At 31.9% G+C, this 57,671-nt stretch carries 56 protein-coding genes and 1 pseudogene (2 of these 57 cut by a window edge); 21 read left to right on the forward strand and 36 right to left on the reverse strand.

Features of this window, described 5'->3' with window-relative positions:
• Positions 1-774 (reverse strand): annotated as a pseudogene (locus N5D46_RS00585) (MFS transporter); it reaches 441 nt to the left of the window's first position.
• A 93-nt stretch (positions 775-867) separates the two neighbouring features.
• Positions 868-1,776, reverse strand: coding sequence for a helix-turn-helix domain-containing protein (locus tag N5D46_RS00590; protein WP_219033945.1), 909 nt, complete (start codon positions 1,774-1,776; stop codon positions 868-870).
• 119 nt (positions 1,777-1,895) lie between these two features.
• Here N5D46_RS00590 and N5D46_RS00595 point away from each other — a divergent pair, with 119 nt between their 5' ends.
• Positions 1,896-2,663 (forward strand): methyltransferase domain-containing protein, encoded by a 768-nt coding sequence (locus tag N5D46_RS00595; RefSeq protein WP_280048910.1) that lies wholly within the window; start codon positions 1,896-1,898, stop codon positions 2,661-2,663.
• Positions 2,664-2,709: 46 nt separating this feature from the next.
• Here the strand turns inward: N5D46_RS00595 and N5D46_RS00600 are convergent, their stop codons facing one another.
• Genes N5D46_RS00600 through N5D46_RS00610 form a run of 3 tightly spaced genes read right to left on the reverse strand, consistent with a single transcriptional unit; the run spans position 2,710 to position 6,163 of the window.
• Positions 2,710-3,897: an aspartate aminotransferase family protein gene (locus tag N5D46_RS00600; protein ID WP_280048911.1), complete on the reverse strand. Its 1,188-nt coding sequence runs from the start codon at positions 3,895-3,897 to the stop codon at positions 2,710-2,712.
• 1 nt (position 3,898) lies between these two features.
• Positions 3,899-4,450, reverse strand: coding sequence for a hypothetical protein (locus N5D46_RS00605; RefSeq protein ID WP_125349463.1), 552 nt, complete (start codon positions 4,448-4,450; stop codon positions 3,899-3,901).
• 39 nt (positions 4,451-4,489) lie between these two features.
• On the reverse strand, positions 4,490-6,163 hold the full coding sequence (locus N5D46_RS00610; RefSeq protein ID WP_260392455.1) for an OstA-like protein: 1,674 nt from the start codon (positions 6,161-6,163) through the stop codon (positions 4,490-4,492).
• Between the two features lie 244 nt (positions 6,164-6,407).
• On the opposite strand from N5D46_RS00610, the gene N5D46_RS00615 reads away from it, so the two are divergent.
• Positions 6,408-7,328, forward strand: coding sequence for a Dyp-type peroxidase (locus N5D46_RS00615; RefSeq protein ID WP_115000647.1), 921 nt, complete (start codon positions 6,408-6,410; stop codon positions 7,326-7,328).
• Between the two features lie 61 nt (positions 7,329-7,389).
• On the opposite strand, the gene N5D46_RS00620 is transcribed toward N5D46_RS00615, so the two are convergent.
• Positions 7,390-7,842, reverse strand: a complete 453-nt coding sequence (locus N5D46_RS00620; protein WP_038331681.1) for a transcriptional repressor — start codon at positions 7,840-7,842, stop codon at positions 7,390-7,392.
• Positions 7,843-8,037: 195 nt separating this feature from the next.
• Here N5D46_RS00620 and N5D46_RS00625 point away from each other — a divergent pair, with 195 nt between their 5' ends.
• Positions 8,038-10,380: a UvrD-helicase domain-containing protein gene (locus tag N5D46_RS00625; RefSeq protein WP_280048912.1), complete on the forward strand. Its 2,343-nt coding sequence runs from the start codon at positions 8,038-8,040 to the stop codon at positions 10,378-10,380.
• 230 nt (positions 10,381-10,610) lie between these two features.
• Positions 10,611-12,074, forward strand: coding sequence for an alanine/glycine:cation symporter family protein (locus tag N5D46_RS00630; protein WP_280048913.1), 1,464 nt, complete (start codon positions 10,611-10,613; stop codon positions 12,072-12,074).
• 53 nt (positions 12,075-12,127) lie between these two features.
• On the opposite strand, the gene N5D46_RS00635 is transcribed toward N5D46_RS00630, so the two are convergent.
• The 10 genes from N5D46_RS00635 to N5D46_RS00680 all read right to left on the reverse strand — a co-directional run bounded on the left by N5D46_RS00635 (position 12,128) and on the right by N5D46_RS00680 (position 21,168).
• Entirely contained in the window at positions 12,128-12,646 is a 519-nt protein-coding gene (locus tag N5D46_RS00635) for a YceI family protein (protein WP_280048914.1), read from the reverse strand.
• 37 nt (positions 12,647-12,683) lie between these two features.
• On the reverse strand, positions 12,684-13,502 hold the full coding sequence (gene ygiD, locus N5D46_RS00640) for a 4,5-DOPA dioxygenase extradiol (RefSeq protein ID WP_280048915.1): 819 nt from the start codon (positions 13,500-13,502) through the stop codon (positions 12,684-12,686).
• 26 nt (positions 13,503-13,528) lie between these two features.
• Positions 13,529-14,101 (reverse strand): YceI family protein, encoded by a 573-nt coding sequence (locus N5D46_RS00645; RefSeq protein ID WP_115000651.1) that lies wholly within the window; start codon positions 14,099-14,101, stop codon positions 13,529-13,531.
• A 214-nt stretch (positions 14,102-14,315) separates the two neighbouring features.
• Entirely contained in the window at positions 14,316-14,615 is a 300-nt protein-coding gene (locus tag N5D46_RS00650) for a hypothetical protein (RefSeq protein WP_038331664.1), read from the reverse strand.
• 6 nt (positions 14,616-14,621) lie between these two features.
• A complete protein-coding gene (map, locus tag N5D46_RS00655; protein ID WP_280048916.1) occupies positions 14,622-15,383 on the reverse strand; it encodes a type I methionyl aminopeptidase in 762 nt (253 codons plus the stop codon).
• 218 nt (positions 15,384-15,601) lie between these two features.
• On the reverse strand, positions 15,602-16,927 hold the full coding sequence (locus N5D46_RS00660) for a hypothetical protein (RefSeq protein WP_280048917.1): 1,326 nt from the start codon (positions 16,925-16,927) through the stop codon (positions 15,602-15,604).
• A gap of 201 nt (positions 16,928-17,128) precedes the next feature.
• Positions 17,129-17,425, reverse strand: a complete 297-nt coding sequence (locus N5D46_RS00665; RefSeq protein ID WP_280048918.1) for a Dabb family protein — start codon at positions 17,423-17,425, stop codon at positions 17,129-17,131.
• A gap of 25 nt (positions 17,426-17,450) precedes the next feature.
• Complete coding sequence (locus N5D46_RS00670; protein WP_280048919.1) at positions 17,451-18,758, reverse strand: DEAD/DEAH box helicase; 1,308 nt, start codon at positions 18,756-18,758, stop codon at positions 17,451-17,453.
• A gap of 27 nt (positions 18,759-18,785) precedes the next feature.
• A complete protein-coding gene (locus N5D46_RS00675) occupies positions 18,786-19,319 on the reverse strand; it encodes an STM3941 family protein (protein ID WP_221855062.1) in 534 nt (177 codons plus the stop codon).
• 85 nt (positions 19,320-19,404) lie between these two features.
• Entirely contained in the window at positions 19,405-21,168 is a 1,764-nt protein-coding gene (locus tag N5D46_RS00680) for a long-chain fatty acid--CoA ligase (protein ID WP_280048920.1), read from the reverse strand.
• Between the two features lie 121 nt (positions 21,169-21,289).
• On the opposite strand from N5D46_RS00680, the gene N5D46_RS00685 reads away from it, so the two are divergent.
• Complete coding sequence (locus tag N5D46_RS00685; RefSeq protein WP_125350079.1) at positions 21,290-21,676, forward strand: hypothetical protein; 387 nt, start codon at positions 21,290-21,292, stop codon at positions 21,674-21,676.
• A 36-nt stretch (positions 21,677-21,712) separates the two neighbouring features.
• On the opposite strand, the gene N5D46_RS00690 is transcribed toward N5D46_RS00685, so the two are convergent.
• The 3 genes from N5D46_RS00690 to N5D46_RS00700 all read right to left on the reverse strand — a co-directional run bounded on the left by N5D46_RS00690 (position 21,713) and on the right by N5D46_RS00700 (position 26,145).
• Positions 21,713-23,488: an AMP-dependent synthetase/ligase gene (locus tag N5D46_RS00690; RefSeq protein ID WP_280048921.1), complete on the reverse strand. Its 1,776-nt coding sequence runs from the start codon at positions 23,486-23,488 to the stop codon at positions 21,713-21,715.
• A 131-nt stretch (positions 23,489-23,619) separates the two neighbouring features.
• Complete coding sequence (locus N5D46_RS00695) at positions 23,620-25,386, reverse strand: long-chain fatty acid--CoA ligase (protein ID WP_280048922.1); 1,767 nt, start codon at positions 25,384-25,386, stop codon at positions 23,620-23,622.
• Between the two features lie 105 nt (positions 25,387-25,491).
• Positions 25,492-26,145, reverse strand: a complete 654-nt coding sequence (locus N5D46_RS00700) for a class I SAM-dependent methyltransferase (RefSeq protein WP_280048923.1) — start codon at positions 26,143-26,145, stop codon at positions 25,492-25,494.
• A gap of 107 nt (positions 26,146-26,252) precedes the next feature.
• Here N5D46_RS00700 and N5D46_RS00705 point away from each other — a divergent pair, with 107 nt between their 5' ends.
• Positions 26,253-26,834 (forward strand): DUF6642 family protein, encoded by a 582-nt coding sequence (locus N5D46_RS00705; RefSeq protein WP_219033962.1) that lies wholly within the window; start codon positions 26,253-26,255, stop codon positions 26,832-26,834.
• Positions 26,835-26,887: 53 nt separating this feature from the next.
• Here N5D46_RS00705 and N5D46_RS00710 read toward each other — a convergent pair whose 3' ends face one another.
• Genes N5D46_RS00710 through N5D46_RS00745 form a run of 8 tightly spaced genes read right to left on the reverse strand, consistent with a single transcriptional unit; the run spans position 26,888 to position 31,060 of the window.
• The gene (locus tag N5D46_RS00710; RefSeq protein ID WP_038330748.1) at positions 26,888-27,334 is read right to left on the reverse strand and encodes a VOC family protein; all 447 of its coding nucleotides are present in this window, start codon (positions 27,332-27,334) and stop codon (positions 26,888-26,890) included.
• A 28-nt stretch (positions 27,335-27,362) separates the two neighbouring features.
• Positions 27,363-28,019, reverse strand: coding sequence for a DUF2461 domain-containing protein (locus tag N5D46_RS00715; RefSeq protein ID WP_115000348.1), 657 nt, complete (start codon positions 28,017-28,019; stop codon positions 27,363-27,365).
• Positions 28,003-28,386: a DUF1801 domain-containing protein gene (locus N5D46_RS00720; protein ID WP_280048925.1), complete on the reverse strand. Its 384-nt coding sequence runs from the start codon at positions 28,384-28,386 to the stop codon at positions 28,003-28,005. Before N5D46_RS00720 ends, N5D46_RS00715 begins: the two co-directional genes overlap by 17 nt.
• Positions 28,386-29,366, reverse strand: a complete 981-nt coding sequence (locus N5D46_RS00725; protein ID WP_280035817.1) for a DUF1801 domain-containing protein — start codon at positions 29,364-29,366, stop codon at positions 28,386-28,388. Before N5D46_RS00725 ends, N5D46_RS00720 begins: the two co-directional genes overlap by 1 nt.
• On the reverse strand, positions 29,321-29,776 hold the full coding sequence (locus N5D46_RS00730) for a hypothetical protein (RefSeq protein WP_280035816.1): 456 nt from the start codon (positions 29,774-29,776) through the stop codon (positions 29,321-29,323). Before N5D46_RS00730 ends, N5D46_RS00725 begins: the two co-directional genes overlap by 46 nt.
• 3 nt (positions 29,777-29,779) lie before the next feature.
• Complete coding sequence (locus N5D46_RS00735) at positions 29,780-30,172, reverse strand: VOC family protein (RefSeq protein WP_125350072.1); 393 nt, start codon at positions 30,170-30,172, stop codon at positions 29,780-29,782.
• 12 nt (positions 30,173-30,184) lie between these two features.
• Positions 30,185-30,592 (reverse strand): SRPBCC family protein, encoded by a 408-nt coding sequence (locus N5D46_RS00740; RefSeq protein ID WP_125350071.1) that lies wholly within the window; start codon positions 30,590-30,592, stop codon positions 30,185-30,187.
• A 21-nt stretch (positions 30,593-30,613) separates the two neighbouring features.
• On the reverse strand, positions 30,614-31,060 hold the full coding sequence (locus tag N5D46_RS00745; protein WP_219033967.1) for an SRPBCC domain-containing protein: 447 nt from the start codon (positions 31,058-31,060) through the stop codon (positions 30,614-30,616).
• 173 nt (positions 31,061-31,233) lie between these two features.
• On the opposite strand from N5D46_RS00745, the gene N5D46_RS00750 reads away from it, so the two are divergent.
• Positions 31,234-33,084: a CocE/NonD family hydrolase gene (locus tag N5D46_RS00750; protein WP_280048926.1), complete on the forward strand. Its 1,851-nt coding sequence runs from the start codon at positions 31,234-31,236 to the stop codon at positions 33,082-33,084.
• Positions 33,085-33,135: 51 nt separating this feature from the next.
• On the opposite strand, the gene N5D46_RS00755 is transcribed toward N5D46_RS00750, so the two are convergent.
• Both N5D46_RS00755 and N5D46_RS00760 read right to left on the reverse strand, forming a co-directional pair.
• Positions 33,136-33,552 (reverse strand): OsmC family peroxiredoxin, encoded by a 417-nt coding sequence (locus N5D46_RS00755; protein WP_115000360.1) that lies wholly within the window; start codon positions 33,550-33,552, stop codon positions 33,136-33,138.
• A 245-nt stretch (positions 33,553-33,797) separates the two neighbouring features.
• Entirely contained in the window at positions 33,798-34,814 is a 1,017-nt protein-coding gene (locus N5D46_RS00760) for a YCF48-related protein (protein ID WP_280048927.1), read from the reverse strand.
• A gap of 97 nt (positions 34,815-34,911) precedes the next feature.
• Between N5D46_RS00760 and glsA the strand changes: the two genes are divergently transcribed.
• The 5 genes from glsA to N5D46_RS00785 all read left to right on the forward strand — a co-directional run bounded on the left by glsA (position 34,912) and on the right by N5D46_RS00785 (position 40,312).
• Positions 34,912-35,940, forward strand: coding sequence for a glutaminase A (gene glsA, locus N5D46_RS00765; protein ID WP_280048928.1), 1,029 nt, complete (start codon positions 34,912-34,914; stop codon positions 35,938-35,940).
• 6 nt (positions 35,941-35,946) lie between these two features.
• Positions 35,947-36,840, forward strand: coding sequence for a LysR family transcriptional regulator (locus N5D46_RS00770; RefSeq protein WP_280048929.1), 894 nt, complete (start codon positions 35,947-35,949; stop codon positions 36,838-36,840).
• A 73-nt stretch (positions 36,841-36,913) separates the two neighbouring features.
• On the forward strand, positions 36,914-37,873 hold the full coding sequence (locus N5D46_RS00775; protein WP_115000367.1) for a putative sulfate exporter family transporter: 960 nt from the start codon (positions 36,914-36,916) through the stop codon (positions 37,871-37,873).
• A 52-nt stretch (positions 37,874-37,925) separates the two neighbouring features.
• The gene (locus N5D46_RS00780; RefSeq protein ID WP_280048930.1) at positions 37,926-38,633 is read left to right on the forward strand and encodes a peptidylprolyl isomerase; all 708 of its coding nucleotides are present in this window, start codon (positions 37,926-37,928) and stop codon (positions 38,631-38,633) included.
• Between the two features lie 29 nt (positions 38,634-38,662).
• The gene (locus N5D46_RS00785) at positions 38,663-40,312 is read left to right on the forward strand and encodes a B12-binding domain-containing radical SAM protein (protein ID WP_280048931.1); all 1,650 of its coding nucleotides are present in this window, start codon (positions 38,663-38,665) and stop codon (positions 40,310-40,312) included.
• A gap of 57 nt (positions 40,313-40,369) precedes the next feature.
• Here the strand turns inward: N5D46_RS00785 and N5D46_RS00790 are convergent, their stop codons facing one another.
• The 5 genes from N5D46_RS00790 to N5D46_RS00810 form a co-directional block, all read right to left on the reverse strand.
• A complete protein-coding gene (locus tag N5D46_RS00790; protein WP_280048932.1) occupies positions 40,370-41,776 on the reverse strand; it encodes an efflux transporter outer membrane subunit in 1,407 nt (468 codons plus the stop codon).
• A 2-nt stretch (positions 41,777-41,778) separates the two neighbouring features.
• A complete protein-coding gene (locus N5D46_RS00795) occupies positions 41,779-44,934 on the reverse strand; it encodes an efflux RND transporter permease subunit (RefSeq protein ID WP_280048933.1) in 3,156 nt (1,051 codons plus the stop codon).
• A 13-nt stretch (positions 44,935-44,947) separates the two neighbouring features.
• Positions 44,948-46,189, reverse strand: coding sequence for an efflux RND transporter periplasmic adaptor subunit (locus N5D46_RS00800; protein WP_280035797.1), 1,242 nt, complete (start codon positions 46,187-46,189; stop codon positions 44,948-44,950).
• A gap of 7 nt (positions 46,190-46,196) precedes the next feature.
• Positions 46,197-46,691, reverse strand: coding sequence for a hypothetical protein (locus N5D46_RS00805; protein ID WP_038330593.1), 495 nt, complete (start codon positions 46,689-46,691; stop codon positions 46,197-46,199).
• Positions 46,692-46,920: 229 nt separating this feature from the next.
• The gene (locus tag N5D46_RS00810; protein WP_280048934.1) at positions 46,921-47,481 is read right to left on the reverse strand and encodes a hypothetical protein; all 561 of its coding nucleotides are present in this window, start codon (positions 47,479-47,481) and stop codon (positions 46,921-46,923) included.
• 192 nt (positions 47,482-47,673) lie between these two features.
• On the opposite strand from N5D46_RS00810, the gene N5D46_RS00815 reads away from it, so the two are divergent.
• Together N5D46_RS00815 and N5D46_RS00820 are read left to right on the forward strand one after the other, a co-directional pair.
• Complete coding sequence (locus N5D46_RS00815; protein ID WP_280048935.1) at positions 47,674-48,207, forward strand: hypothetical protein; 534 nt, start codon at positions 47,674-47,676, stop codon at positions 48,205-48,207.
• Positions 48,208-48,263: 56 nt separating this feature from the next.
• Complete coding sequence (locus tag N5D46_RS00820; RefSeq protein WP_038330588.1) at positions 48,264-48,710, forward strand: KTSC domain-containing protein; 447 nt, start codon at positions 48,264-48,266, stop codon at positions 48,708-48,710.
• Between the two features lie 71 nt (positions 48,711-48,781).
• Here N5D46_RS00820 and N5D46_RS00825 read toward each other — a convergent pair whose 3' ends face one another.
• Together N5D46_RS00825 and N5D46_RS00830 are read right to left on the reverse strand one after the other, a co-directional pair.
• The gene (locus tag N5D46_RS00825) at positions 48,782-49,756 is read right to left on the reverse strand and encodes a deoxyhypusine synthase family protein (RefSeq protein WP_038330586.1); all 975 of its coding nucleotides are present in this window, start codon (positions 49,754-49,756) and stop codon (positions 48,782-48,784) included.
• A gap of 31 nt (positions 49,757-49,787) precedes the next feature.
• On the reverse strand, positions 49,788-51,170 hold the full coding sequence (locus N5D46_RS00830; RefSeq protein WP_038330584.1) for a decarboxylase: 1,383 nt from the start codon (positions 51,168-51,170) through the stop codon (positions 49,788-49,790).
• Positions 51,171-51,585: 415 nt separating this feature from the next.
• Between N5D46_RS00830 and N5D46_RS00835 the strand changes: the two genes are divergently transcribed.
• From N5D46_RS00835 to N5D46_RS00865, 7 genes are all read left to right on the forward strand, one after another.
• Positions 51,586-52,359, forward strand: coding sequence for an AAA family ATPase (locus N5D46_RS00835; RefSeq protein WP_038330582.1), 774 nt, complete (start codon positions 51,586-51,588; stop codon positions 52,357-52,359).
• Between the two features lie 5 nt (positions 52,360-52,364).
• Complete coding sequence (locus tag N5D46_RS00840; RefSeq protein ID WP_038330580.1) at positions 52,365-53,255, forward strand: ParB/RepB/Spo0J family partition protein; 891 nt, start codon at positions 52,365-52,367, stop codon at positions 53,253-53,255.
• Complete coding sequence (locus N5D46_RS00845) at positions 53,245-53,823, forward strand: DUF5683 domain-containing protein (RefSeq protein ID WP_115000384.1); 579 nt, start codon at positions 53,245-53,247, stop codon at positions 53,821-53,823. The genes N5D46_RS00840 and N5D46_RS00845 overlap by 11 nt, the downstream gene beginning before the upstream one ends.
• Before the next feature lie 9 nt (positions 53,824-53,832).
• Entirely contained in the window at positions 53,833-54,537 is a 705-nt protein-coding gene (dapB, locus tag N5D46_RS00850) for a 4-hydroxy-tetrahydrodipicolinate reductase (RefSeq protein ID WP_115000386.1), read from the forward strand.
• Positions 54,538-54,563: 26 nt separating this feature from the next.
• On the forward strand, positions 54,564-56,126 hold the full coding sequence (gene lepB, locus N5D46_RS00855) for a signal peptidase I (RefSeq protein WP_038330574.1): 1,563 nt from the start codon (positions 54,564-54,566) through the stop codon (positions 56,124-56,126).
• A 100-nt stretch (positions 56,127-56,226) separates the two neighbouring features.
• Positions 56,227-56,832: a WbqC family protein gene (locus tag N5D46_RS00860; RefSeq protein ID WP_038330572.1), complete on the forward strand. Its 606-nt coding sequence runs from the start codon at positions 56,227-56,229 to the stop codon at positions 56,830-56,832.
• A 4-nt stretch (positions 56,833-56,836) separates the two neighbouring features.
• Positions 56,837-57,671 carry the 5' portion of a S8 family serine peptidase gene (locus N5D46_RS00865; protein WP_038330569.1) on the forward strand. Its footprint extends 767 nt past the window's final position, so 835 of the gene's 1,602 nt are visible here — the first part of the coding sequence; its start codon is at positions 56,837-56,839; its stop codon lies off the right edge, out of view.

Genomic DNA, 57,671 nt, shown 5'->3' on the forward strand with positions numbered 1-57,671 from the left:
TAAAATTAAAGTTGAATAACCAATCACTACAGAATTAAAATGATAGGTATTTTCAATTAAAAACGGACCAATAATATTGAAAATCATTACAATAGAATAAGCAACAGCCTGTATCATAATTCCAACTATAAATAATTGATTGCTAAGCATCATTCTATAAGTATCAATAACGTTTTTCAAATTCAATTTAGTCTTTTCAACAATACTTTCCCCACTAAAAATCAATTCAAAAATTAAAATTAAAGCAGCGTAAATAGCTAAAAAATAAAAATTCGCATGCCAATTGAACAACTTTTCTAAATATCCACCTAAAAATGGAGCCAAAATAGGTCCGCATGACCAAACAATCGTGAAATAACCTAAATAATGTTTCGCCTTTTCTGGTGTATGAATATCAATAAAAAGTGCTCGAGTTGCAATAACAATAATCGCAACTTAAATTCCTTGAATAATTCGAAGAAAACAAATCAACAAAATGCTATCTGTACTCGCGATAACTAAACTTGTGATTAATACGACAAATAATGCTACAATTTTTGGATAATATCGTCCAATTGCATCCAAAATACTTCCAATAAACAATTGAGATAAACCATAACTCAATAAAAAACAAGTCAGAGTTAATTGAATACTACTTTCTGGAACTATCAACGATTTTGCCATCGACGGAAATGACGGCAAATAGATATCTGTTACAAATCCCGAAATTGGAATCGAAAAGAAACCAAGTATACTTATAATTTTTTTCCTTTTTTCTGATGCTTCTCTCAACATAAATCATTTTTTACTATGCAAAAGTAAAATGAATGTGAAATTGAGGAATTAAAAAAGACAAATAAAAAATTACAAAAATCAAATAAATTAATTTTATTGTTTAAATTTTAATGGAGAAGTTAAAGTATGTTTTTTAAAAAAATTATTAAAATGAGCAGGTTCCTCAAAACCTAATGTATAACCAACTTGCGCAATATCCCAATCAGTGTACAACAACAGGTTTTTAGCTTCTTCAACTATTTTCTGTTTAATAATTTGTGTCGTTGTTTGTTTTGTTACAGATTTCACAGATGAGTTGAGATGATTTACATGAATATTTAATTTCGTTGCAAAATCAGCTGGTGTTTTCAAAATAAGTGGATGAGCAGGTGAATCTAGTGGAAATTGTTTATTTAATAATTCATCAAACTTCTTATACAATCTCACATTTGATGGCAATTCAACCGCATGTATTTCATCAACTTTTTGTTCTAGAACATAATGAAAAATAGCAGATAAATGATTACGAATACTAAAATATCTCAATTGATAATTGGATTGATTAAGACGATACATTTCCTGAAAATAAGACAAAATCAAAGGCAATTGTTCATCCGAAATCTCAATAAAAGGAGAACTCCAATCTTTAAACAAAGATGTTTTTTTGAAGACGTCAAACTCTTTATTTTCAGAAAAAAATTGTTGATTGAATAAACAAAAATAACCTTCTTGCAAACTCGATTTACATTCCCAAGTATAAGAAATATGCGGAGATGGAAGAAATAAAACTGGTTTAGAAATATATCTTTCATTATTTCCATATTTAAAAATTCCTTCACCAATCAACAAACTGATTTTGTAATAATCTCGCCGACTATATGGACTTTTAAAACTACAATATTTGCGCAAAGAAATATTAAAATGCGCTTTATCGTGTTCAAAGTTAGCAGAATTCATCAATTCGGCTTGTTCTAAACTAATTTTATTATAATAATCTGCAATAGTTTCTAATTCTTGACTCATCTTTATTCTTACAAAATTCAAATAAACGACATTTTAGAATAATTATATGTTAAAATCTATATTAATCATAAATATTATAAAATTTCATTAACTTTAATCACATTCAAAATTCAATAAAAATGCCTTGGAATCCCGAAATTTATAATCAATTCAAAAATATTCGTTATCAACCTTTTTATGATTTAGCGGTTTTGATTTCTGCTGATAATTTGAAAAATTGCGTCGATGTTGGTTGTGGAACTGGTGAACAAACAGCTATTCTTGCCAATAAATTTGAACACGCTAACTTTTTAGGAATTGATTCTTCAAAAGAAATGCTCGAAAAGTCAAAAGAATTTGATTTAGCAAACCTTTCCTTTAAACAACAAACGATTGAAGAATTTTCAAATTCTGATTCAAATTGGGATTTAATTTTTAGTAATGCCGCATTGCAATGGTCAGATAATCACGAAAAATTATTTCCTAAATTAATCTCAAAACTGAATATTAATGGACAATTTGCGGTACAAATGCCTTGTCAAAAAGATAATGTATTGAATGTTATTTTGAGTGATTTAGCACGAGAAAAACCTTTTGCAGATTATTTGAATAATTTTCATCGAGACTCGCCTTTGTTAGCGATAGATGATTATGCGAAAATCATGTTTGATAATGGATTGAAGGATTTAAACATCAGCATGAAAGTTTATCCAATTTACGGAAATGACGAAACAGAATTTTATAATTTCATTTCTGGTTCTGCTTTGATTCCTTATATGGAGCACTTAACGACTGAACAACAAGAATTATTTACTACAGAATTCAAAACGAGAATGAAGAAATATTATAAGACTTTTCCTGCAATTTATTCCTTTAAGAGAATGTTGTTGTATGGGAGAAAGAGCTAAATAAAAAAGAGAATCATAACTGATTCTCTTTTTTATTTATTAAAATTTAATCTAAATCGTCTAATACAGATTTTAAGATATTACAACCTTTTATAATATCTTCATCCGAAATATTAATCGGTGGTGTAATTCGTAAATTCTCGATGCTATACATCAAAAAGAAAATAATCAAACCTCTGTTCATACATTCTTGCTGAACGCGCAACGTATATTCTGGCGATGATAACTCAGGAGCTAACATCAAACCTTTTCCGTGAATTTTCTTAATTTTTGGATGCTGAAGATTTTCTCTGAATAATTGTTCTTTACGATCAATATCATCCATTAATTTCTCTTCTTCTATAACATTTAGTAATTCTAAAGCTGCAGCTGCAATCACAGGATTTCCTCCGAAAGTCGTAATATGTCCCAATTGAGGATTTTGCTTAAGAGAACTCATAATTTTATCAGAAGTCATAAACGCACCAACAGGTAAACCGCTTGCCATGCCTTTTCCCATTGCCACAATATCTGGTACAACTCCAAAATGCTCGAAACCAAACAATTTCCCTGTACGTCCAAATCCTGGCTGAATTTCGTCCATAATCAATAATGCACCAACTTCTTCGCAACACTTTTTCAACTTGATAAAGAAATCATTTTCTGGTAATCTAAAACCAGAAGCACCACGAATACTTTCTACAATAACACCAGCCGTTTCTTTGGTAATTTTTTGTAAATCTTCTTCGTTATTAAAATCGATGAAATAAACTTCTGGTAACAATGGTCGGAAAGCAGCTTTCTTACGTTCATCACCCGAAACACTTAATGAACCATGTGTGTTCCCATGATAGGCATTACGAAAAGAAATCAATTGACGACGACCTGTAAAACGTTTCGCTAATTTAAGCGAAGCTTCAATCGCTTCTGTTCCAGAATTCACCAAATAAACTTGATCCAATCCTTCTGGTGTTAAATCAACCAATCGCTTGCATAATTCGACTGGTTTTTCTTGCGCATATTCACCATAAACAGCGACATGCATATATTTGTTTACCTGATCTATAATCGCTTGATTGATACGCGGATGGCTATGTCCAAGTGTATTCACCGAAACGCCAGCCACAAAATCAAGATAGGCTCTTCCATCCTTTCCATAGATATAAGAGCCCTTTGCGTAATCGACTTCAAAACCAGATGCAAAATTTGTTGTTTGCGCCTGATATTTGAAAAATCCTTCTTTTAATGTTCCCATTTTATTTTAATAAAAAAAGCACAGCTGCACCGCCCATTGCATACGCTGCAACAGTAAGAGCATCTGATTTACCTTTCGAAAATTTTCTTATTTTGAACGATGAAATATCATTTTTATGAAACTTCAATTCTTTTTCTGTTCCTTTTACAACAGCATATAAGGTATCAGCTTTCCATTGCTTTGCCTCTATTGTATATTCTTTTCCTTGCGCATCTACTTTATAAAATTGATCGGGTTTGATAACATCCGAAATTTTAATTGTAGAAGGATCTATCACTACTTTCTCTTCTTTATTCTCTTGTTTTTTAGCTTTTAATGCAGCTAATTCTTCTTTACTTTCTGAAAGAGATGAACTAATTGCATTTTCATTAGCACTTTTGCGTTCTCTTCTCAATTCAACAATATCAGCTCTGGAACGACTTCTTTCATTAGAGTTAGCCGTCTGATTATTGCCTTTAGACATTTCCAAAGCATATTCCTCAGGATCAAAAGCTTTGTATGTATAACAACTTGATAATAATAGAATAGATAATATGATAGATGTAGTTTTCATTTATAGTTTTAGAAATTAAACGATTAATTTATGAAAAGATTATTTCGATTCGATAAAAATATCTCGCCAAGTATTTAATCGCTCAGAAATTCGCCATTTAAAATCGGGTAAATAACGCATTTCTTCAGGAAATTTAGACAATGGATACATTTTTCCGTCCGATTTTATGCGACATGCAACCAATTCAACATCTTTTCCTACAACATCAACTTCTATAATTCCGCAATAAGAAATATTAACTCCATAACGTTCTTTCACTTTCGTTTTTTGATCCGTATCATCCATGTACGTCAACGCAACAGCATTTTCTTCTACATTTATAAAATCAATTTTATCATCCTGAAAAAGAACAGTTAAATATTTTCCTTTGATTTGATGATATTCATTTTCCACAAGCGAATCCACTTTAGCAATCACAAAAGCATTATTAAACACTTTCATCGAGTCTAATTTTTCTGTTTTCGCATTTGTATACGCTTCGATATAATCTCCTGTAACTTGGTTATCACCAGAAAATAAAATTGGATCTTTGTAAAATTGCATCAATCCTTTAGTTTGATTGTACACCAAAGAATCTGCTTTTCCATTCGCATTCGATTTGTAAAAACGCGCTTTATGAAAGGCTTTCACCAATGAAGTCGAATCAACATCGTGACGTTTTACCGCCAACAAAGTATCAGCACTTATGTAAAGCGAATCTTTATCAAACGCTTTCACAGCATACGCGTTCTTCGTTACAAAAGCCGAATCTAAGTATTTAAAAGCTTCTCCGTAATCACCTTTCAAAAATCTTTTTTCTAATGGATCATCCAAAAAAACATCGCCTTCACCTTTACCAAAACCTGTTTTATCGTTGAAATAAAGTTTTTTAGCCGTCAACGTTTTGTTTTGATAATAAACTTTTGAATTTCCTCTTAACCAAGCTTCACCTGTTTTTTTATTAAAATCTCCATCCGAAGTAATGATATATTGTGATGGATCATTTCGACGTGTAATTTTAGAATAATCGCGGAAAGTTGTAATTCCCGTAATATCATTCGTCGTCATTTTTCTTGAATAAATCGTATAATCTTTATTCGTAATAAAAACTTCTGAACCAAAATTTGCCGATTTAGACTTTACATTATACACAACATTTCGTCCTTCGACTAAAGTTCCATCAGAACCAATTGTTTTGTAAGTATCATTTACAATAATATTTCCTGTCAATCGTTCGTAAATCATTTTCTCAGAACTTATTTGTTGCGTAGGTGTCTTCACTTCTACTTTCCCAATACCAGTCGCAATCTCGGTTGTACGATTATAATCCATATAATCTGCCGTAATACGAGAACTTGGATCAGTCAACACCACATCTTTGAAAGCTTTTGCAATTGTTGTGTTTCCGTCATACTCCATTTTATGCGCCGTAATTGTTTTGTCTTTGCTCACCAAACGTGCATTCGACCAAACAACAGCCAAGTTTTTATCACGATACAAAACCGCACTATCAGCCGAAATTACATCACCTTTATATTCGATTACAACATTTCCTGATAAAAAATCATTTCCCTCAAAACGTTTCGGATCATGTTCTACTAAATCAGCATGCCTTAGATTAACTTTTTCTTTTTTAGGTTTCTGTTGCGCAAAAGCACTTATCGTCATAAAACATGAAAGTAAAAAAGCAACTTTCAAGCCTGTTTTATTTCTATTTATATAATTAATTAACAATTACTTATTATTTTTATTTAATCTCTATTTCACTTCAAAAAAGTGCTAGCCAAAATTAGTATTATTTTTTTAGTCCTAAAAATTAATTATTACGTTAAAACGTGCTTTAATACTTAAAATTTTCATAATATTTTAATCAATATGATAGATTTTCAAGTCTTAATTTAATTAAAAAAATAACGATTATTCATCAAATTCAGTTTTAAAATTCTTAACTTCATATTCAATTTTATAAATCTATTAAATGCCTCAATATCAAAATGTATTAGACAGTCCAAACACCAATACTATTTTTATGGTTTGGAATTTTAAGGAAAATACTGCTTACAAAGATGCTTTCAAAAAGCTTTGCGCTTTAATTATCAATCTCAATCATTCAGCCAATACACGTTTTCCGAAAACGCAATCGAGCGTTATTTTAGGAATTAGTTACGATGCTTGGATAAAATTAAATTTACCAAAACCTTTGCCGAAAGAATTAAAACCTTTTGTTGCCATTAAAGGAGAAAAGCATGAAGCCGTTTCTACAAAAGGCGATATTCATTTTCATATCCGCTCTACGCAACAAAGCTATTGCGTTGATATTGTTTCTAATTTGACTGATTTATTGAATGATGTTGCTACTTGTCAAGAAGAAATTCATGGTTTTAGATATTGGGATGGTCGTAGTATTTTAGGTTTTGTTGATGGAACTGAAAATCCACAAGGTAACGAAAGAATAAATTTTGGTTTGATTGGCAATGAAGATTCTGCTTATACAAATGGAAGTTATTTATTTGTGCAAAAATACATTCATGATATGCAAGCTTGGAAAGATTTACCAATTTCTGAACAAGAAAAAGTAATTGGAAGATCTAAAGTTGATGATATTGAAATGAATGACGATGAAAAACCCTCGAATTCACATTCTGCATTAGCAAATGTTGGAGATGACAAAAAAATTGTTCGCGATAATATGCCTTTTGGAAATATGTCGACAAATGAAATGGGAACCTATTTTATTGCTTATGCTAGAAAGTTTAGCATTGTAGAAGAAATGTTAGAACGCATGTTTGTTGGTGAACCTATCGGAAACTATGATCGAATATTAGATTTTAGTAAAGCTAAAACTGGAACTTTATTTTTTGTTCCTTCTTTTGATTTGTTAGATCAATTTTCTAATTAAAAATAACAAAAAAGACCTTTTACGAAATCGTAAAAGGTCTTTTGATTTTATAAAATCAAGGTTATTTATTCTTACGAGTTCCGTAAAAATATAATGAATGATTATCAATTTTGATATCAAAAATATCTTCTATCGTTTGTTTGATAGATTGGATTCTTGGATCACAAAACTCCAATACTTCTCCTGTATCAGACAAAATAATATGGTCATGATTTTTGTCGAAATATGATTTTTCGTAATGCGCTTGTTGATCTCCAAACTGATGTTTACGCACCAATTTTGCTTCCATCAAAAGCTCGATAGTATTGTATAAAGTAGCACGACTAACGCGGTATTTCTTATTTTTCATTTTGATATACAACATATCAATATCAAAATGATCATCTGTAAAATAAATTTCCTCTAAAATAGCATAACGTTCAGGTGTCTTACGATGTCCATTGTCTTCCAAAAAATTCGTAAACACTTGCTTTACTATTTCGTAATTACTTGATTTTACTGATTCGTCTGTCATATAAAAAATTTGTGTAAATATACAGAATATTTCCTTATCAATGTAACGAAACAACTTTCAATTCGTACGTTTTTTCTATCTCTTGATAGTAAATCTTTATAACAACGTATAATTAACAATATATCTATATAAGAAAATATATAATCTTTCAAAATTATTTTATCCTTTACACCACAAAGGTTAACTTTGCACACGATGGAAGAAAATTATTTAGAAAAACTGAACGAACCACAGCGTTTGGCTGTAGAAGCTACCGAAGGTCCAGTAATGGTGATTGCAGGTGCGGGTTCTGGAAAGACGAGAGTGTTAACTTATCGCATTGCTCATTTACTAAATAAAGGAGTTGATGCTTTCAATATATTGTCTTTAACATTTACCAATAAAGCTGCCCGAGAAATGAAAGAACGTATCGGACATGTAGTTGGTGAAGCGAATGCAAAAGCTCTTTGGATGGGTACCTTCCACTCTGTTTTTGCGCGCATTCTACGTGTTGAAGCTCCGCTTTTAGGTTATCCATCAGATTTTACAATTTACGATCAACAAGATGCAGTTTCTGTAATGACAAAGATTATTAACGAAATGCATTTAGATAAAGATATTTACAAAGCAAAACAAGTTTTGGGACGTATTTCTCAATACAAAAATAACTTGATTACAGTTAGAGCTTATCACAATAATCAAGCTTTAATTGAAGCAGATAATGAAGCAATGCGCCCTCGAATGGGTGATATTTACAGAGCTTATGTAGATCGTTGTTTCAAATCTGGTGCAATGGATTTTGATGATTTATTGTTGCGTACCAACGAAATTTTGACGCGTTTTCCTGAGGTTTTAGCAAAATATCAAGAACGTTTCAAATACATTATGGTAGATGAGTACCAAGATACCAATCATTCTCAATATTTGATTGTAAAAGCATTGGCTTCTCGTTACGAAAACCTATGTGTAGTTGGTGATGATGCGCAATCTATTTATGCTTTCCGTGGTGCAAATATTCGAAATATTTTATCATTCAAATCCGATTATCCTGATGCGAAATTGTATCCATTGGAACAAAATTACCGTTCGACGCAAATGATTGTGGAAGCTGCGAATCAGATTATCAAACAAAATCAAGATCAATTAGAAAAAAATGTTTGGACAGCAAATGAAACTGGTGAGAAAATAGCCGTTTATCGTGGACTTTCTGATGCTGATGAAGCACGTTATATTGCAACTCAGATTTGGGAAAGACAGATCAATAAACATCTTCAACCAAAAGATTTTGCTATTCTTTATCGTACCAATGCGCAATCTCGTGCTTTAGAAGAAGCCTTGAGAAAAAGAGGAATTCAGTACCGTGTTTATGGCGGAACTTCTTTCTATCAGCGCAAAGAGATTAAGGATATGGTTAGCTATATGAGGTTATTGATTAATCAAAATGATGAAGAAGCTTTATTGCGAACAATCAATTATCCAGCACGTGGAATTGGTCAAACAACAATTTCTAAACTTTTGGTCGCAGCAGATCAACATCAAATTAGTTTATTTTCTTTAATTGAAAATATTGCGATGTATGCGCCAACAATTGGTATAAATGCAGGAACAGCAAACAAACTGAATGATTTTGTGTTGATGATTAAGCGTTTCCAAGTGATGTTAAAATCGCATGATGTATACGAAGTAACGATGGAAATGGCTAAAACGACACAATTATTGAATGCGTTAAAAGAAGATTCTACACCAGAAGGTGTTTCTCGTTTAGAAAACGTTCAAGAGTTGTTGAACTCGATTCAAGGTTATGTCGAAGAACAACAACAATTAGACGAAGGGGATGCTTCTTTAGGTGGTTTCTTAGAAAATATTGCTTTAGCAACTGATGCGGATAACGAGGAAGATGACGATAATAAGGTCAATTTGATGACTGTTCACTTAGCAAAAGGTTTAGAATTCCCTGTTGTATTTATTGCAGGTTTAGAAGAAAATCTTTTCCCTTCTATGATGAGCGTTAACACGCGCGCTGAGTTAGAAGAAGAGCGTCGTTTATTTTATGTTGCCTTGACACGTGCCGAGAAAGTGGCTTATATGACCTACTCTGTTTCACGTTTTCGTTGGGGAAAAATTATCGATTGCGAACCATCTCGTTTCTTAGAAGAAATTGATGATAGTTTCTTGGATTGGAAAAATCTTAATATTTCTGCAAGAGCTTCTAATAATAGTGGATTATCGGCTGATTTATTTGGAGATGAACCAACGCCGCAACAGTATCAACAACGAGAGAAATCAGTTGCACGGCCTAATCCAAGAGCTCGTGTAGAACCAGCTCAACCAAGGTCAAATTTCAAACCAGTAAATCAAACAAAAAGTAATGCTTCATCAACAGCGAATGCTCAAGGTCTGCAAGTTGGTCAAGTTGTCGTTCACGATCGTTTTGGACGTGGAATTGTGAAAGATTTGCAAGGAGAACCATCAGATATGAAAGCAATTATTCATTTTGATAATGCTGGAGAGAAAAAATTACTCTTAAATTTTGCTAAACTAAAAATTATTCGATCATAATATAAAACTGAAAAAAGGTTACAATAATTTGTAACCTTTTTTATTTATATTTAACTAATTACATACCTTTTATCAAACTAAAGGTTTAAATAAGATATCTTCAAAATTTAGAATAAAATTCTTGCTTGTATTTATTTTTTCGAATAAATAAACAGATTAAATCTTATAATTAAGATTTTTTTAGCATTTTAGCACCACAAATAAACACAAGAACAAAATTTTTTACTCAAATGGATGATATCATCAATCTAATAAGTAACTACGTCTGGTCATATGCCTTGATTGGACTTTGCGCTTTAACAGGAATTTACTTCTCTATTCGCACCGGATTTTTACAAATAGTCTACATAAAAGACATGGTTCGCTTGCTATTTAGTGGAGAAAAATCGGACAAAGGAATCACTCCTTTCCAAGCTTTTTCTTTAGCAATTTCTGGTCGTGTAGGGACAGGAAATATTGTTGGAGTTGCTACCGCAATCGCAATGGGAGGACCTGGAGCAATTTTTTGGATGTGGTTTATCGCATTTTTAGGAAGTGCATCTGCTTTCATAGAATCTGCATTAGGACAGGTCTACAAGCAAGAAATCGATGGAGAATATCGTGGAGGTCCTTCATACTACATCGAAAAAGGTTTAGGAATCAAATGGTACGCAGTTTTGTTTGCAATCATTACAATTATGAGTTGTGGATTATTATTACCAGGCGTTCAGTCGAATAGTATTTCATCTGCTTTGAATAACGCGTTTGATATTCCTATTTATAATTTTGTAGGAATTCCAATCAACATTGTAGGATTCGTCATTATTGGATTATTAGCCTTGATTATTTTTGGAGGTGTAAAACGTTTGGGACAAGCTTCTGAATTTATCGTTCCTTTTATGGCAGGCGCTTACATCTTAATGGCAATCATTATTATTGGAATGAATATCCATCAAGTTCCATCAGTTTTACGATTAATTTTTTCATCAGCTTTCAATCAAGAATCACTTTATAGTGGTGTTTTTGGATCTGCAATTGCTTGGGGAATAAAACGTGGAATTTATTCTAACGAAGCTGGTCAAGGAACTGCTCCTCATGCGGCTGCGGCTGCGGAAGTAAACCATCCTGCACAACAAGGTTTGGTACAAGCTTTTTCTGTTTACATCGATACATTATTTGTGTGTACTGCAACTGCTTTTATGATTTTATTTACAGGAAAATACAATGTAAATCACCCAGAAAAAGCGGGAAGTTTCATTACTCAAAATCTTCCTGGTGTAGATTATACAGGTTTTACACAAGCAGCTGTTTCGAGTCATTTTCCTTCATTCGGAAATAGTTTTGTTGCAATTGCTTTGTTTTTCTTTGCTTTTACAACAATTATGGCTTATTACTATTATGCGGAAACGAATATTACATACATTTTCAAGAAAGGAAATAGAAAAGTATATGTATGGATTTTACGTATTTGTTTTTTAGGTGCTACGTATTACGGAACAATCAAAACTGCTGAAACTGCTTGGGCAATTGGAGATATTGGTGTTGGTCTGATGGCTTGGGTAAATATTATTGCTATTTTATTATTAAGCGGAGTTGGGCTTAAGGTCTGGAAAGATTATAAAGACAAACGTAAAAAAGGAATTAAAAATCCTGATTTTAATCCTACAGAAATCGGAATTAAAAATGCTACTTTTTGGGAGAACAAAAATAAATAACACAAAAAAAACCACTTCGTTTGAAGTGGTTTTTTTGCTATTAAAAATTATGATTATTGGGCTTGAGTAAACTCTAAATTCACCAATAATTTTACTTTATCAGAAACCACTAATCCTCCAGCTTCTGTTACTTGGCTCCATCCTAATCCGTAATCTTTACGGTTGATTTCTCCTGAAAATTCGAATCCAGCTCTTTGTAATCCCCATGGATCAGTGATAACTCCACCAAAATCTGCATTTAATGTAATTGGCTGTTTTTCACCACGAATTTCTAAAGTTCCATTAATTTTTCCGTTTTGAATACCTGAAGTACTTTCAAATTTCATTTCTGGAAATTGCTCAGCAGCAAAGAAATCAGCTGATTTTAAATGTCCATCACGATCTGCATTTTTTGTATTGATTGAATCTACTTTTGCATCAAATTCAAATTTTGCATCAGAAAAATCGTTACTATTACTTTCTACACCAGCATTGAAATGATCAAAATTTCCTGTTACTGTAGAAATTACCATGTGTTTTACTTTAAATTGAACTTCTGAATGAGAAGGGTCTAAATTCCATTTTGTTGCCATAATGTTTTGTTTTTATTTGTTATTTAAATTGATTTATTTATCCTATTTTGAATGATAACATTCCTAATGATCCGTAAATTAATTTGTCATTAAAAAGTGTTACTTCCTCTTCTTTTCCTTGTAATGCTAATGCGTAAATAGATGGCAAATAATGTTCCATAGATGGTACGGCGAGATTAAATGCGCTACCTTTTTGTACAAAATTGAACAATTCGTCGTGATTACCTGTTTGAACAATATTCTTGAATGTATCATTCACCTCATAAGCCCAATCGTAACCAGCATTTGGCTCGTTCCAATTTAATGCTCTCAAATTGTGTACAACATTCCCACTTCCTACTATTAATATCCCTTTACTACGCAAAGCGTCTAATTCCTTCGCTAATTCGTAATGCTCTTTTGGCATTTTATAAACATCCAAACTCAGTTCTATCATCGGAACATCTGCTTCTGGATACAAAAATTTAATCACACTCCAAGAACCGTGGTCAAATCCCCACATTTTGTCTAAATCGACATCTGTTGTTTTAATTAAATTTTTGACCTCTGTAGCCAATTCTGGACTTCCTGGTGCTGGATATTCAACATCGAATAAAGCTTGCGGAAAACCATAAAAATCGTGAATCGTTTTCGGTTGTTCTAAAGCCGTAACTTTAGTCCCTTTCGTTTCCCAATGTGCCGAAATACAAATAATCGCATTTGGTTTTGGGATTGTTTTTCCAATATTCTTCCAACCTTCTACAAAAATATTTTCTTCGATTGCATTCATCGGAGAGCCATGTCCTAAAAATAAAACTGGCATTTTATCAGTTGTAGAAAAACTTGAAGTAATTGATTTTAACGTATTGAAATCCACGATTTTATGACATATTTTATTTATTATTATTTTGCTTTTGGAGCTGCAAATTCTAAGTTAGATGTTAAGGTAACAACATCACCTACAACAGCTTCTGGGAAATTACCACCGATGTTAAAATCACTTCTTTTTACATTTCCTTTTACTGTAAATCCGTACGTTTTAACTCCGTTATTATTGATACTTCCGTTGTAAACTAATTTTAACGCAACTGGTTTAGTTACTCCGTTTAATGTTAAATCACCAATCATTTTAAATTGATTTCCTTTAACACGTGTGATTCCTTTTGAAGAGAATTCTAATTTTGAATTTTTTGCTGCATTGAAAAAATCTGCTGATTTCAAATGATTATCACGTGCTTCAACTCCTGTATTGATAGAGTTGATATCTGCAACTACATGAAATTTTGCATCGCTTAAATCTTCTTTTGTAAAGTTTAAATGAACATCAAAATTTTGGAATTGTCCTTCAACATCAGAAATTGTCATGTGCGAAACAGAAAAACCTAATTTTGAGTGTGCTTTATCATTTGTATAATTTTGAGCGAATGCAGACATTGAAGCTGCTGATAACATTAACGTGAATAATAATTTTTTCATAACGAATGATTATTTGATTGTTTTTAATTAATTATTTATTTTGATAGGACAAATTTAGCTCAGTCATCAGCGAGATTTCATTGACATAAGATAAGAAATTAAAAAGCTTGATTTTTCATCTAATAAACGATCAAATTGTATCAATTAATATTCCAAAAAGTAAAGATTTTGAATTCGTTAACAATAAAAAACACTTCAATAGAAGTGTTTAATATTATTTTACTGGACTAAAATACCAGTAGGTAGATGTTTTTTTATTCTCGACTTCCAAATATTCTGGAAATGCTTGTGGTAATAAATGTAATTCTTCCGATTTTTTCAAATCTGTTAGAATCTGACGCAAAGGATATCCTTTTTTACGGTCGTGAGGAAAATATCCTTTTTCAATTAAGAAAGGCATCATATCCTTAGTTTTTACACGTTCCAACTTATTTTCTGTTAAATAAGCCTGAATATCTTCGCTCATTTTTTTGACCACTTCGCGGTCTACTTTAATATATTCGTTTCTCTTCATATAATTTTACCAATTACCATTCATGTGCGTTAAAATCATAGGACCTTCAGAAGTAACCAAAACAGTATGTTCGTGTTGTGCAAAAACGCCAGGTGCATTTCCTATCATTGTCCAACCATCCGCTTGCTCAATTGCTTCGTAAGAATTTTCTGAAATAAAAGTTTCCAATGCAATAACTGAATTTTTACGGAATCGACGTTTATCATCAGGGTCTCTGAAATTCATCAAATCTAACGGTTCTTCGTGCAACGAACGCCCTACTCCATGACCAGTTAAATTCTCAATCACATGATAATGATGTTTTTTTGCTTCTTTCTCAATAATTCCACCAATATCAGCGATTTTAACTCCAGATTTTACAGCCGCAATTGCTTTTTGAAGCGCAGAAATAGATGCATCAACAATTTTTTGATAACCATTCACATCTTCTCCAACAACAATAGAACCTCCATTATCAGCCCAAAAACCACCTAATTCTCCAGAAACATCAATATTAATCACATCTCCGTCTTTCAAAATTTTATCGGCTCTTGGAATTCCGTGACAAATTTCTTCATTGACACTTAAGCAAGTATAACCAGGAAATTGATACGACTCATACGGTGCAGATTTACATCCAAATTTCTTCATGATTGCCGCTCCAAAATCATCCAATTCTTTGGTTGACATTCCTGGTTTCACATAATCTTTCATCTCTTTCAGAGTTACCGCTACAGCTTCGCTGACTTTTTTCATTCCGATTAACTCTTCTTCTGTCTCTATAATCATTGCTTATATTCTATTGATCTCAAAACTCTGAAATCGTATGCAAAAGTACAATTTCTTTGAATAGATTTGAAAAGAGTTCGGATTGAATTTTACGATGATAGTAAAAACAGGATAAACGAATAATTTTTCACCTAACGAAAGCGTTTAAATCAATTGAAAAATTACTATTAAATCTGAGATTATATAAAAAAGTAATATTTGCTTCCTATTGTAGTATTTTATTTATTTTCAAAAAATTCAAGTATAAGGTAATATTTTCCTTTCGGAAGAGTTTCTCCTTCCATAATCACCTCGCGTGCATTCATATTATAACTTAAAACATTGTTTGCTATGCGTGTACTTTCTTGGTGAATTAATCGGACATTAATTATTTTTGAAACAGGTGATAGCTCAAGCTCTTTTGGAAGAACAATACTATTCTTAGAATTATCTAATATAATTTCAGTTGTTAGTTCTTGAATAGATGCCCCATTCATCCATTTTTTTCCTGTCTCTTGAATTTGATTCGAATAGTTTATTTTATTGTGGCTGTCACTTTTTAAGTCCGCGATATTTTTCCATTCTAACTGGGTGTAAGAAGCTCCTGATGGGATATCACCCACAACAAGTACTTGACCTTTTGTTCCAATTGTACGAGGAAACATATAACTGTCTGTATTCACTTCATTACCAGTTGCTCCATTTGTATTAAAATTAAATTTGATGCCTCTTGCTCCATCCAAAATAATCTCTGATTTAAAATGATTTCCGGTCAGGATTGGAGAACTTGAAGCAATCGAATATAATGTCATTTCCTTACTCGATGGATTAAAATCAATATTCAGAAGTGATCTAGATGGACTTGCTACATCATTACGAGCTCCTATATTCAGACGATTATCCAAAATACTTATAGAAGAGTGCAAAACAGAACTGCGTCCACTTCTCAGCGTAATATTACTTGTGGTCATGTCAAGAGTTGTTCCACGCCCCGATACCTGAGTATTTCTATTATATAAATTTACAGATTGGGAACCTGATACTGCACCAGATGTTTCGATTCCTACACTTTGCGCCACTCGTTCATAAGCTGTCTTAAAATCTCCTTTTATCTCCATTTGTTTACCAGATACAGCATCCGTTTCTGTAAAACCGACTGCTACCTTACCTTGTTGGTAAATATTCTGGTCATTGGCAGTTGCAACATTGGTGGTATTTTGTATACGCCAAGGCTCTTCTTGACTTAGACTTAATCTAATCCATTCTCCCGTTTGTCCATCTTTTTTCAACCAATAATAATATCCTGGAAATACAGCATTTTTTCCAGAACCATTTTGAGCTGTATTGAAAATTAACAAAGAATTTTCAGGATTATTTATAGGAGTCGATAAATCGGTGGCAGTCAAATTAATTCTAGGAATTAAAACACCTGTATTTTGGCTGGAAATATCTAAAGATGAAGAAGGATTGGGGTTATCCGTTCCTATTCCGACTTGAGCATTAACACATTCGAACGAAGCAACTACAGAAAGAATAATCGCATATTTAAAAGGCAGGTTTTTCATAATAAAGAGTTTAGTTCATTAACAAAACAAATTGATAATTTTATCCCATCAATTTTGAGTTGCAAACTACAAAAAAAAAATGAAAAATTTAGTTTTTTTCTCCTTTACGGATTTCTTTCTAAGAAAACTTCTAAACAATAAATGTTAAGAGAAAAATCATGTTTTTACGAATTATTCTCTAAATCATTTCAAAAAGAGCTTTTAATCTGCATCATAGATTAAAACTCTCTTTGCTAATTTATTTGGTCCATTCAAAAATTCGAGATGTTGCGGATGTTTTTGATATGCTTCAAATTGCTCCATTGTTTCAAAAGCTAAGAACAACGAGAATGAATAAGAAGTATCTATCACATCTCTTTCAATATTTGCAGGTGTTCCTACATGAAAAAAAGTTGAATCAGCAATTGGTTTTAAATCTTTCAAAGCTTGGTGAAATGTATTCATTTCTTCTTTTGTTACATCATCTTTCAACCAAAAAAACACATGGTGGGCTAGCATAAAACTATATTTTATAAGTTATTGATTAATATGCGATTTGCATTTTTACTTTCTTATTTTTTACTTTTTGACCGTTCAATTTTTTCAATAAGTCCGGAACTTTTTTACGATTAATCGCAACATACGATGTCGTGTCCTTTACTTCTATAATTCCGACATCGTTTTTCTCCAAACCTCCTTTTTTAAACAAAAATCCGACAATATCAACTTTATTTACTTTGTCTTTTTTTCCTGCAGAAATATAAATCGTTTGGTAAGGTGTACGTTCTGGAATTTTATATGTTCCTCCTAAATTTTCGACAGATAAATTTTCATTTACAAACGGAAAATGCTCTTCATTACTGATAATTAAATATACAAAACCTTTCGCATTCATACGAGCTGTACGTCCATTTCTGTGGATAAAAGCAGCTTCTTTTGCAGGTAATTGATAATGAATAATCGAATCTACTTCTGGGATATCCAAACCACGTGCAGCTAAATCTGTTGTAATTAAAACTCGAACAGAATCGTTACGGAATTTCAGTAACGCACGTTCTCGCTCGTCTTGTTCCATTCCTCCATGAAAACTTTCGCGCGCAATTCCTTTTTCATGCAACAAATTGCTAATACGATCAACTGCATCTCGGTGATTACAGAAGATCAACATACGTTTGCTTCCAATTTTACAAATCAAATTGAATAATGTATCCAACTTTTCTTCAGAAATGGTATTCACCACTTTCATGTGTAAATCTGGTTTTACCTCGATTTGTTTTAGATAGCTCACGATTTTTTCGTCATTCAATCCAACAAATTCTGGAATGTTTTCCATTTCTGTAGCAGAAGTCAAAATACGTTGTTTCAATCCAGAAAGTTTCTCAACAATAAAGCTCATATCTTCTTGAAAACCTAATTCTAATGCTTTATCAAACTCGTCTAAAATTAAAGTTTGAACAGTCGAAGGATCAAAATTTTCGTTACGCAAATGATACGCAATACGTCCTGGAGTCCCAATTAATACAGCTGGAGCTTCTAACAAAGTATTTTGCTCAACTTTTGTATTGTGGCCTCCATAACAACATGTTACTTTATAATCAGATTTCATCGACTTGAAAACTGTTTCGATTTGTAAAGCTAACTCACGCGCAGGAACTAAAATCAAGGTTTGAACACCTTTTACATCTGGATTTAAATCTCTTAAAGTCGGAAATAAAAACGCCAATGTTTTACCAGATCCTGTTGGTGATAATAAAATTAAATCTCGTTGATTTTCGGACATTTTGAATGCTGAACGTTGCATTGCATTCATATCTTTGATGCCCAAATTTTTATAAAGTAAATCGATTTGCATGCTGCAAAAATAGTCTATTCTTTCGAATTAATCATTTTTTGAAGCTGTAGAAATCTTATAATCTTCCATAAATTCATCAAAAAGATTCATGATTTCGAAGTGATTTTTATCTAAAGTATTTGCGTCAAACGAAACAACAGCGCCATACATTTTATTCCAAAATCTCATACGTGCTTGTAAGAATTTCTGCGTTTCGTTATGGATAAAATCGTCTGCATCAATAATTTTTATATTAATGACACGTTGGCGAGGCAATTTCAGTTCTTCAATTTCTAAAATTTTTCCCCATTCAATATAATTCAAATGATCCGTAGGTTTGTAAACAATTCCTTTTTTATCAATCAATAAAATCAATTGTTTTTTCATCAATTTTTTGATTGAAACGATGATGAATAGTAAACTTGGAACAAATAAAACTCCGCTTAAAATTTTTGCAGTTTGCGGAGAATTAACTTGATTGGCGTTTAGAAATAAATAAATTGAACAAGCAAAAAATAAAAGACTACCGAATAATAATCCCCAATTGCTTGTTTGTTTTGCGTAAACTTTAACTGAATTCAATTGATTTTGTTTTTACAAAAATATAGATTTTAATCTTAATTAAAGGTTATAAAAAAGAGTCTCAAAAAACTGAGACTCTTATTAATTATCCAAAAATTTCTTGGTATTGTTTCTTGTATTTTTCTAAAATAATTTTACGTTTAAATTTTAACGTTGGCGTTAATTCTCCACCTTCTACGGTCATTTCATTTGGAATAATTGCAATCTTTTTGATTTGTTCCCAATGTCCAAAATGATTATTCAGTTGATTGATTTCTTCTTCTAATTTCTTTTTGACAACATCGCTTTTCTGAAATTCATCATGAGGAAGATTTACAATTTCAAGAGCATTTGACTGCGACCATTTTTTTAGATTTGTATAACTCGGAACCACAAAAGCTCCAGGAAACTTCTCACCTTCTCCAACAACCATCAATTGCTCGATGAATGGCGATTCTACCATTTTCATTTCGATTTGTTGTGGAACAATATATTTCCCTCCCGAAGTTTTGTACATTTCTTTTTTACGGTCAACAATTTTCAAGAATTTATTGTCTATCCATTCTCCAATATCACCCGTGTATAGCCAACCATCTTTGATTTCTTCGGCAGTTTTTTCTGGTAAATTATGATAACCCATCATCACAATATCACCTTTTACTAAAATTTCGCCATCATCAGCCAATTTTACTTCAACACCTTTCAACGGAGGTCCAACAGTTCCTATCTTTTTACCTCGACGAAAACAATTCACCGCAATTACTGGTGAAGCTTCTGTCAATCCATAACCTTCATAAATTGGGATTTCAGCGGCTAAAAATACGCGAACAATTCGTTGTTGAATCGCTGCACTTCCCGTTACAATTGCTTTTAATTCGCCTCCAAGTCCTTCGTACCATTTGTGTAAAACTAATTTTCTAGCAATTGCTAATTTCAAATTATAAATTGCCGAACGCTGATCGTCTTCTAACACAAACTCATCGCCAACTTTTACAGCCCAATCAAAAATAGATTTCTTAAAACCTGATAATTGCGCTCCCGTTTGCATGATTTTTTCATACACTTTTTCAATCACACGAGGAACAGCCGTAATCATATGCGGTTTGATTTCTTTTAAATTATCGCCAATCTTCTCCATCGATTCTGCAAAATATATCGAAATCCCCATGTACACATACAAATACTGAATTGTTCGCTCATACGCATGACAAGCTGGAAGAAAGGTCAAAGCACGATCGTAAGGATCAAGTGGTGTTGAATATTCGCAAGCCATAACATCTGCAATAATATTTTTGTGCGACAACATCACACCTTTCGGATTTCCCGTTGTTCCTGATGTATAGATTAAAAAAGCTAAATCTTCGTGCTTTACATTTGCGGCACGTTTGTCTATTTCTTCTTGTTGAATTGTTTTTCCTTTTTCGATTAAAACATTCCAACTTTCTGTATTTTCAAATTCATCAATCGAGTACAGTTGCTCTAATGAAGGCAATTTTGTTTTGAGTTGATTGATTCGCGTATACAAATCGAGATTACTTGTAAAACACAATTTTATAGCCGAATCGCTAAAAATATATTCGTAATCGCTGTCAGAAATATTCGGATAAATCGCTACCACAACAGCTCCGATTTGTTGTATCGCATAATCTATCATATTCCATTCGACACGATTTTCTGAGATTAATCCCACTTTTTCACCTGGTTGAACTCCACAAGCGATTAATCCTTTTGAGATTGCATCAACATGTTCTAAAAAAGTTGTGGTTTTCATTGGTTTCCATTCTCCATTTTGTTTGGATACAAACATGGATAAATCAGGAAACTTTTCCAGCTGACGTTTTGGTAAATCAAAAATTCTGGTTGCTTCCATAGCGCACTTATAGTTTTGTAATTTTGAAAAGAATTCGTCGAAAATAGCATAAAATGATGAGTTTTTCAAAAATTTTATCTTCAACTTAAAAAGAATTATTTTCGTCATAAATATTACAATTATGAAATATCTAATTTTATTTCTACTATTATTTTACTCTTGCAGCTCTGATTTTAAAAAGTCTTATAAAATTAGAGATATTAAATTATATGAATTACAATGTTCTGGACACTATTATTTGAGCACTGATAATTGTGATTGTAAATATTTACCAACTAATTATTTTATTCCAAAAGGTGGAAATGATTCATTTTTTGAATTATTCTTAAAGGAGAATAAAGGAAAACTTCAAGTTAATTCACTTTATAATGAATTTGAAACTCATGGAAATATCAAAGAGAAAGTAGATTTTATTCTATATACCGATAACGCTTCTTTTAGTGATAGTATAAGTAAAGTAAATTATACTGTGATTCGAGGATATTCCAATGGAAGAATGAATCCATAAAAAAAACCTCAATTCATCATGAATTGAGGTTTTTTTTTATTGATAAATTTCGTCAATTTCTTTTTTATATTTTTCTGAAATGATTTTACGTTTCATTTTCAAAGTTGGAGTTAATTCTTCACCTTCAATCGTAAATTCATGCGCTAAAATTGCTGGTTTCTTAATCTGTTCCCAATTTCCAAAAAACTGATTTGCTTTACGAACTTCTTGATTAATTACTTTATGAACTTCTGTAGATGCTATGAATTCATCGCGAGAAAGATTACTAATTTCAGGTGCATTTTCTTTTGCCCATTCTTTCAGATTTGCATAATTCGGAACAATAAAAGCTGACGCAAATTTTTGCGCATCACCAACAACCATTGCTTGCTCAATAAAATTTGATTCGACAAGTTTTGTTTCAATTGGTTGAGGAACAACATATTTTCCACCAGAAATTTTGAACATTTCCTTTTTACGATCAATGATTTTCAAGAAATGACCTTCTCCTTCCTCCCAAACTCCAATATCACCTGTGTGCAACCATCCATCAATAATGACCTCATCGGTCGCTTTTTGATTTTTATAATAGCCCATCATCACATTAGGACCTTGAACCAAAATTTCTCCATCTTCGGCTAATTTTACCTTAACATCTTTTATTGGTGAACCCACAGTCCCTATTCGAACACCTAATTTATGCGGATTATTTACAGTGATTAAAGGCGAAGTTTCCGTCATTCCATATCCTTCAAAAAATGGTAATCCAGCCGCCATAAAAACACGCGCAATTTTACCTTGCAACGAAGCACTTCCCGAAATAATATATTTGAAATTACCTCCTAACGCTTCATAAAATTTATTCAAAACTAATTTTCGAGCTAAAGCTAACTTCACATTATACACCAAAGATCGTTTCTTCGCATCAGGTTCATATTGAGAAGCAATATTAATCGCCCAATCAAAAACTTTTCGTTTTTTTCCTGTTAAAGCGCTACCTGTTTTTAGGATTTTCTCATAAACTTTTTCCATCACTCGAGGAACAGCAGTCATGATATGAGGTTGTACTTCATTGATATTATCACCAATTTTTTCAAAACCTTCGGCGAAATAAACCGTTACACCAATATATAAATAGGTATAAATTACAGTTCTTTCGTATGTATGACAAGGTGGTAAAAAAGTCAAACCTCTTGTTTCTTCTTCTAACACTACAATTTCTTTAGCCGCAATAAAATTCGAAACCAAATTATTATGAGACAACATTACACCTTTCGGTTTTCCGGTTGTTCCAGAAGTATAAATTAAAGTTGCTAAATCTGAATTTCGGACAATTGAACTAAGATTATTTACATATTCGTCTGTTATATCTTTTCCAATTTCTTTTAATTCTGACCAATTTCTAGAATCTGGGAACTCATTAATTGCAAAAACATATTCTAAACTATAAATTGTCCCAAACATATTATTGATACGTTCATACAAATTTTTTGTACTTACAATACACAATTGTATTTCGGCATCATTGAAGATAAATTGATATTCAAAATCTGTAATATTTGGATAAATCGCTACCACAACCGCACCAATTTGCTGAATTGCAAAATCAATCACATGCCATTCATAGCGGCTTTCGCACACAAGTCCTACTCGATCGCCAGGTTTAACTCCCAGAGCTAATAAACCTTTCGAAATTTCTCTTGTTTGCGCAATAAATTCGGCTGGTTTTGTAAACTTCCATTCGCCATCAATTTTACTTGCAAACATATTATGATTGGGGTAAAGTTCTTGTTGACGATAAGCTAAGTCAAAAATTCGTGTAGGATTATTCATTTTCTAAATACTAAACTTTATAAAAAAGAGTGCAAATTTGGTGCAAAATTTTCATAAATCAGTTTTATTTCACGAAAAAAGCAAGATTAATAAAAATCTTGCTTCGTTATTTTTCTAAAAAATTGATGTTTTTATTGATAAATTCCGTCAATTTCTTTTTTATATTTTTCTGAAATGATTTTACGTTTCATCTTCAAAGTTGGCGTTAATTCTCCAGCTTCAATTGTAAATTCATAGGGCAGTAAATGAAATTTTTTAATTTTTTCCCAATTTCCAAAATTGACATTTAATTTATTGATTTCATTTCCTATCAATTCATAAATTTTTGGATGCGTTAAAAACTCTTCACGAGGTAAATTAATCAATGAAGGTTCATTTGTTTTTGCCCAATCAATACAGTTTTCATAAGAAGGAATAACCAAAGCTGCTGGGAATTTTCGTCCTTCTCCAACTACCATAATTTGTTCGATATAATTAGATTCGGAAAGAATTTTCTCAATTTGTTGTGGCACAACATATTTTCCTCCAGAAGTTTTGAACATTTCTTTTTTACGATCGATAATTTTTAAGAATTTATCATCAACCCATTCACCAATATCGCCCGTATACAACCAACCATCTTTCAAAACCTCAGCCGTCGCCTCAGAATTTTTATAATATCCTTGCATGATATTTTTACCTTTTGCTAAGATTTCTCCATCTTCAGCTAATTTAATTTCAATATCAATCAAAGGAATACCTACAGTTCCGATTTTCATTCCACGTTTGATACAATTTACAGATAAACAAGGTCCAGCTTCTGTTAAACCATAACCTTCGTAAATTGGAATTCCGGCTGCTAAATACAATTTTAATAAACGAGTTTGTAAAGTTGCACTTCCCGATGCAATTCCTTTGACATTACCGCCAAGCGCCGCTTTCCATTTCGAAAAAATTAATTTTCGAGCAATGTTTAATTGAAATTTATACCAAGCCGAAAGCTTTGATTCATCTAAATCATACTGTTCTCCTAACGAAATTGCCCAAAAGAATAAAGCTCTTTTTACTCCTGTCAATTGTTCTCCAGTCGCCATTATTTTATCGTAAACTTTCTCTAAAACACGTGGAACAGCCGAAAAAATATGTGGTTGAACTTCTTTCATATCTTGCCCAATCGTATCCATTGATTGTGCAAAATAGATTGGTAATCCCATTTTGATGTACACGTATTGAAAGACGCGTTCATACGCATGACAAGCAGGTAAAAAAGACAACGCTTTATCATACGCTTTTACAGGAAAAGAATATTCGGAACTATTGACATCAGCCAATAAATTTTCGTGAGAAAGCATAACGCCTTTCGGGTTTCCTGTTGTTCCAGAAGTATAAATAAGAGTTGCTAAATCAGTTGGTTTTACATTGTCCATCTTCGTTTGTAAAACCTCATCAGAAATAGAAATTCCTTTCGAAATTAGCTCAATCCAATTTGGTGTATGCGGATAAGTATTAAATGTATAAACTTGTTCAAGATTTGGAATACGATCTTTGATTCCTAATAATCGTTGATACAACGCATCATTGCTCACAAAACAAAGTTTGATTTCGGCATCATTTAGAATAAATTCGTAATCATTATCCGAAATATTGGGATAAATTGCCACAACAACAGCTCCAATTTGCTGAATTGCAAAATCTACTAAATTCCATTCCAAACGATTTTCGCTAATCAACGCAACTTTATCATTTGGTTGAACACCATTTGCAATCAAACCTTTCGAAATATTATTTACTCGATTGATAAAATCTGTTGTCGAAATTCCCTTCCATTCTCCTTTTTCTTTGTAATTAAAAATAGAAATGTTAGGTGTATTTTTTTCTTGAAATCGAGGTAAATCGAATACTCTTTGTGGTTGTTTCATATTCTTGAAATAAGGATACAAATTTCTGCTAATTCTTTCTACTTTAGAAATTATTTACTCATTCTTTTCTCAAAAAAATTAAGTTTATTATCAATAAAAATCATTTTATTTTTTTGCAATAATTATACTATACTCTCTTTCAACTTTTTCGCCAGCTTTACTAATCACACTTTCCGAAAATATTTTTGTATCTTCAATAGAAAATTTAGCAGATTTCAATAGTTTTATCACTTCATCTTCTGTGTACAAATTGAAGCCAAATTGTGTAAAAGGCAATGTTTCCATAAATTCTTTTTTAGCAAAAGTAAGCGCAAATTTCCCGTTGAATTTCAAGACTCTATAAATTTCACTCAAGAAAAGTTTAGGATTTTTCCAAAAATAGATTGTATTCACCGTGAAAATTTTATCAAAGCGTTTTTCATAAAAATGAATTCTTTCATCCATAATTATTTCAAACCTAATATTTGGATTCAAATAATCAGAATTGTTCATGATAGCACTATTTTTCATGACCTGTGAAAGTTCTAAACCAATATATTCTAAACCTTTCGCTTGATTCAATACATAAGGTAAATGCTTACAATTTCCATGACCTAACTCTAATATTTGTTCTTGATTTTGTAATTGTAAATGATCTATTGTCATTTTTGTCATGCCAAAATTACTTTCATTCATTTGCTCACCAACTTCAATCCCTTCGTCTCCATTTGGACAACTCAATTGTTCCGCAAGACTTTGTAAATCAATATTATTTTTCATTAAATTTATTTATATAGAATAATTCTAAATTATTAAATATTAATCATTGTTCGCGTGATTTTAATCATTTAAAAATTACATCTTACCTTTGAAAAATAGTAAAATAGATGAAGGATATTATACGAACTGAAGACGAAGATGATTTCAAATTGTTTTGTTTGGAATCTGTAGCAGATATTGAAGAGCAAAATGATTCGCAATTATTGGAATTTTTGGAACATTTGGCTCGAGAATTTCAGATTACAAATGTTTATAAAACGACTGATAGCTTTGAAGGTTTCGAAGAAAGTTTGACCAATCTTCTTTATCATGATAAATATTTTAGAGATTATAAAATCATTTATTTAGTTTTTGAAGGCGAAGGAAATCAAATTCAAATTGATGATTATTACTATAGTTTGGAAGAAGTAGCAGAAATTTTTCAAGGAAAACTAACCGATAAAATTGTTCATTTTGCAAATACAATGAGTTTAAATTTGGAAGACGAAAGTTTTCAATATTTTATTGATGTTACAGGAGCAAAAGCCTTATCTGGATATGTAAACCCTTCTCCAATTTTGAGTACAATTTTAGATCAATATTATTTTTGTTTAGCAAAAGAAATTGATGACGAAGAAGAGCTTGTACATGCATTGTTTGATAAACACGCCAATATATGCCTGAAATTAGGATTTAGATTGTATCATTAAAACATAAAACCTCTCAAGTTGAGAGGTTTTATGTTTTATTCTTAAACTATATTTTACATCGAATGCGCTTTATTTCCTTCAAAATGAATCATCCAAGGTGTTCCAAATTGATCAATAAAAGACGCATAAAGCTCAGCAAAAAACTGTTCTGCCAAAGGCATTTCTAATGATTTTGCATTTACCGAAAGACGATCATATAATTGATGCGCTTCTGCGGGATTATCAACATCAAGCATAATGTAATTATTATTTCCAGCTTTGTATTGATGTCCAAATTCTTCAATAATATCAGAACCCATTAACATTGTTGTTTCATTAATAAACAATGCCACATGCGAAACTTTATCCTTTGCACTTTCTGGAATCTGAAATTCTGGATTTGGCGGCATATCTCCCATTTTATACATCCCAATATTTTGCGTTTCAAAAACAGTTTCATAAAACTGAAATGCCTTTTCGCAATCTCCGTTAAAATTTAAGTAAGCGTGTACTTTAGCCATAATATTGTATTTTTTGTGATTATTTTTTTTAATATAATGGTTGACCATTTTCATCGGTTGTTAAAACCTCGGTCATATAATCTAAAAATGGTTGAAGAACTTGAATTGATTTCGCCACTTTCAGCGGAAAATCTTTTGCTAAAACTTCTTCATCCGTGAAATTCTTGATAAATAAATATTGCTTTTTACGTAATAATTCAATTCGTTCATGATCTTTAGAAAAACCTTTTGGCGCAGATTTCACTTCATCTCCTTGCATTTCTCCAAATTCTTTCTGAATCATTTTTGATTGCAAAATCTTTGCTAATTCATCCGAAACTTCAATATCTTTTCTGATACGAAGCAAATCATCGCGCTCTGGCCCCCAAAAACCAACACCAATAAAATTATGATTAGGTTGAATATGAAAATAATATCCACCTCTACTATGCGGTTTTTTACGACCTGTTTGCGCAGAAAAATGAGTTTTGTAAGGAGTTTTATCGTGAGAAAAACGAACATCTCTGTAAATTCTATAAATTTTGAGCGGTTCTAATTCTTCCTTTTTACTTAATTGTTGATAAATCGCATTGAAAATTGAATCTGCTTCCGCTTTCGCCGTATCAAATTCAACTTTATGTTCTGTAAACCATTCGCGGTTATTATTTTTTTCTAATTTTTTTAAAAATTTATCGATTTGTGACATGATTTATTTTTTTCGAGTAAGTAGAACTTTTTCCCATATCTAATTTACGTTTTGAGTATTTTGGATATTCATCAACAAACCAATTCAGTAATTTATCATCCATATAAATTCCCATATGATATAACGCAATAAAATTCTTTTGAGAAGCAATATTGATAAACGGCAACGGCGATTTCGGATCGCAATGATAACCATTCGGATAAAGTGAATGCGGCACAACAAACCCAAGATGACCATAGCTCAACTGCAACTCGAAACCAGTGGGTAATTTATCTGCCAAAATTTTAATTAATTTCTCAACAGCTTCTTTTCTTTCTACTGGAATTGACGTTAAATATTCTTCTAAATTTGCGACTTCATATTGCATTATTTTCGATATTTATCATTCAAACCTTTTCCTTCTAAAATCATAGGTTTTATTTTTTCGATGCGAGAAATTTTCGTTTTCTCTTGTTTTGCTTCATCAATATATTCGATGTATTCTTTTTGTCTTCCTGAAGTTAAAGCTTTAAATGAAGTAAATAATTTATTGTTTTGATTTAGAGTTTCTTTCAAAATCCCATCAACTTCTTTTGGTACAGATTTTTGAGGTTTTATTTCCTTTCCGTCTTTCACCAATTGAATCGCTTCTAAGACATATTCTCTTACTTTTTCGACATCAATTTCATCGGCAGAATTAAATCTCCATTGACGCAAAGCTTTCGTTTTTTCTTCATTCGCATTCACCAAAACTTTATATTGATCTTTCAAGAAAACGCCATTGTGAAACCACAACGCAAAATGATTTTTGAAACCACTAAATGCCAACACATTTTTCTTGTTAAACGTATAAATATCTCCACCCCATTTAAACTCTTTTACAAGTTCCGTTTCATTTACAACTTGTTGAATTTTCTCATTCGCTTCTGCCCAATTACCATTGTATTTCGTCCATTCTTCAGCTTTCTGATCTTTCATCAAACTAACTTTATACAACACAATTTCTCTCAATAATTTCTTCGGTAAAACTTTATCCAAGGGAAGTTGTATTGCACCTTTTGATGTTTTATAATCGGTTAAATTATTTTGAAAATGTTCGATTGTTTCAGCTCCAGGATAAATTCCTACATGATTTTTAAACATCGCAAAATGAATCACATTTCCATTCAAACGAAATGTTGGCATTTTATAATTAATCGTTTCTGTTGCTCTTGGTACAGTTTCGTGAATAATTTTTCTTATGTTTTCTAAAATCTCCTGTTTAGCTTGATCAAACCCAAGAATATATTCATCAATAGTTGTGAAATTATCTGCCATCATAATTAATCCTCGCAAATTTCTTTCAACTTGCGCAGTGCATTTATCCACATTTCTCTGACTTGAGCTTCTGGAAAAACCTGATCATCTATTTCTACCGAACAGGTTAATCGTGTATGACCTTCTACATCTTCCATTTTATAGGTTTCTTCTGTATTTTTCCACGCATCAATTTCTGGTCCATCAAAAATTTCTTGACCTTCTTCATTCAGCTTTCCTATATGACGCATTTTGATTGATTTTCCAATAATATTTTCATCTATTGTAGCAATCATCGCTGCCGAACCTTTCTCGGTATCATAAGTGAAATAAACATGAGAACCTTCGGACCAATCTCCTTTAAAATCTGAAGTTTCACTAAACGATTTCGTCCAAATTTTATACGAATCTGGCGCAATCATTACTTTATGCACATGTTTAGGCTGCGCATAAATTACTTCTGTAAACGATACTTTTTTCATATTTTAAGCATTTGCTAATCCAAAAACAGCTCCAGCAGGATCTTCTACAATTGCAAATTGAAGATTTCCTTCTTTATTTTTAATCTCATGAATAGATTTCCCTCCCATTTCCAACGCTTTTTGTAAACTTTCCGCAACATTTTCTACACTAATGTACATAATCCATTGCGAAGGAATTCCTTTATTCATACCACGTTTCGTACAAACTCCACCAGCCGCATTTTCTGGAGAAGACATCATTGCATAATCATTGTATTCTTCTTCGCCATCTTTCATCGCAACATTTTTGACTTCCCAACCAATCACTTCTTTGTAAAAATCTTTTAATTCAGTCGAATTTTCAACAGTTAAATCAGCCCAAACCATTTGACCAATTTTCGATTTATTTTCTTCCATCTTCTACTATTTTTATCGATTTGATTCAACATAATTTTTGAAACTATTCAAAATAGCTTGCCAACCTTGTTGTTGCATTTCAGTAGGATTTTGACTTTCTGGTTCAAATTTTTCTGTGATTTTGGTTAAATTATTTTCTTCATGAAAATTAATTTCAACCTTACGACCATCTGCAATGTAATAACGAATAAATTTATTTGGAATGATTTCATCATATTTAGCTTCAAATTCGAATTGAAAACTGCCATCTTTCGCAGCCATCGTACTCTTTAATTTTCCACCAACTTGCAAATCATTTTCTGCTTTCGGACAATGCCAATCATCAGAAGCTTGATTCCATTTTACAATATCTTCAGGAGAATTAAAAGCTTTCCAAACTTGATCTATTGGAGCATTTATTATTGTTTCGATTGTGATCATACGTATGTCTTTTGTTCATTTTTAAGGTTTCATAAAATCAAAAGCACCTTTGCGCAAATTAATTCCATATTCGAGATAAGCTTTCAAACAAGCCAAGAAATTAGCCCAACCTTCTGTTTGTCCCATCAATTGCTTAATTCCAGCTTCATCATCATTCATTTCATGTTCAATGACTTTGACAATTGTCGAATCATTTTCTCCTTTTTCAAGAAAAATTTCCACCAACATATCATCAACACCGCCACTCCAATCAAACGAAATGTATTCATCTTGTTTTAAATCGCCTCCCATTACAGGAAAAATATCATCAAACTCAGGGAATTTCCATTCAACAATTTTTCCAGTTTCGATAGCACCCGTAGAAGAAGCGATAAAATATTGATTCATCTTATTTGGATTAACAATCGCATCAAAAACTTCATTTTTAGGTTTCTGAATTTGAATTGTTGCTTTTGCAGTTAACTTCATTTCAATTGATTTTGGCTAACTAATTTAGTCAAAAAAAGTGTTCGAATTTTCGAATTCATAAAAAATAATTAAAACTTTATCGATATTGAAATCATTTGTAGAAAATAATTCGATTTATAAGTGTAAAATTTAAAAGTTTTTTACATTTATAGTATTGTAAAATTGATAAACACGTGAAAAAATTTACTCAAAAAGCCACTCTACTTAGTCTTATTTTGATGAGTGGGATTAGCTATGCGCAAGATGCAAAAGCAGATTCTGCCTATGTTAGAGAGTATTATGAAAAGACTGAACAATTAATTCCGATGCGAGATGGAAAGAAATTGTTTACAGCTATTTATACGCCAAAAGATCAAACCAAAAAATATCCTGTTTTACTTAATCGAACGCCTTATACAGTTGCGCCTTACGGAGCAAATGAGTATAAAAAATCGCTTGGAAATTTCCCTGCAGAAATGCGTGAAGGGTTTATTTTCGTCTACCAAGATGTGAGAGGAAAATGGATGAGCGAGGGCGAATTTGAAGATGTACGACCAGTTAATAAAACGAAAAATAAAAAGGCAATAGACGAAAGTACAGACACCTACGATACGTTGGAATGGTTGGCAAAAAACATGAAAAATTACAACCAAAAAGCTGGAATCTATGGAATTTCTTATCCAGGATTTTATTCGACAATGAGTTTGGTTAATTCACATCCAACGCTAAAAGCTGTTTCGCCACAAGCACCAGTTACGAATTGGTTTTTAGGTGATGATTTTCATCACAATGGTGTTTTATTTCTGAATGATTCTTTCAAATTTATGTCGTCATTTGGTGTGAAACGTCCGCAACCAATTACGCCAGATAAAGGTCCAAAATCATTAGAATATCCAATCAAAGATAATTACCGTTTTTATTTAGAAGGCGGATCTGTAAAGGAATTGAAGGATAAATATTTCCAAGATAATATCAAATTCTACAATGATTTGTTTGCGCATCCTGATTATGATCAATTTTGGCAAGATCGAAATCCTTTACCGCATCTTACCAATGTGAAACCTGCTGTGATGACGGTTGGTGGTTTCTTTGATGCAGAGGATGTTTATGGTGCATTTGAAACCTATAAAGCAATTGAAAAGCAAAATCCGAATGCAACAAATATTTTGGTAGCTGGACCTTGGTTTCATGGTGGTTGGGTTCGCTCTAAAGCCGATACATTTGGTGATATGCAGTTTGGAACGCCAACAGGTGAATATTATCAACAACAAATTGAGTTGCCTTTTTTCAATTATTATTTAAAAGACAAAGGAAATTTCAAACCAACAGAAGCGCAAATTTTTATCACAGGTTCTAACGAATGGAAACAGTTTGATACTTGGCCTCCAAAGAATGTGACAACGCAGAAAATGTATTTACAAGCTAACGGAAAAATATCTTTTCAACAGACTAATAATGTAAGTTTTGATGAATATGTAGCAGATCCAAATAATCCAGTTCCGTATCAAGGTGGTGTTTTAGAAAGTCGTCCGCGAGAATATATGGTCGATGATCAACGATTTGCGTCAACTCGTCCTGATGTTATGGTTTATCAAACCGATATTTTAACGGAAGATATGACGATTACAGGTCCAATTATCAATCATTTATTTGTTTCGTCAACGGGAACAGATGCTGATTATGTAGTAAAATTGATTGATGTTTTCCCTGAAGATATACCAAAATATAATGGAAAATTGATAGCTGGATATCAAAATTTGATTCGTGCCGAAATTATGCGAGGAAAATACCGCAATAGTTTTGAAAAACCCGAAGCAATGGTTCCTAATCAGAAAACAAACGTGACGTATTCTATGCCAGATGTTGGACATACTTTCAAGAAAGGACATCGTATCATGATTCAAGTTCAGAATACATGGTTTCCTTTAGCCGACCGTAATCCGCAACAATTTATGAATGTTTACGAAGCAACTGCGAAAGATTTCTTGAAACAAACACAACGAATTTATCACGATTCTTACATCGAAATTCCAGTTTTGAAATAACAAAAAATCCAACAAGTAATTTGTTGGATTTTCTATTTTGATTCTATCAATTTATTCAACTAAAACTGCAGAAATCAACACTTTTTCGAAACTAAATGAAACACTAATCGGACAGGTTTCTTCTGCCTCTTTTGCTATTTTCTGAAATTCTTCATCTGTAATCGAAGGAATACTTGCTGTTAAACTTAATTCTGATCGAACAACTTTTCCTCCTTCAAAAACAATTTTACAATCGGTTTCTAATTTTTCTGCTGTATAACCTGCGTCTCCAAGTAATGCAGAAGTTTTCATTGTAAAACAACCTGCATGAGCCGCTGCCAGAAGTTCTTCTGGGTTTGTTCCTACTCCTTCTTCAAATCGACTTTTGAACGAATATTGCGTATTATCTAATACTGTACTTTGTGTGGTTAATGTTCCTGATCCTTCTGTAACCGAACCATTCCAAACTGCTTTTGCACTTCTTTTCATTTTGAATTTTTTTTAGATTGAATTTTATTAAAGTTAAAGATTATGAAATCATAAGAAGAATTAATTCTCAACTTTAAGAATAATTTTAACGAAAAAAGTTCAGATAAAAAATATCTGAACTTTTACTAAAAAAACTACTAACCACCCTTTACTATGAATTGTATTAGGTTATTCAAATTTACTAAGAAACTAATATTTATAAAATTGAAAATCAATTTCTAATCTAATTTTAATGTTAGAAATCTTTATAACGTAACTTTTCCTATCTTTCCTTTATTCCCAACCAAAATCACATATTTCTTATCTGGCGAAACTGTACACGTATTGTAACTATCTTGTGTAATAGTTGTCCAATTATGTCCTCCATCTGCTGAATAATCCACTCCAGAATAGCCACAAACCAAGACTTTATCTTTTGAAATAATTGTTACGCCAGATTTATATCCTGTTGGATATTTCCATGAATCTTGAAAAGCAATTTTACCATTTGTCAACTTAAATTTATAGAAATTATAGCTCGAATCTTCTGGTTTTGTAAAATCTCCACCAACCAAATATCCTACATTATTTGTTGCGTCATAAGCCATTCCATTAATTCCAGAAGTAGAACTTTTCGTTTTCTCTAATACGTACATTTGTCCACCTTTTGGCGTATAATAGTACAAATTTGATAACTCTCCACCTGTAGCAATCAAGGTTTGCTTCGCATCTACATACAAATTACTTCCACTTGACGCAAAAAAAGCTTCTTTCGGATTTTTTAGACGTAAAGGTTGACCGTGAAGCGATTTAGCAACTTCCCATTTTGTAGGATCAGTAATCGAAGACGTTAATACAAATGGTTTATCTGGTGACATTGGATCGCCTAAAACAGTAATTTTCTTCGAAGTTTTATCCACATAAATTGCATCTAAAAAAATACCTTTTTCATTATTTTCATACACTTTATTCCACGATTTTCCGCCATCTTTCGATTGCAAAATATAAGCAGGAGAATCAATTCCTAAAGCCAAATAATTATCTTTTCCTAAAACCTCTACATCTCTAAAATCTCTATTTTCTACAACTTTGGGATTAATCCAACTAAATGTTTTACCACCATCTATCGTTTTACCAATTGTATTTTTTGAGCCAGAAACAATAAACGTTTTTGCATCCTGAAAAGCCAAACCTCGGTAACTAACAGACGAATTTTCCTCATTAATCACTTGATAGGTTTGCGCAAAAGACAAACTCGATAACAATAGGACGAAATATTTCATTTTTTTATAAATTTTAGATTCTACATTTTATATAAAACTATTTTATCTCGGCGAATCAACCAAATATTTTTTAAGTTTGTGTTTTACATCAAATAAAATGAAACGATATACATTCTCAACATTACTTCTAAGTCTTACTTTAACATGTTTTAATCCAATTAATCAAACTGTTTATGGACAAAATATGTCAAAAAATAGTTCGAGAAGTTTACAGATTAATGAAAAAACATTAAACGATATTCTTGAGAGAAATAAAGCTTTTTACAAAGAAGGAAAAGTTGCCGATTATATCCCAGAATTAGGAAAAATGCAAGCGGATAAAATCGCTTTTTCTGTGGTTAATGAGAATGGCAAAGTGATAAATGTTGGCGATGTCAACCAAAAATTTACAATTCAAAGTATTTCTAAAATCATTGCGTTAATGATTGCTGTTACGGAAAAAGGAGAAAAAAATGTATTTTCTAAAATAGGTTATTTCGGAACGGATAAACCATTTAATCATTACGCAAACCTCGAAACGACAGGGAAACCTCTTAATCCGATGATGAATGCTGGTGCAATTTTAACGACATCAATGATTGAGGGTGAAGGTGAAATTCCTTTCAAAAAAATCCTTGAAATGGTTCGCTACATCACCAAAAATAATTCGATAGATTATAGCAAATCCGTTTATAATTCTGAAAAAGAAACGGGACACAAAAATCGTGGAATGTTTTATTTGATGAAAAATAATAGTTTGATTGAAGGTGATGAAGAAAAGTTGAACAACTATTTCAAACAATGTTCTATCGAAGTAACTGCCGAAGATTTAGCTAAAATTGGTTATTTCTTTGCGCATCAATGCACACGTTTTGATGGTGATACAACGTATAAAAATGCGGAAGTTTCACAATTAATTCAATCGCAAATGTTGACTGCCGGAATGTATGAATTTAGTGGCGAATATTCTCGCACCGTTGGATTACCAAGTAAATCTGGCGTTGGTGGCGGAATTACCGTTTCCGTTCCAAACAAAATTGGTATCGGCGTTTTCAGTCCTGCACTTGACGAACATGGGAATTCCGCAGCTGGATATCATATGATTTTGGATTTGGTAAAGCAATACAATTTAAGCTTATTTCAATAATTTCTTATGTTCGATTTTAGATTAAAAGTTTTTGATACGGTTGCTAAACGATTGAATTTCACGAAAGCAGCAAACGAATTAAACATAACACAACCAGCTGTTACAAAACACATTAAAGAAATTGAATTAAATCTTAACATTAAGTTATTTGAACGAAATGGGACGAAAATAAAATTGACCAAAGCTAGTGAAATTCTATTAAAATATACAGAAGAAATTTTTTCTGTTTATCAAAAAATAGAATTTGAAATTGGGCAATTACAAGAAAAACAAAAAGGAATTTTACGTTTGGGTGCAAGTACGACAATTGCGCAATATGTATTACCTCCTATTTTGGCAGAATTTCGAAAAAGATTTCCTGAAATTCAATTGAGTTTGGTGATTCAAAATTCTGAAAGAATTGAAGAATTATTAGGAAATCATAAAATCGATGTCGGTTTAATTGAAGCTCAAATCAAAAATAGAACGTTTCATTATTTTCCGTTTATGAAAGATGAAATTGTGTTAGTTTCTCGTCAAAATCATTCTATTTTTACCAAAAATAATATCAAATTAGATGATTTAAAGAACATTCCGTTGGTTTTTCGGGAACCTGGTTCTGGAACTTTAGAAACCATTGATTTAGCTTTAAAATCGAAAAATATAAAGCTAAATGAACTCAATATCGAAATTCAATTGGGAAGTACAGAAAGTATAAAATCGTATGTGTTACATTCTGATGCTTTAGCGTTTTTATCAATTCAATCTATTTTACAAGAACTTAAAAATCAAACTTTAACTATTATTGACATTAAAAACCTTGTGATAGAACGTAATTTCAATTTTATCATTCCAGAAGGTGATCAATCTAAATTGGTGAATTTGTTTATTAATTTTTGCAATAGTTATAACTTAAAGTAATAATAGATTACTTTTTATCATTTCTTTTTGAATAATAAGTACAAGAAATTTGTACCATAAAATTATTCAAATCATGAAAATTATACATTCAGAAAAAGGCTTATTTCAACAATTCACTACACAAAAAGTTATCTTTTTAATTTGTGCATTTCTATGTTTAATGCCTTTTATAAGCTCTCCTATCGCATTAGTTTTAGGATTTGTTGTTGCGCAAATATTTGGAAATCCATACGAAGTACAATCACGAAAAGTATCAAACACTTTACTGAAAGTTGCTGTGGTAGGTTTAGGATTCGGAATGAATATTTTTTCGGCTATACAAGCAGGAAAAGAAGGAATTGTATTCACCGTTGTAAGTATTTCTACGTTGATGATTTTAGGATTTTTATTTACCAAACTCTTCAAAATTGAAAAAGCTACAGGCTACCTAATTTCCGCTGGAACAGCAATTTGCGGAGGAAGTGCAATCGCTGCAATCGCGCCAATTACAAAAGCAAAACCCAATCAAATTTCGGTTGCTTTAGCAGTAGTTTTCACATTAAACTCAATTGCATTATTGATTTTCCCACCGCTTGGACATTTATTCAACTTATCTCAACACGAATTTGGTTTATGGTGCGCTATCGCAATTCACGACACAAGTTCTGTCGTTGGAGCAGCAAGTAAATACGGAGAAGAAGCTTTACAAATCGCTACAACAGTGAAATTAGCTCGCGCACTTTGGATTATTCCATTATCGTTTTTAACCTTATTGTTTTTCAAAAACAACACATCAAAAATTAATATTCCGTGGTTTATTGGTCTATTTTTAATCGCTATTTGTGTGAATACCTATGTACCTTTTGTCCATCAATTTAGTCCAATTATTATCGATCTATCTAAAGCTGCTCTTACGCTTACATTATTCTTAATCGGCACAAGTTTATCATTTAAAATGATGAAAAATATTGGTTACAAACCTCTATTAATGGCTATTATTTTGTGGGTAATTATTGGAGTTGGAAGCTTAATTATGATTATGAATTTAGCTTAAAATCATTCAGATTTCTATATTTGTTGTTATCTTTAGAACAAGAAAATTTACAATGAATCATCGATTATTAAAAAATATTGCTCTCGGAATTGGATTTTCAATTTCGAGTTTTGTTTCTGCGCAAACCTATACTTTAAAATTCAAAACGAATTACGGAAAATTTGATGTAATGTTATATGATTTCACTCCCAAACATCGCGATTTGATTTTGAGTGAGATTAATAAAGGAACTTATACAAATGCACAATTTAACAGAGTTGTGAAAGATTTTGTGATTCAAGGAGGAGAATTAGATGACCCTATTTTGGCGCGAGAAGCCGAACATCCAGAGCAAAAACCGATTCGTTTAGCACCAGAATTTAATCCGAAAGCTTTTCATAAAATGGGTGCTTTAGGCGCTGGTCGAGATGGAAATAAAGAGAAAGCATCGTATTACAATCAAATTTATTTTGTTACTGGAAAGAAAATTACAGCTCAAGAATTAGATAATTTAGAAGCGAAGAAAGGAATCAAATTTACAGCAGAACAACGCGCTGAATATTTAAAAAATGGCGGACAACCTCGTTTAGATCATGATTTTACAGTTTTTGGAGAAATTACAAAAGGTCTTGACAAAATCATGAAAATTAGTAATGTTGAAACGAAAAACGAATTACCATTAGAACCTGTTATTTTTTCAATCAAAGTGAAAAAGAAAAAAACGCCTACAAAGTATAACAAAACCAGTGTTTCACTAGGCGGAACAGCGATTGGTTTTTAATTATTATTTTTGCACATCAATAACACATTATGCAATCATCAATTTTATTAACGACTTTAAACGCAAAATATATTCACCTCAATTTGGCGATTCGTATTTTGTACGATTTGAATCATCATCGTGGAAATATTTTTTGGAAAGAATTCACGATTAAATCTGACTTTGATGAAGTTGCAGAAAAATGTGCTAAATACGATATTATCTGTTTTAGTTGCTACATTTGGAATATTACGCAGACGTTAGAGGTTTGTAAACGAATCAAACAAATTTCTCCTGAAACTAAAATTTTGTTGGGTGGACCAGAAGTTAGTTACGAATATGATGATGTGATTGCAAATAATTATATCGACTATATCATTGTAGGTGAAGGAGAAATTCCGTTCGAGGAATTTGCAGCAAATTATCCCGCAATAGAAAATGTACCGAATTTAGTTTACAAAAAAGAGAACGAAGTTGTTTACAATGTACAAAATATTCAATTTGATATTAATCGATTAAAAGGTCGAAATCCTTATCAATACGATAATCCAGCGGATTTGGAAAAGAAGGTTTGTTACATCGAAACTTCTCGTGGATGTCCTTATAAATGTGAGTTTTGTTTGGCAAGTTTAGACAATAAAATGCGCTATTTGCCGATGGAAACCATCAAAGAAAATTTGTTGTATTTGATGAAACACGGGAAAACAATCAAGTTTCTGGATCGTACATTTAACATAAAACGAGATTTTACGATTGAATTGTTTCAATTTATTTTGGATCATTATCGTGAAGGAAATGTTTTTCAGTTCGAGATTACAGCAGATATTGTTCATCCTGATATTATAAAATTCATCAACGAAAAAGTGCCAAAAAATCTTTTCCGTTTCGAAATCGGAATTCAAACCGTTAATCAACAAAGTAATCGAGAAGTTTCGCGCAAGCAAAATTTTGAAAAAACGTCAAATGTTATCAATCAATTAAAAGATCGAATCGAGATGCATTTGGATTTGATTGTTGGTTTACCTTTGGAATATATTGATGATTTGAAATTTAGTTTCGAAGAAACCTTCAAACTTTATCCACCTGAATTGCAATTAGGTTTTCTGAAATTTCTGAAAGGGACTCCAGTTCGTCAAAAATATGAAAACTATGGTTATCATTTTGATCCAATGCCGCCTTATCAAATTATCAAAAGTGATTTTTTAAGTGAAAAAGATTTAGAAAATATTACGGCTTTAGAAAATGCTTTGGAGATTTATTGGAACAAACCAAGAACGCCAGAAACGCTGAAATATATTGCACAAAAGTATTCGATTTTTGATTTTTTGATGGGATTAGGACAATATTTTGAGCAACATCATTTGTTCCATAAACATACATTGAATGATGTTTTCCATACGATATTTGATTTTGCGAAAACATTTACAAACGATAAAATTGTATTGGAATTAATCGCAATTGATTATTATAGTTTCCATAAATCGAAACCAAAAGATTTGTTTGAAATGGAACAAAAAATAGAAGAAGATTTGAGTGAACTTGCCTCGCATCCGAAGAGTAAATTCGTTTCAATTCCAATTTCATTTGATTATCAAATTTGGAAAGATGAAAATCGAATCGAAGAATCTACTGAAAATTGGTTAATAGAATTTGTAGGAACTTCTCACAATATTATTCATTGCGAAGTTTTAGAGAAATAGAAGTATAAAAAAACCTCTCAAATATTTGAGAGGTTTTTTTCTTAAGATTAGAATTGCTTATTGCCATCCACCTCCAACAGCGCGATATAATTCGACCATTGATGATAAAGATGATAATTTCGCATCAACAACATTCAATTCAGCATTTAAGCCATTGTCTCTTGCTGTAATTACTTCTAAATAGTTTGCCATACCGTAGTTTAACAATTCTTCAGAATAGGTAATTGCTTGATTGTATAATTGATATTCTTTTTGTTTATATTCAGCTTTCTTCGTTGCTGCATCGTATGTGTATAACGCATCAGAAACCTCTTTACTTGCATTTAAGATTTTGCTTTTATAATTAATCAAAGCATTTTCTTGATTTGCTAGAGCGACTTCTTTTTGCGTACGCAATTTACGTTGTTGTAATAAAGGTTGAGTTAAGCTACCGATCACCGTTGCAAATAAAGATTGCGCGCTAAACAATTTATCGATATCAATTCCTTGTACCCCACCTGTAGCAGTAATAGAAAGAGAAGGATAAAAACTTGCATTTGCAACGTTAACATTCTCAAAAGCGTTCATCAATCCAAACTCTGCAGCTTTGATATCAGGACGATTTTCTAATAATTGAGCTGGAACACCAACAGATAATTTTTCGTCAATTTTTTGAGAAGCTAAGTTTGTACGATTAATTGATTGAGGATTTGTTCCTAACAAAATACTCATCACATTTTCGTTCATCTTAATTCCATTTTCAACATCAACCAATAATGATTTCACATTGAACAATTGCGCTTCTGTTTGGTTAACTGCAACTTCTGTAACACTACCAGCTTCTTTCAAAGCTTTCGTTGTTTCTAAACTTTGCTCGCGGTTGATTAAAGTTTTATCTAAAATTCTTTTTTGCTCATCTAAAGCCAATAAGTTGTAATACGCATTTGCAATAGAAGCAACAATTTGTGTTTTTACCGCTTTGTGCGCTTCTATAGTTTGCAAATAAGTTGCAGCAGATGCACGTTGATTACTTCTGATTTTACCCCAAATATCTGCTTCCCAGCTTAAATTACCTGAAAGCTCGTATTGACTTTGTCCACGTTTTGACATTAACGCTCCAATCTGAGTGTTACGAGAGTTTTCTGTAAACGTATATTTTGGCCCAACAGATAAAGTTGGTAAATAACCTGCTTTACCTTGTTTAGCATACGCTTCAGCGACTGCAATATTTTGCAGTGCTGAACGTATATCTAAATTATTTTGTAAACCTTGATTAATCAAAGCTTGTAATTGAGTGTCTGTAAAAATTTGTTTCCAAGAAACAGTTGCAACACTTGCACTGTCTTTTGCAATAACATCTGTTCTGAAATTTGCTTCATTTACAACAGCTTCAGGTCGATGATAATCTTTTGCTACGAAACAAGACTGAACAGCAAACAATCCAGCTGCGATTAAAGTAATATTAAATATTCTGTACTTTTTCATTTTTAGATTGAATTATTATGTTCAATTTCTTCTTGTGGACGATCAAATTTAATTGGTTTAACTTTTTCTTGTAATGTTTGGAAAATAACAAACAATACTGGAATAACAAATAAACCTAAAATTGTACCTACTAATAAACCAAATGCTGCTCCTGTTGCTACAGAACGGTTACCAGCAGATGATACACCTGTTGCAAATACTAATGGCATTAATCCTAAAATGAAGGCAAAAGATGTCATCAAAATTGGACGTAAACGAGCTTTCGCTCCATCTATAGCTGCCTGAATAATTGACATTCCGTGTACACGTCTTTGTAATGCAAACTCTACAATCAAAATGGCATTTTTGGCGAGTAAACCAACCAACATGATTAAGGCAATTTGGAAATAAATATTATTTTCTAATCCAGCTAACCATTGAGATAAATATGCACCCATCATACCACAAGGAACAGATAATAATACTGCGAATGGTAAAACATAAGATTCATATTGTGCAGATAAAATAAAGTACACGAATACGATACATAAAGCAAAAATCATTGCTGTTTGAGAACCTGAATTAATCTCCTCACGAGTAAGACCTGTAAAGTCAGTTCCGTAAGAAGTAGATAATGTTTGTTCAGAAACTTGATTAATTGCTGTAATTGCATCCCCTGTAGAGAATCCTGGTTTTACAGCTCCTGTAATATTAGCTGATGTAAATAAGTTGAAACGGTTAACAGAGTTAGGACCATATACACGTTTTAAAGTCACAAATTGTGAAACTGGTGTCATTGAACCTGCATCCGTTTTCACGAACATTTTATTTAAACTTGTTTCATTGATACGATCATCTGGCGAAGCTTGAATGTACACACGGTATTGTTTACCAAAACGTGTAAAGTCAGCTGCATATAATCCTCCAATATATCCTTGTAAAGTTGAGAAAATAGAACTTACTGAAACACCAGATTGTTTTGCTCTTTCAATATTAACATCGATTTCGTATTGAGGGAAACCTGTATTTAAAGAAGTTTGAGCATACATAATTTCTGGACGTTGCATTAAAGCACCAATATATTCCTTAGCAACTTTATCAAAATCAGCAATATCTCCACCTGTTTTATCTAATAATTTCAATTCGAAACCAGAAGACATACTAAAACCTGGAATTGATGGTGGTTGGAAGAAAATCATTTGAGCATCAGGAATTTGTGCTGCAGCACCAAATAATTGTCCAATGATTGATTGTACTGATAAAGCATCTGTTGTACGTTCTTCGAATGGTTTCAATTTAATGAACATCATACCATAGTTAGAACCAGCTCCAGAAATAATAGAGTTACCTGAGATAATTGTTGCTTTATCTAATCCAGGAATTTTTTCAATTTTTTTCTGGAATTCTTTTTCAACTTCATACACACGGTCCATAGAAGCACCCGCTGGTAATTCGATATTACCAATAATAAATCCGTTATCTTCAGTTGGTACGAAACCTGTTGGCATCATTTTTCCAATACCCCAAATTCCTACTCCACTAAGAATAATTAATAAGAATGAAATCCATTTGTGTTTAATTAAAAATTTGAATGAATTACCATATTTATGTGTCATACGATCAAATGAAGCATTGAAAGCATCAAAGAATCGTTGAATAAAGTTACGTTTTTGCTCTCCTTCTTGATGTGGTTTTAAGAATAAAGCACACAATGCTGGAGATAATGTCAAGGCATTTAATGCCGAAATTAAAATGGCAACAATTAAAGTAATACCAAATTGTTTGTAGAATACTCCGGTAGGTCCTGAGATAAATGTTACTGGTACGAACACCGCACACATTACTAATGTAATTGAGATAATCGCTCCAGAAATTTCATCCATCGCATTTTTCGTTGCATCCATAGGAGCTTCGTGATGAGACTCCATTCGAGCATGCACGGCTTCCACAACAACAATGGCATCATCCACCACAATACCAATGGCGAGTACTAAGGCAAATAACGTTAATAAGTTTAACGAGAATCCTGCCAAATTAAGGAAAAAGAATGTACCAATAATAGACACTGGTACCGCAATCAATGGTACTAATGTAGAACGGAGATCTTGTAAGAAAATATATACAACAATAAATACTAAGATAAACGCCTCTATCATTGTGTGAACAACTTTAGAAATAGACGCATCTAAGAATGTATTTGTATCCATTAAGATAGTGTAAGAAACTCCTTCTGGTAATAATTTAGAAGCTTTTTCTAACTCAGCTCTTAAGTTTACAATAATTTCTTGTGCATTAGATCCTGGCGTTTGATAAACAGCAAATACAGCAGAAGGATCTCCATCCATTGCAGAACGTCCTGCATAAGATTGAGCACCAAATTCTACATTCGCTACATCTTTTAATCTAAGAACCTGTCCGTTTGGTAAAGATTTAATAACAATATTACGATATTGATCTTCTGTTTTATAACGTCCAGAATATGTAATTGCATACTCAAAAGATTGTCCAGCATTTTGCCCTAAAGCTCCAGCTGCAGCCTCTAAAGATTCTTGTGATAAAGCTGCAGAAACTTCAGAAGGAACTAAACCATAACTTGCCATACGAGAAGGATCTAACCAAATACGCATAGAATAAGTCATCGCACCAAATACAGTTGCATCCCCTACACCGTTTACACGTTTTAAGGCTGGAATAATGTTGATGTTCAAATAATTCTGAAGATAAATCTCATCATATTTAGGGTTTGTTGAACTAAACGAAGCATACATCAATGCTGATGTCTGTTGTTTTTGTGTCACAACCCCAGAACGAGTTACCTCCGAAGGTAATAATGGTGTAGCACGTGCCACACGGTTTTGTACGTTTACCTGTGCGATATCTCCATCTACACCTGGTTTAAATACAACATCGATAGAAGCAGAACCGTTATTAGAGGCAGTAGAAGAAATATAATCCATTCCTTCAACCCCGTTCACCTGTTCCTCTATCGGAATAATTACAGACTCCATTACTGTCTTTGCATTCGCTCCGGGATACGAAGCTGAAATTTTTACAGTAGAGGGTGCAATATCTGGATATTGTGTTACCGGAAGCGATATAAGCCCCAGTATACCCAATATCAATATAAGGATAGAAATTACCGTAGATAGTACGGGTCTTTCAATAAACTTTTTTAACATATCTATTTACAATTTAGAATACCGTTTTTGTCGATTCTACGATTTGATCAAAGTTTGCTGGAGTTGGTTTAACAGCTGTTTTATCACGTAATTTACCTACACCTTGTGCTACAACTTTATCACCTTTTTTCACTCCGTCTTTTACAACTGCCATATTGTTAGCTCTTTCTACAACAGTAATTGGAGTTGCGTAAGCTGTATCTTTTGTTACTTTGTAAACATAAGTCATACCTTGTTGTTCAAATGTTGCAGCCTCTGGCACAACCAATACATCAACATAAGTTTTTGGAACACGAATACGTCCTGAGTTACCATTTGCCAAAAGCTTAGCTTCATTATTGAACGTTACACGGAAATCAATTGTACCTGTTGTTGGATTAATTTGACCAGTTACAGTTTGTATTTTACCTTTTTCAGGATAAACATCTCCATTAGCTAATACTAATTCTACTGCTGGAATTTTGTTTAATTTATCTTTTAAAGTTGTTCCTTCAGTTTTTGAAATAAAATTTAAATAATCTCTCTCATTCATTGAGAAATAAGCATATACTCTACTTGTATTTGAAACTGTAGTAATTGGAACTTGATCCGTAGGACCAACTAATGTCCCTTGACGAGAATTAATAGAACCAACTACTCCACTAATAGGTGCTCTTACAACAGAATAGTCAACATTTGCTTGAGCTCCTTTGTAACTTGCTTGCGCTTGAGTAACACCAGCCTGCGCTTGAGACTTAGCAGCTACAGCTTGATTATAACTCGCTTGCGCTTTTGCTAGATTAGCTTTTGCAGTTTCTAATTGTACATTACTAATAATGTTTTTTTGTACTAAAGGAGTTAATTTGTTCACCTCTACTTGAGCTGCTTGCACTGCCGCCTGCGCTGCACTTACATTAGCCTGAGCCGCTTTTACATTAGCTTGCGCAGCACCAACACCAGATTTTAAAGCATCCGCATTTTGAGTTAAAACATTTGTTTCTAATTTGAACAAAGGCTGACCAGCTTGTACATATTGGCCTTCATCAACATAAACTTCTGTAATGTATCCTTGGATTTTTGCACGAACATCATTATTTACGATACCTTGAATATTTGCAGGGTATTCATCATAACTCGTCACCACTTTCGTAGGCACATCAACTACCGGATAAGGTGTTGGACCTTGTGCTTGTTGAGCAGCAGCATTGTCTTTCTTTCCACAAGAACTCAAAGCTATTGCCAAAGCACCAACCATTATAACGTTAACGTTTTTCATATTACTTTTACTTATTTTCTAGTTGAATTTTATTTATTTTTTGTATTGTTTCGTCTAATATCACTTTTGTTTGATTAAGATGTTCCAAATAGATATCAACTACTCTATTTTCAACATTTTTAGAAAGCGTATTATTCGCTAGTTTATGTTCTTTTATTCGATTTGTATAACCTATATCTTGAGAAATCATTTCAAACAAAAAATCTAATTTCTCTGTCAAATAATTAAAATTTAATCTAAAATATCTTTTTCTAGAGTTAATTTTATTTATGTACTCGATGTGTTTCATCGATAGTAAGTAGTTAATAGAGTTTGATAAGGAACTTTTACTAACATTAAAAATCTCAAGAAGCTCTTCAAACGTGAATCCTTCCTCATCAGACTCTAAAATCATGTATGCTTGCAACTTAGCTGTCAATGGAGGAAAACTGTAAGTTCTCTCCAAAAAAGCACTAAAGCTGCAAAAAAGATCCGAATTACATGCTTGATTTTTTATATTCATAATGTGTATAATCTACAAAACCATGCAAATATAAAATAGTTAGTTCGGTTTACACAGAACTAACTATACTTTTTTCGTTATTTAACAATAAATTAAATTAATAATTTGTTAATCCACTATTTTTAAGACTAACAAAAAATAGACCAAACCAATTAATAATAAGTCAATTATAGTAAATTTAATTATTATTTTATACAATATTAGATAAGCAACCTTTTGTTTAAAAGAACTATTGAAGTTTAAAATTTATAGGAGTTTTTCTTAAAAAAGTATTAATTTCATCAATATCGTTCTGGTAATCAAATTTTAAATCTTCATGAAATTTATTAAAAATAGAAAAAATCAATTTCAATCTCCCGTGTTGATAATTGTATAATTTTTCTGCATTATCTCCTGTTGTATAAGTTTCAAAAAGATAAGGATAACGACTAAAAGATTCTTGAATGATATATTTTCTCAATTCAAATTCTGACACTTTATCTTTCGTAATTTGAACATGATAATTCACAATTCCACTCAATGTTTTTAACGTCAACAACAATTGACGATGACTTCTATTTATATTAATCTGATTAATTAAGTGATGAGACTTTTTAAACTGCAAATCAATCTTTTCATAAATATTTTTTACACGATCTTGCAAATCATTTTCATTCTCTAATAATTGAAAATGCAAATGTTCTACTAAAGTTTCATCTTTATTGATAAGACGCAAAAGAAGTTTATCTTTTTCTTTTGAAGGAAGATCTAAAATAGAATTTTTCAATTCAGGAACGTCTTTCAATTTCATACTTATTTTGTTTGTTGTTAGCTTGTTTAAAATTACAAAAATATTCGAGATAATTCATTTAACACAAAACGATTAAATCATATAAATAATGTATATTCGAAAAAATAAATCATAACCTAAATGCCAAAATCACTCAAAATCTACATCATTTCTTCAGTTGTTCTCATTTTATTTTTATTGAGTTTAAACCTTATGGGTTTGAATTTAAAAGGAGAATATACCTATCATATTCTTGCTTGGACTTCGATTATCTTCACCTTTTACATCGTTATTAAATTTTGGAAAATTATCTATATCAAAATTTATGGTTTTTTACTTTTTGCTTTAGTTGGATTGAGCATTTTACCAATGGCAATTCCGTTTCTATCTATCGTTAGTTTTTTATTCAATATGAATACAATTCAAACCATTAAAGTAAACGATGAATATAAAATAGTAGTTACGAAAAAAGTTATGGCAATGAAACGTGCTTATATCTATAATTCTGAATCTAAATTTCCTATTTTAGAAAAATCAAACAATATCGCGAGACCAGATTATAGTGATATTGTTTCTGAAACATTAAATATTAATTCTGATGATCCAAAGCTATATGAATACGAAAACGAACCTATTCAGCAAGCTAAACTGATTTCTATAAACAAGGATAGTATTGGAATTGAATATCAAATTCTCAACAAAAAGAAAATTATTTATCATAACCTTAACGAAACTTATGGATATTAAGCGCATTTCGTGATTTATAATCCGTACTTTTGCACTCCGAAAAAAGGATTATAATTATGAAAAGCGTTGTAGAACACAGAAAATTACTTGGAGTTGATAAAAATGTAACTCTAAAAGAGTTGAAAACAATTTACAGAAATACGATGAAAGATGCGCATCCTGATAAATTTATCAACGACGAAGCAGGTAAAATAGAAGCTGAAGAAAAAAGTAAAGTTGTGATCGAAGCATACCACTTTTTAGTAAGTATTAATCCTGAAACGCACGAAAAAAACAAAGAAGAATATACGATTACAACTGCAAAATCTAACATTCATGATTTTTATATGGATGAACAAATTTTGAAAGTAGAACATTTAGATGGAAATCATTACGAGTATTTTGGTGTTCCTAAAAACACGTACATCAAAATGGTAAATTCTGACTCTCCAAGCCGTTTTGCTAGAAGACATATCTATGGAAAATTTACACATAGAAAAGCTGGTGAAGCAATGAAAGATTAATTATCTGAACAATATAAAACCAAAAACCACTTCAATTGAAGTGGTTTTTTTTATGCTTAATATTCTATTGATTAGTTTCCTAAAATATAGTTGAAAATCAATGGCGCTACGATTGTCGCATCAGATTCTATCATATATTTTGGCGTATCAACATCTAATTTACCCCATGTAATTTTCTCATTTGGAACTGCTCCAGAATAAGATCCGTAAGATGTTGTAGAATCAGAAATTTGACAGAAATATGCCCAGAAAGGAACATCTGTCCACTCTAAATCTTGGTACATCATTGGAACAACACAAATTGGGAAATCTCCAGAGATACCACCAGCAATTTGGAAGAAACCTACACCTTTACCATCAGAATTAGCACGATACCACTCTGTTAAGTAAATCATGTATTCAATTCCAGATTTTACTGTAGACGCTTTTAAATTACCTTTGATTACGTTAGACGCAAAAATGTTTCCTGTTGTAGAGTCTTCCCAACCTGGACAAACGATAGGTAAATTTTTCTCAGCTGCAGCAACAATCCAAGAATCTTTCGGATCAATTTCGTAGTATTGCTCTAAAACTCCAGAATTTACAACTTGATATAAAAATTCGTGTGGTAAATAACGCTCACCTTTTTCTTCAGCAGCATGCCAAACATTCTCTAAATGCTCTTGTAAACGACGAAAAGCCTCCTCTTCTGGAATACAAGTATCTGTAACACGATTGAAGTGCGTATCTAACAATTCGCGCTCTTCCTCTGGCGTTAAATCACGGTAATTTGGAATTCTTTTATAGTGTGAATGCGCAACTAAATTCATTACGTCTTCTTCTAAATTTGCTCCTGTACAAGAAATGATGTGCACTTTATCTTGGCGAATCATTTCAGCTAATGAAATTCCTAATTCAGCAGTAGACATTGCTCCACCCAAAGAAATTAACATTTTACCACCTTCTAACAAGTGTTGCTCATATCCTTTTGCAGCGTCAACTAAAGCAGCTGCATTAAAGTGTCTATAGTTATGTTCTATAAACTGACTGATTGGTCCTTTACTCATTTTATTTGTATTTTATTTATTTAAAATTCAATTATTTGTATCCCAAAGTATTCAACACATCTTGATGCGTTTGTTCTTCTGAATATACTTTTGCTTCATAATTTTCGTCAATCAAAATATATTTGGGCTGAGGAATTAAACAGTGATTAATTCCACCAAAACCACTAATATTATCTTGGTAAGCTCCTGTATTAAAGAAACCGATATACAATGGTTTTGCTTGATCATATTTCGGAAGATAAATGGCATTTACATGCTGTTCTGAGTTATAATAATCATCAGAATCACATGTTAAACCTCCTAATAATACACGTTCATACTTATCGTACCAACGGTTAATTGGCAACATTACAAATCGTTTCGAAATTGCCCAAGCATCTGGCAAAGTTGTCATAAAAGAAGAATCGATCATATCCCAATACTCTTTATCATTTTGTTTCTTTTGATAAAGAATTTTGTAGACTACTCCTCCACTTTCTCCAACTGTAAACGAACCAAATTCTGTAAAAATATTTGGAACAGCAATTCCTTCTTCATCACAAATCATTTTAATTTGCAACAAGATTTCTTTCGCCATGTATTCGTAATCATATTCGAAATTCAACGAATTTTTGATTGGGAATCCACCACCAATATTCAAACTATCTAATTCTGGACAAACTTTTTTAAGGTTTACATAAACTCTCAAACATTTTGTCAACTCATTCCAATAATATGAATTGTCTTTAATTCCTGTATTGATAAAGAAATGAAGCATTTTCAGTTTAATGCGTTCATTTGGTTTTACCATTGTTTGATAAAACGGTACAATATCCTTGTACCCAATTCCTAAACGAGAGGTATAAAACTCAAATTTTGGCTCTTCTTCAGATGCAATACGAATTCCGATTTCAAAATCACCTTCAATTGCTTCTGAAAACAAATCAACTTCTTCGTAATTATCAATCACTGTGATTGTTTTACGATGTCCGCTATTTACCAAACGAGCAATATTTTCTACATATTCCTCACGCTTGAAACCGTTACAAACAACATACTGATCGTCTGTAATCAAACCTTCTCCAATCAAATTTTCGACAATATTAATGTCAAATGCAGAAGATGTCTCAATGTGAATATCGTTTTTTAATGCTTCACCTAAAATGTGACGAAAGTGAGAACTTTTTGTACAATAACAATAATTGTAAGTTCCCTCATAGTTTAACTCTTCACGCGCTTTTTCGAACCAACCTTTCGCTTTCTGAATGTTTTGCGAAATTTTAGGCAAATATGTGAATTTTAATGGTGTTCCATGTTCTTCGACCAAAGCTTTTAGGTCAATTCCATTAAATTTTAAGTACTCTCCATCTAATTCAAATTCATCTTGTGGAAAGTCAAATGATTGCGTGATTAAATCTATGTATTTAGTTTTCATTATGCTTTATAAATGTTACGTGTGTTTAATAATTCTAAAAATTTTGCAAAAAAATTAGGGTATTACAGACGTATCGCATAATATACATTGCGAAGCAATAAGGGGAAAGAATAATTCTTAAATTCGTTTCTATTCATTAAAACTACTGCGTTAAAGCTCTTTCTATTCTCAACGCTTTCGAATAAAAGGTTAAAACTCATCAACTTTTTTTATTAAAAAAATTATAAAAATACTTGTCGCAAATATAAGTTTTTTAATTCTGTTAAAAAGATAAAATAATATTAAAATTTAGCTTTACAGAACTGATGTTTTATGATGTAAAACAAATATTCAACAATTATTCAAAAATTTATTTTTTCTTTAAGGTTTAGCAAGGTTAAATATTGTATTTTTGAAATCGTTTTGAACGTAAATTATGGGTAAAATTATTGCTATTGCTAACCAAAAAGGTGGTGTTGGTAAAACGACAACTTCGTTAAACCTTGCCGCTTCATTAGGTGTTTTAGAGAAAAAAGTTTTATTAATTGACGCAGATCCGCAAGCAAATGCAACATCTGGTTTGGGTTTTGATTTGGATGAAATCGAAGCTGGAACCTATGAAGTATTGGAAAATGAAGTGCTTGCGAGCAAAGCTATTTTACAATCAGAATCGCCAAACCTAGACTTGATGCCTGCTCATTTAGATTTAGTTGCTGCCGAGATTGAGATTGTAGATTACGAGAACCGCGAATACATGTTAAAAAACGCGCTATCAGAAATCAAAGATCAATATGATTATATTATTATAGATTGCGCGCCTTCACTTGGTTTAATTACTTTGAATGCGCTTACAGCTGCAGATTCTGTGATTATTCCTATTCAGTGCGAATATTTTGCATTAGAAGGTTTAGGAAAATTATTAAATACGATAAAAGGAATTCAACAACATCACAACAAAGAACTGGATATTGAAGGTTTATTGTTGACGATGTATGATTCGCGTTTACGCCTTTCTAATCAAGTATTAGACGAAGTGAACAATCATTTTCCGCAAATGGTTTTCAAAACAATTATTACTCGAAATGTACGTTTGTCAGAAGCACCAAGTTTTGGCGAAACAATTATTCAGTACGACGCAGCAAGTAAAGGTGCAGAAAATTACTTAAATTTAGCGCGTGAATTTTTAATTAACAACAACGATACAGTTTAAATAAAATGGCAAAGCCAAACAAAAATAATCGCTTAGGACGTGGATTATCTGCTCTATTAAAGGATGAACCAACTGTAAAAACAGCACAAGATGAAGGTGCAAAGAAATTGGTTGGAAACATTTTGGAAATAGATTTAGAAAAAATCACCGCGAATCCTTGGCAGCCACGAACTAATTTCGATAAAAAAGCTTTAGAGGAATTGGTTTCGTCTATTCAAACATTAGGCGTTATTCAACCGATTACGATTCGTAAAAAACCAACTGGTGAATATGAATTGATTTCTGGTGAAAGACGTTTTCGCGCTTCACAATTAGCTGGTAAAAAAACAATTCCAGCTTATGTACGTTTAGCAAATGACCAAGAAATGCTGGAAATGGCATTGGTCGAAAATATTCAGCGTCAAGATTTAGATGCGATCGAGATTGCGCTTTCTTACCAACAATTGATTGATGAAATCAAGTTAACACAAGAAGAATTAAGTAAACGTGTTGGGAAAGACAGAACGTCTATTACCAATTATTTGCGTTTATTAAAATTAGACCCAATTATCCAAACAGGAATTCGTGACGGAATGATTTCAATGGGACACGGTCGCGCTTTGATGGCTATTGATGATACTGATTTACAATTTGATATTTACGAAAAAATTGTCAAAAACAATTTATCTGTTCGCGATACAGAACGTTTAATCAAATCGATAAAAGAAGGTAAACCTGAGAAAAAAGCAACAAATGAATTACCTTCTCAGTACAAAGAAGCATTAAGTTCTATTTCAAATTCATTGAATACGAAAGTTGAAATAAAACGTGCAAATAATGGAAAAGGTAAAATAATTTTGAATTTTACTTCTGATGATGAGTTTGAACGATTAAGAAAATTTTTAAATGAAAATTAAAGCATTCTTACTTGGATTAACGATCTCTTCGACGTTTGCTTTCGGTCAAGTTAAAACGGACTCTTTAGTCGTTGTCGAAAATAATGCTATTGTAAACGATACAATGAGCGTAACTAAAGAAGCATTAATGGAGAAAAGTCCAATTAGAGCCTCTTTGTATTCGGCTATTTTACCTGGTGCTGGACAATTGTATAACAAAAAATGGTTAAAAGCACCTATTGCGCTTGGTTTAGTAGGTACAGGAACAGGTTTCACGATTTATTACAATAATTTGTACAAAAAATACCGAAAAGCTTATATTGCGGTAAGAGAAGGAACACCAAACGAATTCACAGGAATTTTATCTGCGGAGCAATTGGCAGTTATTCAAGATGATTACAAACGCAAACGCGATTATAGTGTCGCTTTAACTGCATTAGCTTATTTATTAAATATTGTAGATGCTACTGTTGATGCGCATTTATTCACAGTTCGTAATGACACAGAAATGTCATTCAAACCAACAGTCATTCAAGATGAAATGACATTAGAGCCAGTTTTAGGATTGGCATTTAACTTAAAATTTTAGAAATTACAGATGAAAATTGCATTAATAGGATACGGAAAAATGGGAAAAGCCATTGAAGAAATTTTAATTCAACGCGGACACGAAGTTGTACTTAAAATATCTCGTACTCCACTTGCGGAAGAATTAAATAATGTTGAAGTTGCAATAGAATTTTCGAGACCAGAATTCGCTTACGACAACCTTAAAGTATTACTTGAAAATAAAATCGCAACAATTTGTGGAACAACAGGATGGTTAGATAAACAAGAAGAAATTAATCATTTAGCAATTTCAAATAACACCGCTTTTTTATATGCTTCTAACTTTAGTTTGGGCGTTAATTTATTCTTCGAATTAAATTCTATTTTAGCTCGAATGATGAATAAATATCGTAACGAATACCAAATTAATCTAGAAGAAATTCATCATACACAAAAGCTTGATGCACCTTCTGGAACAGCGATTACAATTGCAGAAGGAATTATTGACAATTCAACATATAATTCTTGGTCGATGGACGAAAAAGCAAAAGACATTATTCCAGTTGAAGCAAAAAGAATCGAGGATGTTCCCGGAACACATATCGTACAATATAACTCTGATGTAGATACTATTGAGATTTCTCATACGGCGCATTCTCGCAAAGGTTTTGCCTTAGGTGCCGTGATTGCTGCGGAATGGATTTGGAATAAACAAGGTGTTTTCACAATGAAAGATGTACTTGAACTGAACTAAATTAAAATACTAAATATCAAAAACTTATGCATGTACTAATTTACTGGTTAATTGGTTTTATTATTGCCAATATAATCTTTGGAGCTGCAACTTGGAAATTATATAAAAATGCTGGAAAGCAAGCAATTCAAGCTTATATTCCTTTTCTAAATATCTGGAAAGGTTTAGAAATTATCCATCGTCCAAAATGGTGGATTATTCTATTTTATTTGCCAATTGTTGGTCCTATTTTTTGGTTAGTATTCTTTGTTGATTTAGGAGATTCTTACGGAAAAATTGAAACAAAAGACAAAGTCATTATGGTTTTGACTTTAGGTTTATACATTTTTGCGGTTAATTATTCTGATAATCCAAAATATTTAGGTCCAGAAAAACGCAAACCAACATTTGTTTCTTCCTTAATTTTTGCCCTTGTTTTAGCAACTTTGGTTCATAACTGGTTTATTCAACCAATGATTGTTCCAACAGGATCGATGGAAAATACAATCAAAATTGGTGATGCTTTATTTGTAGAAAAAGTAAGTCATGGAGCGCGTGTTCCTATGACACCAATCGGAATTCCATTCTCAGAATTTATTTACCGAGATGGTTTTATCGACAAAGCTCGCCTACCTTATATGCGTATTCCAGGTTGGAGAGATTTAAAATCGAATGATATTGTTGTCTTCAACTATCCTACAGATTCTATTTACAATGCGATCGATCGTAAAGATGCTTATGTAAAACGTTTAGTTGGTTTACCAGGAGAAACTGTACAGATTCGTAATGGAGTTTTATATGTAAACGATAAAAAATTCATTCCGAAAAAAGATGCACAAGTTCAGCATGCTTATACAGTTGTTGTAAAAACTCCTTTCAGTGATAAATTATTATACGATAATTTCGGAATCATAAGTACAGATTATAATGCTGCAAAACAAGGTGACGGAACATTTATTTATCAATTTGCAGCTTTGACTGATGCTCATGTTACAGCAATGAAATCTAATGCAAATGTAGTTTCTGTTGAACCTATTTTACAACCTGTAGGTGAAAAAACGGAACATATTGTAAATGGAAAAATTGATAGTACAAACACTATTTTTCCAGTAAACAAAAACTGGAATCCTGATCAATACGGACCTTTATACATTCCGAAAAAAGGTGATGTAGTTGATGTTAACAAAGAGACTTTAGCGCAATATATTAACATTATTCGTCGCTATGAAAACAATACATTAAGAGTTGATTCTACAAACGGTAAGTTTGATGTATTTATCAATGATCAAAAAACAAATAAATACGAAATCAAACAAAATTACTATTTTATGGTTGGTGATAACAGAAATCAATCATTAGATGCACGTTTCTTTGGTTATGTTGGAGAAGATCATATTATTGGTCGTCCAATTATGATTTGGGCAAATATGAACGGAATGTTCGAGCCTGCTGCTCCTAAGAAATTTATTTGGAATCGTTTCTTTACATCAATTAATAATGATAATCCTGACAAAACTTCTTACGGAATTTATGTTCTAATTGCCTTAATTGGTTGGATTGGATATGATATTGTAAAAGCTCGTAAAGAGAAAAAGAAGAACAAATATTAATAAAAAGAGTGATTAAAATCCTCTAAATTATAAAATTAACAACACTATAAATGTGCATTATAAGCTACTTGTAATGCACATTTCCATATAAAATAATAGAATGAAAAATACGTTTGCAGCTTTTTATTTTGGACCGATTGATTACTATGCAGAAATGGTAAAAAGCCAAACTTTGGATATCGAAGTTCAAGAAAATTTTCAAAAGCAAACTTACCGTAACCGCATGTATATTTTGGGCGCAAATGGTAAATTAATGTTGAATATTCCAATTTTACACAACGGAACACGTTTGTTCAAAGATTTGCAACCTTCTTATGAATATGATTGGCAAAAAGAACACATCAAATCGTTAAAATCAGCTTATCAAAGTTCTCCATATTTTGAATATTATGAAGATGAAATTATTCCAATTTTAGAACAAAAAGAGAAATTTCTTTTAGATTTTAATCTAAAAACAATTGATTTCATCAACAAGAAATTAAGCTTAGATTTGGATATTTCTAAAACTGAAACCTATCAAGATCTGAATCCTGAAAATGATTTCAGAAATCAATTTTCTGCTAAAAAAGCACCTCAATATAACTTACCAGAATATGCACAAGTTTTTGATGATAAATTTGAGTTTATAGAAGGTTTGAGTATCTTAGATTTACTTTTTAGCGAAGGACCAAGTGCCGCAGTATATTTAAAAAACTTAATAAAATAACAACATGAGAAAATTATTTATTGCTTTAGGATTTGCCTTTACATTAGGGTTTGCTCAAGCACAAACAACAGAGGTACCAAAAGAAAAATGGTATCATGCAGGTGTAGAACAAACAGGTGTTTATGGTGTAAATACTGATCAAGCTTTACAATTCTTAAAAGACAACAAAAGAAAAGCTAATACAATTATTGTAGGAGTTTTAGACAGTGGTGTTGAAAATTTCCACGAAGATTTGAAAGCAAATATGTGGTCAAATCCAAAAGAAATTCCAGGAAACGGAATCGATGATGACAAAAATGGTTACATTGATGACGTACATGGATGGTCTTTTTTAGGAACAGCAAAAGGAATCAATTACAATGATGATACCACTGAATTAACACGTGTTTACAAAGCTTTATCATCTAAATACGCAACTTTCGATCAAAAGAAAAATCATGAAGCTATTGTAAAAAATCCTACTGAATATGCTGAATTTCAAAAAATTGAAAAAGAATATTTAAGCGCTGTAGGAAAAGCAAAATATAACCAACAAGTTGCTCAATCTAAATTGAATGCAGTTGAAGGTGGTGTAAATAAAATGGTTCTTGAATTTGGAGATACTAAATTAACTAAAGATATTTTAAAAAATTACCAACCAACAGATTCTCAAATCTTAGAAGCTTTATGGATTTTTGGTGAATTGAAAGAAGAGCAATGGGTTGGGAAAACGATGAAAGAAGTTTCGAATACCTATTTAGGAGCTGCTCGTCGTGCTGCGAAGGGAGATGCTTTATCTTCTCACTTAAATTTAGATTTGGTTGATCGTAAAGATGTTGACAATCCAAATGATAAGAAAG

It is taken from the genome of Empedobacter sp. GD03865 (genome assembly GCF_029840775.1).
GTDB classification, from domain to species: Bacteria; Bacteroidota; Bacteroidia; order Flavobacteriales; family Weeksellaceae; genus Empedobacter; species Empedobacter falsenii_B.

Bases quoted from the DNA above. Each gene is read 5' to 3' on its own strand.
- N5D46_RS00705 (WP_219033962.1), top strand. From the start codon at position 26,253: ATGAAGGATATTATACGAACTGAAGACGAAGATGATTTCAAATTGTTT.
- N5D46_RS00625 (WP_280048912.1), top strand. From the start codon at position 8,038: ATGGAAGAAAATTATTTAGAAAAACTGAACGAACCACAGCGTTTGGCT.
- N5D46_RS00720 (WP_280048925.1), bottom strand. From the start codon at position 28,386: ATGCAATATGAAGTCGCAAATTTAGAAGAATATTTAACGTCAATTCCA.
- N5D46_RS00800 (WP_280035797.1), bottom strand. From the start codon at position 46,189: ATGAAAAACGTTAACGTTATAATGGTTGGTGCTTTGGCAATAGCTTTG.
- N5D46_RS00860 (WP_038330572.1), top strand. From the start codon at position 56,227: ATGAAAAATACGTTTGCAGCTTTTTATTTTGGACCGATTGATTACTAT.
- N5D46_RS00710 (WP_038330748.1), bottom strand. From the start codon at position 27,334: ATGGCTAAAGTACACGCTTACTTAAATTTTAACGGAGATTGCGAAAAG.
- N5D46_RS00785 (WP_280048931.1), top strand. From the start codon at position 38,663: ATGCAATCATCAATTTTATTAACGACTTTAAACGCAAAATATATTCAC.
- N5D46_RS00770 (WP_280048929.1), top strand. From the start codon at position 35,947: ATGTTCGATTTTAGATTAAAAGTTTTTGATACGGTTGCTAAACGATTG.
- N5D46_RS00715 (WP_115000348.1), bottom strand. From the start codon at position 28,019: ATGTCACAAATCGATAAATTTTTAAAAAAATTAGAAAAAAATAATAAC.
- N5D46_RS00820 (WP_038330588.1), top strand. From the start codon at position 48,264: ATGAAAAGCGTTGTAGAACACAGAAAATTACTTGGAGTTGATAAAAAT.
- N5D46_RS00815 (WP_280048935.1), top strand. From the start codon at position 47,674: ATGGGTTTGAATTTAAAAGGAGAATATACCTATCATATTCTTGCTTGG.
- dapB (WP_115000386.1), top strand. From the start codon at position 53,833: ATGAAAATTGCATTAATAGGATACGGAAAAATGGGAAAAGCCATTGAA.
- N5D46_RS00740 (WP_125350071.1), bottom strand. From the start codon at position 30,592: ATGATCACAATCGAAACAATAATAAATGCTCCAATAGATCAAGTTTGG.
- N5D46_RS00685 (WP_125350079.1), top strand. From the start codon at position 21,290: ATGAAATATCTAATTTTATTTCTACTATTATTTTACTCTTGCAGCTCT.
- N5D46_RS00840 (WP_038330580.1), top strand. From the start codon at position 52,365: ATGGCAAAGCCAAACAAAAATAATCGCTTAGGACGTGGATTATCTGCT.
- N5D46_RS00780 (WP_280048930.1), top strand. From the start codon at position 37,926: ATGAATCATCGATTATTAAAAAATATTGCTCTCGGAATTGGATTTTCA.
- N5D46_RS00760 (WP_280048927.1), bottom strand. From the start codon at position 34,814: ATGAAATATTTCGTCCTATTGTTATCGAGTTTGTCTTTTGCGCAAACC.
- N5D46_RS00630 (WP_280048913.1), top strand. From the start codon at position 10,611: ATGGATGATATCATCAATCTAATAAGTAACTACGTCTGGTCATATGCC.
- N5D46_RS00755 (WP_115000360.1), bottom strand. From the start codon at position 33,552: ATGAAAAGAAGTGCAAAAGCAGTTTGGAATGGTTCGGTTACAGAAGGA.
- N5D46_RS00695 (WP_280048922.1), bottom strand. From the start codon at position 25,386: ATGAAACAACCACAAAGAGTATTCGATTTACCTCGATTTCAAGAAAAA.
- N5D46_RS00795 (WP_280048933.1), bottom strand. From the start codon at position 44,934: ATGTTAAAAAAGTTTATTGAAAGACCCGTACTATCTACGGTAATTTCT.
- N5D46_RS00590 (WP_219033945.1), bottom strand. From the start codon at position 1,776: ATGAGTCAAGAATTAGAAACTATTGCAGATTATTATAATAAAATTAGT.
- N5D46_RS00845 (WP_115000384.1), top strand. From the start codon at position 53,245: ATGAAAATTAAAGCATTCTTACTTGGATTAACGATCTCTTCGACGTTT.
- N5D46_RS00635 (WP_280048914.1), bottom strand. From the start codon at position 12,646: ATGGCAACAAAATGGAATTTAGACCCTTCTCATTCAGAAGTTCAATTT.
- N5D46_RS00670 (WP_280048919.1), bottom strand. From the start codon at position 18,758: ATGCAAATCGATTTACTTTATAAAAATTTGGGCATCAAAGATATGAAT.
- N5D46_RS00605 (WP_125349463.1), bottom strand. From the start codon at position 4,450: ATGAAAACTACATCTATCATATTATCTATTCTATTATTATCAAGTTGT.
- N5D46_RS00690 (WP_280048921.1), bottom strand. From the start codon at position 23,488: ATGAATAATCCTACACGAATTTTTGACTTAGCTTATCGTCAACAAGAA.
- glsA (WP_280048928.1), top strand. From the start codon at position 34,912: ATGAAACGATATACATTCTCAACATTACTTCTAAGTCTTACTTTAACA.
- N5D46_RS00825 (WP_038330586.1), bottom strand. From the start codon at position 49,756: ATGAGTAAAGGACCAATCAGTCAGTTTATAGAACATAACTATAGACAC.
- N5D46_RS00745 (WP_219033967.1), bottom strand. From the start codon at position 31,060: ATGAAGTTAACTGCAAAAGCAACAATTCAAATTCAGAAACCTAAAAAT.
- N5D46_RS00730 (WP_280035816.1), bottom strand. From the start codon at position 29,776: ATGAAAAAAGTATCGTTTACAGAAGTAATTTATGCGCAGCCTAAACAT.
- N5D46_RS00660 (WP_280048917.1), bottom strand. From the start codon at position 16,927: ATGAAAAACCTGCCTTTTAAATATGCGATTATTCTTTCTGTAGTTGCT.
- N5D46_RS00775 (WP_115000367.1), top strand. From the start codon at position 36,914: ATGAAAATTATACATTCAGAAAAAGGCTTATTTCAACAATTCACTACA.
- N5D46_RS00835 (WP_038330582.1), top strand. From the start codon at position 51,586: ATGGGTAAAATTATTGCTATTGCTAACCAAAAAGGTGGTGTTGGTAAA.
- N5D46_RS00735 (WP_125350072.1), bottom strand. From the start codon at position 30,172: ATGGAAGAAAATAAATCGAAAATTGGTCAAATGGTTTGGGCTGATTTA.
- N5D46_RS00645 (WP_115000651.1), bottom strand. From the start codon at position 14,101: ATGAAAAAATTATTATTCACGTTAATGTTATCAGCAGCTTCAATGTCT.
- N5D46_RS00700 (WP_280048923.1), bottom strand. From the start codon at position 26,145: ATGAAAAATAATATTGATTTACAAAGTCTTGCGGAACAATTGAGTTGT.
- N5D46_RS00615 (WP_115000647.1), top strand. From the start codon at position 6,408: ATGCCTCAATATCAAAATGTATTAGACAGTCCAAACACCAATACTATT.
- map (WP_280048916.1), bottom strand. From the start codon at position 15,383: ATGATTATAGAGACAGAAGAAGAGTTAATCGGAATGAAAAAAGTCAGC.
- N5D46_RS00665 (WP_280048918.1), bottom strand. From the start codon at position 17,425: ATGCTAGCCCACCATGTGTTTTTTTGGTTGAAAGATGATGTAACAAAA.
- lepB (WP_038330574.1), top strand. From the start codon at position 54,564: ATGCATGTACTAATTTACTGGTTAATTGGTTTTATTATTGCCAATATA.
- N5D46_RS00790 (WP_280048932.1), bottom strand. From the start codon at position 41,776: ATGAAAAAGTACAGAATATTTAATATTACTTTAATCGCAGCTGGATTG.
- N5D46_RS00650 (WP_038331664.1), bottom strand. From the start codon at position 14,615: ATGAAGAGAAACGAATATATTAAAGTAGACCGCGAAGTGGTCAAAAAA.
- N5D46_RS00595 (WP_280048910.1), top strand. From the start codon at position 1,896: ATGCCTTGGAATCCCGAAATTTATAATCAATTCAAAAATATTCGTTAT.
- N5D46_RS00620 (WP_038331681.1), bottom strand. From the start codon at position 7,842: ATGACAGACGAATCAGTAAAATCAAGTAATTACGAAATAGTAAAGCAA.
- N5D46_RS00680 (WP_280048920.1), bottom strand. From the start codon at position 21,168: ATGGAAGCAACCAGAATTTTTGATTTACCAAAACGTCAGCTGGAAAAG.
- N5D46_RS00600 (WP_280048911.1), bottom strand. From the start codon at position 3,897: ATGGGAACATTAAAAGAAGGATTTTTCAAATATCAGGCGCAAACAACA.
- N5D46_RS00805 (WP_038330593.1), bottom strand. From the start codon at position 46,691: ATGAATATAAAAAATCAAGCATGTAATTCGGATCTTTTTTGCAGCTTT.
- N5D46_RS00810 (WP_280048934.1), bottom strand. From the start codon at position 47,481: ATGAAATTGAAAGACGTTCCTGAATTGAAAAATTCTATTTTAGATCTT.
- N5D46_RS00830 (WP_038330584.1), bottom strand. From the start codon at position 51,170: ATGAAAACTAAATACATAGATTTAATCACGCAATCATTTGACTTTCCA.